The following is a 41,024-nucleotide window of genomic DNA, read 5'->3' as shown; positions in this document are numbered from 1 at the left end:
AGGCGCCGATCTTCGAGCTTGCCGATTTCGGTGTGGTGGGCGACCTGTTCAAGATCGTCCCACAGGCCGCGGAGGAGATCCGCAAGCGCAAGTGACACGGCAGTGTCGGTCATGCCTATGGGCGGAGTCGAGGAACGGCGGGCTGTACCGGCCCAGCAGGGCCGCCGGAGGGCGGGCACAGCAGGTCGCCGTGCCGGAGGCGAAGAGCACAGCGCGGCGGGGCCGATCGGACACCCAGGTCGGGCGGGATTCATTGCAGGAGGAGGAATACCGGGATCGCGACGAGCATGCCCACGGCGGTGCCAACGATCACCTGGGCCACGGTGTGATCGCGCAGACGCACCCGCGACCAGCCGACGAGTGCCACCACGGGCACCGAGGCGAGGAGCGCGGGCCCGAATTCGATCACGAGCACCGCGGCTGAGCCGGCGGCCACCGCTGCGTGGATGCTGAGCTTCCAGACCAGGTTGGCCGCGGTGACCGCCAGACCGAGAGCGAACATCACGACGACCATTGCGGTGACTGGCCGCGGGGCACCGAGGCTGATCATCAGAGCCAGTCCGACGGAGACAGACAGCAGGCCACAGCCCAGCGGCGCTCTCCGCTGCTCGCGTACGCGGATGTGGTGGTCAGTGAGCCGGCCTCGGTGCACACCCCACCAGATCAGGGTGTTGGGGATGACGGAGCAGAACAGAGCGCCGACCAGCGCCCATCCGAGGCCTGTCCCGATGGGTGACACGCTGGTCACTCCGACAACCACGGGCATGGCTGCGGCCAGCAGCGCCGGCGCGAACACCTCGGTCACGGCGCGAGCCACCCGAAGGGCTGGGCGACGGGCCTGGCTGTCTAGAACGTCGTGCACGCCTCGCATTCTGCCGTTACCCGGTAGCGACTCCACGGTGCGGCGGCGGGGAGTTCCTCGTCCAGTCGTGGATGCCGGGCCTGCTCCGGATCGAGGCGCCGCATGTCGATCACGCGCTGCGGACGGTGGTGATGTCGGCCAGGCCGACAACGGTGAGGACCGGGGCGAGGATCGGGCTGGCGACGAGGCGGACGTGATCGGCATGGGCGAACAGCGCGGACAGGCCTGCGCTGTCGAGGTATTCGACGGCGGTGAGATCCACGACGAGAGGGCGTTCGTTCGACTCGACGGCGTCGGCGAGGGCGGTGGCGAACGCGTCGGCGTTGCTCATGTCGATCTCGCCGCTGGCGGTCAGGACCCGGCCACCGTCTGCCTCGCTGTCGGTGGTGGTGAGAGTCAGTGCGGTGGTCATGTGATCCTCGCCTGCATGTCGACGGTGGTGCCGGTGGCGCCGGGGACAACGGTGATGGAGTCCATCAGAGCGTGCATGAGGACGAGCCCGCGTCCCCGATGGGTACTGGTCGCGGCCTCAGGCAGCTTCCACCGGCCGCTGTCGGCGACGGTGAGGCGTAGGCCCTCCCCTGTGGCGGTGGCCCGTAGTCGGATCTGGCCGCCGGGGGCGTCGCGGTGGCCGTGTTCGATGGCGTTGGCGCAAGCCTCACCGGCGGCGACCAGCACGTTGTGGGCACTGGCAGGGTCCATGCCACAGCGGTCGAGCCAGCCGCGCAGGGCGGTACGGACGGAAGCGAGGCGGGTGGCATCGGCGGGAAAGTCGAGTTCCAGCGGGCCGGGGTGACGGTACAGGAGAACGGCCACGTCATCGTCGTAGCCGCGTGCGGGTGCCAGCTCATCCATGATCTCGGTGGCGAGATCCTCCACCGGTGCGGCGCGTCCGTTCTGGATGACGGCGGCGGCCCGGTCGATGCCGTCGCTGAGAGGCTGCCGGCGGCGTTCCACCAGACCGTCGGTGTAGAGCATCAGCGTGGCGCGGGCGGGCAGGGCGTACTCGGCTTCGGGCCGCTCGGTGCCGGAGTGGACGCCGAGCGGCCGTGAGCGGCCCTGGTCCAGCAGGTGTGTCGTGCCGTCGGGGTGAGCGACGATGGCCGGGGGATGGCCGGCGCTGCCGTAGCGCAGGCGCCCGGTGTCGGGGTCGAGGACTCCGCAGAACACGGTGGCGCACATGGCCCCGGCCAGTCGGGAGGCGAACCGGTCCAGAGCCGCCAAGGTACGAGCGGGGCTGGAGTCCTGTAGCAACAGGGCTCGGCAGGCGCTGCGCAGTTGGCCCATGACGGTGGCCGCCTGCAGGCCGTGCCCGACACAGTCCCCGACGACGATGCCGATTCGACCGTCGACGAGTTCGACGGTGTCGTACCAGTCACCGCCGACCTTGAGCGGACGGGTGGCGGGGGCGTACCGCACGGCGAAACCGTTGGGTAGCTGTGCGGGCCCGAGGATGGCACGCTGCAACGCCAGGGCGGTCTCGCGTTGCTGGTCGATCTGGTGGACCCGGTGTAGTCCCTGCCCGACGTGACCGGCCAGCAGCGCGAGAAGCGTCTGGTCCTGGTCGGTGAAGGGCCTCTTCTCGCCCAGGTCGATCCACAGCGCCATGGTGCCGTGGGGGTGTTCCATGGTGATGCCGGCGCCGCTCGTGTGGTGCGCGACCGTGGTGAGCGGCGGCTTGTCGCGTAGCTCGGTCAGAGCCCGCCGGTGACTGTCGGACAGCGTGTCCCATCGGGTACGCGGTTCGGTGGCGACCACCGTGGGCAGGTGCGAACCGTCGAACACCGCTGCGAGGACGCCCGTCGCCTGCCACAGTTTCCGCAACTCGTCGAGGACGCCGTCCAGGGCGTCGGTGAGTGTTTCGGCCTGTGACAGGCGCACGCTCAGGGCGGCCAGCGCGGTTTCCCGCTGAACGGCGTAGTGCTCGGCGGTGACGTCCCGGAAGGTGCCGACGATCACGTGCCGGCCGGTGTCGGGGTCCTCGACCTGGTTGAAGGAGGCTGCCGCCCACAACCGGTGGCCGTCGCGATGGGTCACGGGAATCGTGTAGGTGCCCCGTGTCTGCCCGACGAGCATGGCGAAGGCGGCGCTCACCTGCTGGTAGGCCTCCGGTTCGGTTGCCTGGTCGGGCCACCACGGATGCACGGGTGTGTAGGGAAGGTCCTCGGGGCCGTAGCCGAGGATGTCGGTGAACGTCGGGTTGATCTCGACGACCGCGCCGCTCTCGTCGCAGACGAAGAACGCCTCCTGTAGGGAGTCGACGAGCGCCGTACGCCAACGGGCATGATGGTTGCGCATCCGCGCCAACTCCACGTTGGCCCGCACCCGGGCGAGTAGTTCTGCAGCGGAGAACGGCTTGACCAGGTAGTCGTCCGCGCCGGCCTCCAGGCCCTCGATGGACGCCTCCTGGCCGGCTCGCGCGGACAGCAACAGCACGGGCGTGCCCGCCGTGCGAGGATCGGCGCGAAGAGCGCCCACCAACCGCAGCCCGTCGAGACGCGGCATGATCACGTCGCTGACGATCAGGTCAGGCGTGTTCGCGCGGGCTTCCTCCAGCGCCGCCTGCCCGTCGGTGACTGTCGTCACGCGGTGGCCGGCGGAGCGCAACAGGCGGGCAAGGTACTCCCGCATGTCGGCGTTGTCATCGGCCACCAGCACGCTCGCCGGCGCGCCCGAAACCAGCCGCTCGTTCGCATCGACCTCACGGGTCGCGACGTCACCGGCAGCGCTCGGTGAGTGTTCGCCCGCCGGGGTCGTAGCGGGCGGCAGCCAGCGCAGCGCTTCCTGGACGAACGGGTCGGCCGTGGTCGACACCGGTGCCACGCTGGCGGCGGGTGCCAGGGCGTCGGCCGGAAGATGGGCCACGCCGAAGGGCAGGCGGATCGTGAAGACGGTGCCCTCGTTCACGGCACTGTCGGCGGTGATGCTGCCGCCGTGCAGGGTGACGAGTTCCTTCACCAGGGCCAGACCGATACCGCTGCCCTCGTTGGAGCGCGCCCGGGCGTCCTCGATGCGGTGGAACCGCTCGAACAACCGCGGCATCTCGTCAGCGGGAACGCCGATCCCGGTGTCGGCGACGGTGACGACTGCCTGCCGGTGCTCGGTCCGTACGCTGACCCGGACCGCGCCTGCGAAAGTGAACTTCAGCGCGTTGCTGAGCAGGTTGAGCACGACCTTCTCCCACATGCCCCGGTCCAGGTACACCGGTTCGGGCAGCGGCGGGCAGTCCACGTCCAGGGCCAGCCCGGCCCGTTCGACGGCGGAGCGGAACACACTGGCGAGGTCGACGGTCACGGCGGCGAGGTCCACCGCCTCATAACGGGCCTGCATGCGGCCCGCTTCGATGCGGGAGAAGTCGAGCAGGGCGTTGACGAGCTTGCCCAGCCTCAGCGCGTTGCGGTGGATGACCTTGAGTTCCTCGCGGACACTCTCGTCGGCGTCACTCAACCGGCTGTCGAGTTCCGCGAGAGGCCCCATGATCAGGGTCAGTGGCGTGCGGAACTCGTGGCTGATGTTGGAGAAGAACGCGGTCTTGGCGCGGTCCAGCTCGGCCAACTCCTCCGCCCGCTGCTGCTGCGCCTGGTAGCTGCGCGCGCTCGCGATTCCCGCCCCGATGTGCCCGGCAGCCAGCTCGACGAACCCTCGGTAGCTGTCATCGAGCGGGCGGTAACGGTTCAACGCCGCCACCAGGAATCCGTACGGGGCGCCGCCCTGCTGCAGGAGCGGCACCAGCAACGCCTGCGACGGTGGCTGCGTCCAACCGCCCGTCGGTAGTCCGCCGAACGCGGTCCCGGTCAACGCGACCAGTGCCGACCTACCGCGTGCCACGTCCGCCGTCGGCCACACCGCCTCCGGACCGTCGACGGCGATCTGCGCCGGCGCGGCGGAATGCCCGGCCGATATTCCGGTGGCTCCGGCCAGGTGCGCGCCACCATCGCCATCGAACAGGTAGGTGAGCGTGAATGGGAGATCCGCGGTGTTGTTGTTCAGTTGCCGACTGGCGAAAGCGAGCATTTCCTGCTCCGTGCGCACCACGCTGGGGTCGGAACCCAGGTCCCGCAACGTCGCCATGCGCCGGTCACCGATCACCCGCTCGGTGTCCTCGCTGACCACGCACAACATTCCGACAAGCGTGGAGTCGTCGTCGCGCAGCGGGCTGTAGGAGAACGTGTGGTAGGTCTCCTCGCGGTAGCCGGACCGTTCGAGAAACAGCAGTAGTGCCTCGTCCCAGGTCGCCTGTCCGGTGTTCAGCACCGTCTCGATACGCGGGCCGATGTCCTGCCAGATCTCCGCCCACACCTCACTGGCCGGCCTGCCCAACGCCCACGGGTATTTCCTGCCCAGCGTGTCCCGACGGTAGGCGGCGTTGCAGAAGAAGGTCAGGTCGGGGCCCCACGCCATCCACATCGGGAACCGCGACGACAACAGGATGCTCACCGCCGTACGCAAGCTCTGCGGCCAGCCGTCCGGCGCCCCCAGCGGTGTCGTCGCCCAGTCCACCGTCGCCAGATCCCGCCCGATCTCGACATCGCTGGCGAACACCGCAGCGCCTGGCGACAGAGGTTCGGCACCGCTCATCCCCGTGCAACCTCCTCACCCGGACCGAGTTTCGGTCGCGGAGCCCCGCTGCTGAGGGGCTGGTTACTGCTGAGGCAGTCCTGCGGCCCTGGAAGCTCTCAGGCATGGTAAAGCAGCGCCGACGTGCTCGCTCGCGAGCGATTCCCATCCGCCACGACCGACCCGAGCGGCAGCAGTTGCCCGCCTCATGAGGGGTCCAGAGCAGCGGCGGCAGGAAATGGGTGGTGGCGAAATCGGGTGCCACCACCTCTCGTGTCTCGTCGATGGAAAAGCGCCGGGGGTCACCCGGTGACACCCGAACAGCCGTCAGCCGAAGAAGCGTCCTGACCGATCGCGCGTGGGCGTCGATCATGGCAGTTGTCTCTCGATCGTCTTCTTTCGATCTACTGCCGCAGCTCGTACCGCTGCACCGGTGCCACTCCAGGAGGTAGCAATGCCCGGACTCGATCGACCCCCTCGGCGGCAGCGCCCGCTGATGTGGGCGGCCATCCTCTTCACCAGCCTGGTGGCGGCCACGCTCCAGGCCGGTCCGGCGTCGGCCCACGGCTCGCACAGCGGTTGGGAGCAGCGGCACCTGGCCGACATGCACACCTGGACGGCGTACCACGGCATCGAGGACGAGGAATTCTGCGTCAACATCATCGGTGGCGCGACCCACTCGTACGCCCTCTCCCGGATCAAGTCCGCGCTGTTCAACACGGGCACCCCGAGCTGGCACCTGATGACCAAGTCCGACGGCAGCACCGACGTGCGGATCGACATCCGGCCCATGGACAACGCCTGCTCCTCCTACGGGGAGCGGCGGTCCCAGATCGACTACGAGTACTGGGTCCGGCCGAACAACTCTGTCGTCCCGGCCTGCGGCTCCGACAACGTCAGCTGCGTGACCTTCGACGTGCAGACCCGGGCGGCCAGCGGCAGCCACGTCCACTACGAGTGGGGATACGTGCACATGGACGCCGACCACCTCGGCTCCGACACGCTGATCAACCACGAGACCGGGCACATCTTCGGTCTGATGGACGGCGGCCCCAACGTCAGTTACCACGGCGGCTGCCCGTCCAGCCTCATGCACCTGGCCTACTACGGATGCAGCGGCAACGCGGGCCTGACCAAGCCGACGGACAACGACATCTCCTCGGTACGCACCGTCGCCGCCCGCTGAGGAGGGGCCCGATGTCAACGAGGTTGCCCCGACTGGCCGCGTACGGCGCCCTGGCCGCACTGCTCGCGATCTTCGTCGGGCTGTTCGTCGAGTCCCGGCGCTCCGAGGCCGTGCCCCGCGTCGATCCGGAGAGTGACCTGATCGTGAGCACCCGGGACCGGCTGCGGGTCTGCGCCGACATCCGGGTGGCGGACCAGCGGCAGGTGACGGACCGGCTGACGGCGGGCCTGAGACAGGTGCGCCGGCACCCGCACTGGGAACTGACGGACTTCGACGACCGGACTCCCGCGCTGGAAGGCGGTTGCCGGGCCACGCTGCCGCAGGAAGGGGTGGCCAAGGGCGTCGTGGTGGGGCCCGGCGTCACCGCGCGCCCCGGGCCCTACCGCACCGTCGTCGTCGTTCTCGGCGGAGCGGAGGCCGACCGCCTTCTGGGCGGGCAGCGGGCGGTCCTGGTGCCGTACGAGTTGATGGAGATCGAGCACGGCGCGACCGCGACGGTGACCCAGGCCGTCGTGGTCCGGGACACCTTCGTCGGCTCCCCGGAGTTCGTCAAGGACTACCTGACCCCGGCGATCGGCCTGCACCCCGAGCCGGACCCGAATCACAAGGAGGACCACCACCATGAGACGAGCTCGTGAGCTCCTCGCCGTGGCGGCGCTGGTGGCCGTCGCGGTGTTGGCGCCGGCCCAGCCCGCGTCCGCCGGGCTGAGCAGTCCGGCGCGAGGCACCACGGTCAGGGCGGCCGAGGGGGTGCACCTGCGCACGGGGCCGGGGACGTCGTACGGCTCGATCGTGGTGGTGCCGGTCGGCCACACCGCCACGGTGCTCAGCCCCACCCCCTCCAACAGCTTCTACCAGGTCAACTACCAGGGCTCGGTGGGGTGGACCCACGGCTCGTACTGGGACGCGACACCGGGCCTGGTGGTCAACGGCCACCGGATCAGCGCCGACGAGGAGAAGTGGGTCCGCTGGATCGCCGCGAACACGATGCCCCGCATCACCGGCACCCGGTCGACCCGCCTGGTCAACGCCTCCCGGGTGACCTGGTGGTCGCTCAAGGAGGCCGCGCTGGAGATGGACAACGTCCATCCCTACTCGCACTGCGGCGGGCTCATCGGCCCGCTGGCGCTGTGCCCCAGCGGTGCGGCGTGGCAGGTGGGCATCGCGGCCGTGCAGGTGCCCAACTTCTCGCTCAGCGAGAACGAGGCCGTCGCGCTGCAGCTCTATCCGGGCTGGACCGTACGCCAGGTGCTCGCGCACACCGCGTCCTACTCCGGATACCCGTCGGGCACCGCGACCCACGACGCGATCGTGAACTCCACCGGCAGCCTGCGTAACTCGTGGCTGCTGCGCAACCACGGGGTCGGCTTCACGCAGGTGACGAAGGACGTCGCCCGTGAGTGCGTGACCGGGAGCCTCTACTGGTGCTATGGCACCGGATGGCTGGAGAGCCAGCTCTACGCGCCGAACAAGCCGGCCTCCCTGCGGGTGATCGGCGAACTCAACGCGATCCTCGACGGCCTCGCGCCCTGAGGTGGCACCGGGTTGGTCGAGCGCGGCTCAGTGCTCGACCAACCCGTCCTCCACCAGCCGCTGGTAGAGGTGGACCTTCGTCGGGCAGGCGCGGCCCGCCGACCGGTACTTGCCCCGGGCCCGGTCGATGTACTGCTTGACGGTCTGCGGGCTCAGACCCATGAGGCGGGCCACCGAGGGCAGCGAGAGTCCTCCCTGCGTGTAGAGCCGGGTGGCCGTCGTCTCCTGCGGGCTCAGCCGTACGTCGGCGGCCACGGCCACCAGCTCACGGGCGAGCCGTACGGGAATGAGCAGGTTGCCCGCCGCGGCCGCCCTGATCGCCTGCGTCGTCGTGCCCGCCGGGGCGGTCTTGCTCAGCAGACCCGCGGCACCGTTGGCCAGCGCCACCCGGGCCAGCCGGCCGGACATCCGCACGGCGGTCACCACGACCGAACGCCCGGCCTCGGTCAACGCGAGGATCTCCCGGGGCAGGGCGGGCCGGTCGGGTTGCCCCGCGTCGAGCAGCACCACGGCGGCGTCGCGCCCCGGCCCGGCGAGCAGGGTGTCCACGTCCGGCGCCGAGCCGACGACGGCGATGCTGCGGTCGGCCGCCAGCCAGCCCGCGAGGCCGTGCCGGGTCGGTTCCTGCTCGTCCACCAGCGCGACGGAGATGACGCGCTCGGATCTGCGTACCAAGGCCGGCCTCCTCGGGTGAGGCCTGTCCTGGCCTGCGCTACCAGGAGGCGAAGATAGCCGTGACCGGCTCGGTTGGGCGAACACCCAACTCTCAGCGCCGCTCGCCCGAGCCCGTCGGAGGCGGGGCATCCTCGTCGACGATGATCGTGAGCAGCAGCCCGAGCCGCTCAGGGTCCGGGAAGAAGTCCCAGCCGTCCTCGTCGACGATCTTCCAGCGCACCTGCGCCGTGCCGCTCATGCGTTGGGTACGCATGGGCACCTCGATGTCGACCACCCGCCCCGGCTCGGTGTCGTCGATCCGCACCCGCGACGGCGACCACGGGATGCCGTGCCCGAACGGTGAGCCGACCCGGGCCAGCCAGCGTCCCCGCCAGGGGACGGAACCGACGTTGCCGACCCGCCACACCTTGCGGAACGGGAATTCGGGCGGCAGCACCGTGCCGTCGGGGATCGTGACGTCCCGGACGAACCGCATCGCGTCACCGGGTACCGGGTAGCGGCCGTCCGTGGCCGGATGCGGCAGTGCCCGCCGGTTCGTGCGGGCAGCGATGTACGCGGACCACAGCAGCCCGTCGGCGCCGAACATCTCCTCGTACCGCTCGATGAGGCCCACACCGGGCCGGTCCCGCCCGCATTCGACGTGGCTCAGATGCCCTTTGCTCATCCCCAGCACCTGAGCGGCGTCGGTGAGCGACATCCCCGCGCCGGCACGCAGGGACCGCATGATCTCGCCGACCACGGTCCAGTTCGATTTGCCGCCCACGCACGCAGAATATTTCGACCAAGATCGATCTACAAGTCGCCTCGGCGGCACCTCCGCCGAGCCGGTTCACGCATCCGCGACCCCCCCTCGCGGGGGCGGCGTCCCGGTCCGGACCGTTACCGGATCCCGTCGAAGATCCGCCGTTTCGTCCAACGCGGCGACGCCCCCTGCCCGACTCGAAACGCGGTCTAGGTGTTCTGTCCATGGGCAGAACACCTAGACCGCGGCGAGGATCCGCGCCAGCTCCGTGGGCCGCGTGATCATCGGCCAGTGCCCGGAGTCGATGTCGACAAGGTCGACCTGCTTGGCCCGGGCCAGCTCGGGTACGTCTCCCGCGGCGAGCCACTCCCGCGCCTCGGCGGGCGTGAACTCCGGGCACACCACCACGACGGGGACGTCGAACCGACGTTCGTCCGCCAGCCGTACGACACCCCTGGCCACGCCCTCGGGCACCGGGACCGCCGCCGCCGCGAAGGCCCGCCGGGCCGGCTCGTCCAGGTCGGCCGCGTCCGCCCCGTCGAACGGTCCCCAACCCGGGAACGGCATGACGCCGTCGCTGATCTCGAAGAAGTCGGCGTACGGCCGCCCGTCGCCCTTGGGGAACCCACCGATCAGCACGACCTTGGCAACGCGTCCGGGCCGTGCGTCGGCCGCCATCCAGGCCAGGGTGCAGGCTGCGGAGTGCCCCACCACCACCGACCTGCCGGGACCCGCGTCCACAGCGGCAAGCACCGCGGTCAGTTGGTCGGCCAGCGTCGCCGACGAGTTCCCGTCGCCCTGCCCCGGCAGGGTCACCGGCACCGCATGGCGGCCTCTCTCCTCCAGCTCGCCCGCGACGCCGGTCCACACCGACCCGTCGAGCCACAGGCCACCCACGAGCACGATCTGTTCTGCAGTCATGGACTCAACCTAGGGGCGATTCCGGACGTTCTACTTCCGTTACTCTCTCCGCTGTGCGAACCGGTTCGAGCCCTACCGCCCGGGCGCTGCGCGCGCTCGAGATTCTGCAGGCACGTCCCGGCGTCACCGCCGACCAGCTCGCCTCCCTCCTGGGCGTGACGGAGCGGGCCGCGCGACGCTACGTCGGGATCCTTCGCGAGGCCGGCATCACGGTCGAATCAGTCCGCGGGCCGTACGGCGGCTACCGCCTGGGCCGTGGCACCCGGCTGCCGCCGGTCGTCTTCACCCAGGAGCAGGCGCTCGGCCTGGTCATGGCCGTGCTCGACGGGCAGCCGGCCGCGATCGACGCCGACGACCTGATCGGCTCGGCGCTCAGCAAGGTCATCCGGGCTCTCCCCGACAGCGTCGGGCGGCAGGCGGCGGCGCTGCGGGCGTACGCCTCGGCCACCCCTGACCGACATTCGGCCCGCGCCGACCCCGTCACCACGAGCGCCCTGGTCGCCGCCGTCGCCGACCGGCGCCGCGTCCTGATCACCTATCGGGGCAGGAGCGACGAGGAGTGGGACGCCGAGGTCGACCCGTGGGCAGTCGTGGTGCGCTACGGACGCTGGTACCTGCTGTGCCACTCGCACCGCGCCGACGCGATCCGCACGTACCGCGTCGACCGGGTTCGGGCCGTGCGGCAGCTGCCGCACAACTTCACACCGCCCGACGACCTGGATCCCGTCGCCGCGGTCGAGGAGAACCTCGGCGCAGGCTGGAAGTACCGCACCCGGGTGCTGTTCCACGCGCCGTGGGAGAAGGTGGCCCCGTGGATCCGGCCACCGATGGGCCGCCTCGAACCGGATGGCGACCGGTGCGTACTCGTCGGTAGCACCCGAAACCCCGCGATGTACGCCCAGGAGTGGCTGGCCGCTGTCCCCTTCGACTTCTCCGTGGAAGAAGGCCCCGAACTGCGTGCCGCCGTGGCCACGGTCGCGGCCCGCTTCAGCGCGGCACTCCCGCCTTCGCCGCCCGAGACCCGGCCCGGGGCGGTACGACCGGCCGATCTCCCACCGGCTCCGGCACCCTGACCACGGCGACAGCCGCATCCCCCGACACGCACGTTCCCTCGGTCGCGCCTAGCACCGTGACGACAACGGCGGTGGCACTCGTCCGCACCGTCGCACCCACGATCCGGCGGCACGCCCCGCCGGACACCCGCACCGTCACGGCGGTGCCGCTCGCACTCGCTGATTCCAGCGTCCAGGGCAGGGATTCGTACCGCCGGGCCTCGTCGGCGGACAACTCCGGCAGCGGCGGAAGGGGCGTCGTGGCGTACGGGACCGGGGGAGGGGCGTCCGCCCCCGCGCAACCGGCCCCCGCGACGAGGGACACCGACAACAGCGGACAGAGGACGGACCACCGAACACGCATACGACCTCCCGGAACCATCGTCAATCTGACGCGTCCCGGGCGGCGATGGTTCGCCCACCGGCGTGCTTCCCGGCACCGTTCGGGGTTGTTCCCTCGGCACAGTGGCTGCCCAGCACTTCGACAAGCCCTGCACGGCTGCTGATGCCCAGTTTGGTGTTGATCCTGTACAGGTGGTTCTCGACGGTGCGCACCGATACGACCAGGCGGTGTGCGATCTCTCGGTTGGACATGCCCTGCGCGGCCAGAGCGCCGATCTCCCGTTCACGGCCGGTGAGGGGCAGCGGGCGAACTGTGGCCCTTGTCGCGGGGGTTCCGACCCCCTCGCAGGTCTGGATCAGCCGTCGTACCCGCGCCTCAGCTTGGTACGCGGCCCCGCGCTGCTGCGCCCTCCGGTACGCGATGGTCGCCTGTGCGGCCGCGTCGGCGGCGGCCAACGGGTCTCCCATCCGTTCCAGCATGTCCGATGCCGACTGGAGGGCATCGCCGTTGTCTGAGGCCAGCGCGATCGCGTGCGCTGCGGCTGCCTGTGCGCGTGGGCCGTCCACCTGCTGGCTCAACGCGGTGAGCCGCTCGACGCCCGACCGGTCGCCGAGGCAGGTCGCCGTGTGCAGGGCCAGGACCTCGTGGGCGCACTGTCCGGTCGCCGCCGCCACCGATGCGGCCTCCCGCGCGAGCGCGATCGCCTCGCTTGACACGCCCTGCGCCGCAGCCAGCCAAGCCTGCGACAGCAGCAGGTCCGGCCGGAGGCACTGGATCATCGGGTGTTCTCGGGCGAGCAGCTTCGCCGACGCCTCCGTCGCGGCCGTCAGTTCACCGGTGAGGGCCAGTGCGCGGACGAGTGGGATCAGGCATACGTGTTCGAAGCCACCAGCACCATCGAACGGCTCAAACCCGGCGTACGCCTCACGCAGCCAGCGCAGGGCGCTGACCGGTCGGCCCTGGGCCAGGAGCACGTCACCCATCAGCACGCTGGCTATCGCCGTCGGTAGCTCCAGGCCCCGGGCCGACTCCCAGCAGTCGTGCGCCACGTCTGCGGCCTTCCGGAGGTAGCCTGCCAGGCGCAGGCCGAGCAGCTGTGCGGTGATCAGCGGAAACCGCAGGAAGGCGTACTGCGCCGCGCGGCCTGCCGCGGCCGCACCCTGCGTCACCAGGGTGGCGAGCTCGTCGGCCCGGCCGACGGTGGCCAGGCCGATGACGTATCCGGTCGTGGCGAGGAGGACGGACTCGTCGGGTAGCAGCGGCGAGTCGAGTGCCGTCGCGGCGGCCTCGATCGCTCGGGCCGGGCGGGCCAGTTGGCCATCGAACAACGCACGTAGCGCCATGAGCTGCCGGCTGCCGTCACTCCCGGTGATCTGATCATCGGCAGCATCGAGGATCGCCTCCGCCTCGGCCGGCCGGGATGCCATCCACGCCAGGTCGATGGCCCGAGCCATCGTGGCCCGGACCAGCTCGGCATCTGTCCCGGCAGCCGCCGTCAGCACCGCGAAGTCGGCGCCGGTGGGACGACTCAGCCCGTTGAAGGCTCCCAGCACGATCATGGATGCCTCGAACCCGCCGCCGGCCGCCTGCGCCGCGCGCCCGAGCCGTACCGCCATGGGCAGGTCGCACAGCTGGCCGGCCCGGCGGCCGGCCTCGATCAGCAGCCGCCGGTCCGGCTCGAGATCCGAGTCCACGGCCAGCACGGCGCGACGGAGGATGTCATCGGGCTGTCGATACCCGGCGTCCGCGAGCGCCTGACTGACCCGTCCGCGTAGTCGCCGTGCCCGCAGTGTCCCCATGCGGGCCCGCCTGACCTCTCCGAAGAGGGGATGTGCCAGCCTGGCCTCGAGCCGTCGCCCAACATCCTCGACGCGGATCAGGCCGCTCTCTTCGGTCCGTTCGATCGCCGACGGGTCGGTGAGCCCGGCGAGCAGGCGGACATCCAGCGGCTCCGCGAGGGCAAGCACGTCGACCACCAGTCGCTCCGGCTCGGTCAACTCGCCCATCCGTATCGTCACCAGATCCGTCAGTCCGGGTGAGATCAGTGCCTCACCGGACCACCGCCAGATCCCCCGGACCGACTGCAGCCGGCGGGCCTCGACTTCCCCGGCGACGAAGTGCCGCAGGTACAACAGGTTGCCGCGGGTGAACTCCCACACGCGGCCCACGGTCGTCCGCTCCACGGGGCCGCCCAGTACCGCCTCCAGCAACGATCCGGTCTCCTGCTGCCCGAGCGGTCCCACCTCGAACCGCTCGATGTGGCCTTCCTGCCACAGGCGCGTGACGAGGTCCGGTACTGCCTCGCCGGTACGCATGGTGGCCACCGCCACCACCGCTCCCTGCACGACGAGTTGGTGTACCAGGAGCGCCGACATGTCGTCCAGCAGGTGGGCGTCGTCGACCCCGAGGATCACCTGACCGTTGCTCGCCGCTGACAGGAAGGCTTGGACGGCTTCGGTCACGAGCCCGGTCGGGTCGCCGCGCAGCACACCGAGCAATCCTGCGAACGCCCCCAGGGCAAGCCCGCGCGACGACGCGGTACCGGCAATCCAGCGGGTGGTGGCGCCCTGCTGTTGCGCCAGCGCGACTGCCTCGCGAGCCAGTCTGGTCTTTCCCACCCCAGCCGGTCCGGCCAGCAGAATGCCGTGCCCTGCGTTGGTGCGGATGGCGATCTCGATCGATCGCAGCTCATCCTGGCGCCCCGTGAAGGGCCACGCCCGCCCCATGCGCGAAGGTTAATGTCATCAAAGGCGATGCAACAGCGCCGATGGGGAACTGTCGGATGTCAGCCCTCGGCGGCGACGCCGGTGTACGCCGGCAGCCGGTGTCGCCCCGTCAACGACGACACGAATCTCCAGCCGGGCCTTCGTTACGTCAGCCAGTAACCCGATCGGCAGCCCGGGCCGCGCGTCTCTCTCGACGTTCTGTCGGCCCCTGAAGCTTGAGTACGGCACTACTCACGACCCCGACCCGCGCCATAGTTAGCCTTCGATGTGCGCCTGGCTGGCCGGATCCCAGGAGAGTACGAGCAAGGCTGGCGGCTCGGATCTGTGCATGGCGCCGTCCCGGATCAACCAGTAGTCGGAGAGCAAGGAGTGTTGCGATCACCATGACCAGGATCGGAAAGTCTCTTGGGATCGTCGCGCTTGCGACGGTGATGATTATGGCTCTCGGTGCAGCCACCGCCCATTCGGCCCAGGCGAGCAGCCCCACGGTGTCACCTTCGATCTTTCCCGTGCCCGGTCAGTACTACGAGATCAAGTCACAGGCCGTCCCCTTCCGATGCCTGGACGTCGCGAACGCTGGCAACGGTGACGGCGTGGCGGTCGTGGTGGCGAACTGTTGGCTTGGCGCCAATCAGAAGTGGCGGTTCGCCGAGGCCGGAAACGGCTACTTCGAGATTCATCCGCTCAACAGCCAGAGGTGTCTCGACGTGGCGGGATCAGGCCTGGACCAGGGCGCTCTCGCCATGCAGTGGGGATGCTGGGGCGGCGCCAAGCAGCATTGGCGACTCCAGGAAGCCGGAGGCGGCTACTACGAGATCAGGAACCAGCTCAATCAGAGGTGCCTGGACATCACTGGCAGTGGCCTCGACCACGGTGCCCGGGCAATGATCTGGGATTGCTGGGGCGGCGCCAAGCAGCACTGGCTCCTGGTGCCGACCAACGCGTGACCTCCTGATGTCGTACGCCTGACGGGCCTGTCGCCGACAGGCCCGTCGTGTCCGGGTGGCGGTGCCACCCCACGAGCGGCGAGTGTCCGGGCAGCATGCTGCCCGGACACTCGCTTACCGGACCGTCAGCGGCTCATCAGTGCGAAGACCCCCCAGCCGAGGTACTCACGCTGATACCGCGTGTAGCGGGCGGGCTCGGTGGTGAGCTCGGCCCGGACCTCGGCGGCCAGCTCGTCATCGGGGTTCTCGTCGAGCCAGCGGCGGAGGTTGAGCCACTGTGCCGCCTGGTACCGGTCCCAGCTGTCCTGATCGGCCAGCACCATCTCCACGACGTCGTACCCGAGGTCGCCGAACTGCTCGATCAACTCCGGCAGCGCCAGGAAGTCGTCCTTGCTGCCGGCGAGGCAGGCTTCGGCGGTCTCCTGGTCCGGCACTTCCTGGCGCCAGTACGGCTCGCCGATCAGCATCAGGCCGCCGGGGCGGAGGCTCTTGCCCAGGAGTTCGACGGTGCCGGCCACGCCGCCACCGATCCAGGTGGCGCCGACGCACGCGGCGAGATCGACCGGCTCGTCCGCGACGTGCCCGGAGGCGTCGCCGTGCACGAAGGTGACCCGGTCGGCGACGCCGAGTTCGGCGGCGCGGGCGCGGGCCTGCTCGGTGAACACCGTGCTGATGTCCACCCCGGTCCCGGTGATGTGGTGGTCACGGGCCCAGGTGCACAGCATCTCGCCCGAGCCGCTGGCCAGGTCGAGTACGCGCGCCCCGGGTGCCAGGTGCAGTGCCTGGCCCAGGGTGGCGAGCTTGCCAGGGGTGAACGGGTTGTGGAGGCGGTGGCTACTTTCGCGGATGGTGAAGATGCGTGGAAGATCCACGGGAGGTGCTCCTTCTAGCGTTTGACGAGGTCGTGGCGCTGGGGAAGGACGGTCGACCGGAGTCGGCCGCCGCTGCTCGGACCGTCATCAATACACCTCGCTCAGAACGTGTGGATCTTGAATCCGGCTAATGTAAGCCGTTCGGGTTGACGATTCCACCGATTTTCGCCTCTCCCTGCCCTGGGGCGACCCGGCCCGGGTGAGGTTCACGCGATCAGCGTGCGCAGCCGATGTGCGAGCGGCAGCCCCGCCCCCTCGGTCGAAGCCCGGCCGGACCGCGGTCGCCGGGGTGCTTCAGCTTCTGGTACTGCCGGTGCGCGGGCGCCAAGCCGGAGCGGTGCGGTAGCGATGCGTTACTTGCCCACCGTTACGCGTATCCGGCTCGGTCTTGCCCTTAGACGTATACGCCTATAGGTTGCCCGGGTGCCTCTGAACGCGACACGGAACAGCCTGGTGTTGCCGATCCTCGGACTCCTGGTCGAGCAGCCGGCGCATGGCTACGACATCACGACACGCCTACGTGAGCGGTACGGACAGCTGTCGGTCACCCGCAGCACCGTCACGTCCCTGCTGAAGGCGCTCGAGAAGGCAGGCCTGGTCTCCTCCCGGCGTCCCGAGCGAGTGGGCAACCGGCCCTCACGTACGGCCTACGAGTTGACCGCCGCGGGTCTCGCCGACTTCCGCCACCGGGTCGCGGCCGGGGTGCGCGACACCCCGGCCGCCTCCGTGGACTTCGTCATGGCGGTCGCCTACATCGGGGTCCTTCCGATCGACCAGGCGGCGACCATCCTGCGTGGTCGAGCCGACCGGCTCGACCGACAACTGGCCGCCCTCCCGGAGCTACCCGACGGCGACGTACCCGAGGTGCACATGCTCGAAGTCGCCTACTGGCGCACCGTCGTCGCCGCCGAAATCACCTGGATCAGGACCCTGGTGCGCCGCATCCGCGCGCGCGAGATCGGCTGGCCGACCCAGCAGACCGACCAAGATGGGAGTACAGAAGCGTGAAGTTCGGCATCTATCCGGGCGGACGGGCCGGCACCGTCTGCTCCCATCCACCCGATGTCACCGCGATCCGCCACCTCGTCGACGACCTCTCGGGCGGTCGCCCCTTCGTCATCCGCGAGTACGTGCACTTCTTCGGCGACGCGACGCCGCCGGACGTGGTCACCGCACTCGGCGCCGAACACGAACTCGCACACCTCACGATGCCCGACGAGTGGTACGTCGAGGGAAACCGTGAACTGGACCTCGTGGCCAGCTACATCCCCCGGGCCGCCGACATTTCCGGATGGCTGGCCTTCCTCGACACCGTCATCGACCGCTACGGCGACCTGACGCGGTACCTCCAGGTGACGCTGGAGCCGAACTTCCCCATCCCGCTCATCGACGGCAGCGCCCCCGGCGTGCGCGAAGCCCTGACCCTCGGCATCCCACACGCACGCACCGCACTGGACCGGCGGGGTCTCCAGCACGTGCGAATCGGCTTCTCCGTTGCCGAACCACCCGAATGGTTGGGCGGCGACGACGGATTCTGGTCGTACCTTGCCTCAATCCCGTACCAGGACTTCGCGGCCCACGTCGACTACGTCGGTCTGGGCCTCTATCCCGACGCCTTCTCTCCCGTCGCCCCGCGGGGCAACCCGGGAGACACCGCATCCCTCACCACCCACGCCCTGCACCACCTGCGGGGCAGGTCGCTGCCCCGCGCGCACATCCCGCCCACCACACCCATCCACATCGTGGAGAACGGCAGTCCCAGCGGATCACCGCGCACCGAGCAGGCACAGAGCGACTCACTGGCGGACATGCTCGGCGTCATCCTTGCCGAACAGGACGCTGTGAACATCACCCATTACGAACTGTTCAGCCTCAGGGACGCCGACAGCAGTGCCACGGAACCCACCGGGACACTGGGCATCGTCACCGACACCTACCGGCCCAAGCCCGCTCTCGCCGTCTACCGCAACATCGTCCACGGCACTGGCCAGCCTCCCGTGACCAGACAACCCTGATCGCGGCAGACGGACCGCGGCAAAGGCGGGCGGAAGCCGGCAGGGCTTCGCGATCAGGTGTATTGGCGAGCGATCTTGGGGATGCCCGCAGAAGAAGCTGCCGCTACCGCCGGGCTCGACCTGGAAGACGGACGGTGAGGACGAGCCAAGCCATGACTGGCACGGCAACGTCCTACGAGCACAGCGAGCGTCCCTGCCGGGAACAGTTGGCTCCTTGACCGGCAGTCACCGGGTGAGGCCGACGTGTGTGGCACGTTCCGAGGCCAGGATGGTGGCGCTGATCTCGTTCACGAATGCCTGGACGTCGTCGGCGCTGCCGGGGTCGGTGTCCTGGCCGGAGTTGTACCACCAGTCGCGTGCCCAGATGATCAGGTGCGCCCTTCGAGGGCTGGCGGTGCTGGTCCTGTCGGCGCCCTGCCGCTTGGACAGTTGCTGGCCGTTCTGAAGGCGCTGAAAGGCCCGGCACAGGGTGAGCACCGCGTAGGACTGGGCCCCGGGGGTGTTCATCTGGGCCACCCAGGTCGGCCAGTCGCGGACGTGGTCCAGCAGAGCCGAGCGGACGCGGTCGGGGTCGACGGCGGGCAGCAGGATGTCGGCCGGGGGTCCCAGCAGGCTGCGGCCGTGGTCGTGGACGGCGGACCAGGTCACGAGGCGGTGGCTGGTGGCAGGTAACAGGTGCAGCAATTCGCCGGGGCTGACCCGGGCAATGACATGGTCCCGACCGGTGCCGCCGTGCGCCACGTCGCGGACGGCAGCCAGTGACACGTATTCCACCTCGATCCTGCCGGCCCACCGCGGATGCCGCCGGTCAAGGTCCGCGTGCAGCCCGGCGAGCACGGCGAGGAGGTTCTCGTCCGGGTCGGTGTCGAGTACCGCGAGCAGATCAAGATCACTGCGATCTTCGGCGAAGTCGCCGGCTACCAGCGAGCCGTGTACGTACAGGCCCAGAAGCTGACCAGCCAGCGCAGGACTCCACGCGTCACGAAGATCGGACAGAACCATCTTGGGTGATGCCACGGGGTCATCCTGCGCTGCGGCCCGCCAGGTCGCCACCGAGTAGACGCGGGTAGCCGTTGACCCGACCCCGCACCGACCACCAACGCCGCCATCCCGTGCAGCAGGGCCGGCCGGCCACGCGGGAAGGCGGAGGCACCCACATACCGAGAGAGTTCGTAGTGGGCGCCCTCATCCGGCCGAATCAGTCGTCAGCGCTCCGCCTGCAATGCAAGTGCCGCCGGCGATCGGACAGGGCTGTCGTTCACTGCCCGAGAGTGCGGTAGCGGAGGTGTACGACGCCGTTTCGGAATCGGCGCTCATCGAGGAGCTCAAGGTCGGTGCGTACGCCGGTCGGCAGCCCTGGCTTGCCCCCGCCGACGACCACGGGCCAGACGAACAGCTGGCACTCGTCGACCAGCCCGGCCTTGAAAGCCTGCGCCGCGAGGTTGGCACCTCCAACGGTGAGATCGCTGCTGGCCGTAGCCTTCAGCTCCTTTATCGCAGCGGGGTCGAAACGGCGTTCGAGTCGGGTGTCGGCAGTCGACACCGCGGCAAGGGTCGTGGAGTACACGACTTTGCTCGCCGCCTGCCAGGCGCTCGCGAAGTCGGCCATGAGGTCGGACTGCGCGGCCAGAGCGGCCTCGGTCTCCCAGAGGGCCATCGCCTCGTACAGGCGCCGCCCGTAGAGAAACGTGCCCACAGACCGCAGAAGGTCGGTGTAGAGCACGAAAACCTCGTCGTCCATCGGGAGCCAGTCGAACGCGCCGCGTTCGTCCTCGATGTAGCCGTCAAGCGACACGTTGTTCACGTAGATCAGCTTTGCCATGCCTATACCTCTCGATGATCAGCTGCAACAGCCTGGACGTTCATCAGCGTGGCGTCCAGCTTGGTGAACGCCTGGCGCCAACCCTCCTCGCTGGGGCGCGCCAGATGTTCGGGGAGCCACTGGCGGATCTCCAGTCGCGTCCGTCCGTCAGCCTCGTCGTGGAACTCGACCCGCAGTCTCGTCTCGAACGGCTCGATGTCCTCCTGCAGCCGGCCACCGACATGCATCACGCCTTCGAGTAGTTCACCGTCGGCGACGTCTGTGAGGTCGACGTGGATGCGTACGCGAAGCTCGGGTTTGGCTGCATTGACCTCCGTCCACCGTTGGAAGCCACCGGGGCGCACGTCGAACTCAATCTCATCGCGCGGCAGTGAGTTGCCGATCGGGCCCCACCACGCCGCCAAGTGGTCGGGGTCGGTGAAGGCTCGGTAGACGAGCTCCCGCGGCGCGTCGAACACACGCGAGATGACGAGCTGCGGAGTTTCCGTTGTCATTCGAGATCCCTGGGGTCGTCGGCCGTCCGGTCCGTTGCCCGTCCGGCGGCCTGCACCGCGGCGAGGTGGGCATCGAGGCGGGTGAGGGACGAGTCCCAGAACCGCCGGTAGCGCTCGATCCAGTCGGCTGCCTCGCGCAGCGGGGCAGCCTCGAGGTGGCTCGCGCGCCACTTGCCCGACCGCGACCGCGAGATGAGCGCGGCGCGCTCGAGCACTTTCAGATGCCGTGACACCGCCGGCATCGAGATCGAGAGAGGTGCGGTGAGCTCGGTGACCGTGGCGTCGCGTGCGGCCAGCTCGGCGATGATCGCCCGTCGAGTCGGGTCGGCGAGCGCCGAGAACACCGCGCTGAGCTGATCGGTGTCAGCCATCGGAGGCTCCCTTCACTTAACCAACCTGTTAAGCGTATTGGGCACGAGTGATGTTGTCAACGAGCTCGTTCAGGGGTTGTCGACACGCTCTGCTCCGACTGCAGTCCCTGATCGCTTCAGTCGCGACCAGGCCAGGCGGAGTAGGGTGCTCGGGTTGGCCCGCGCTTGCCCCTGTCCGGGCAGGTTCCTGCCTGAAGGAGCTGCTTTGTCTCGCCATCGGCATCGTGAAGATTTCGATCGGGCGCTCGACCGGCTGGGTGCCGAGGGCTGGCAGGTCGTCGACGCCGAGCGTTTCGAATCCGACACCGAATCCTCAGGGCTGTTGAGCCCGCCGAGCGGCCTCGCTGAGCACTTTGGCCCGAACGGCGTCCTGGCTGAGGACGTCATCCTCCGCTGGCGAGGTTGCGTCCCATCCATGATCCAGTCGGCCTTTGCCCGTGAGGGCCTCGTGGTCTCCGTCCCCGGGCAGGGGGCCGAGAACTACGACGCCCTGCTGGACATGGACAAGGACGAGCTGTCCAGAGAGTACGAAGCCTCGTTGAAGGCACTCCTGGCCGCGGTGCACGGCACCAACAAACCGGAGGAGGGAGCGGTGACCTGCCTGGCCACCGGCCGCTCTTCCGATCTCTGCCGGATCACGGAGGCGTTCGATCGCCTCGTCGAACACGGCTACATCGCCGAGCCCGCGCTCTGGCCGACCACCTCTGGCTGTTGGGAGCATGTCCACAACCAGACCAAGGACGGGCAATCCCGCAAAGCCGTCTTCTGGAACACCCAGAGCCACGAAGACTGCTTCGACCACCGCGGCGACCTGGTCGGCGAACTTCACGTGCACTGGGCAGGCAACCGGGACCTGATCGCCGAGATCCTGGCCGACACCGGACTCGCGGTGAAGGTACCCAAGAACGAGGGGACCACGTTCCTTCTCCACCCCATCGCCTCAATCGCCTCAACCGACATGGTCGACGTCGTCCTGGAGTCGGCCGGTGACAACCACATCCAGGTCATCAAGGTCGCACGCCAGGTCGTCTCCGATCTCGGCATCGTGGAGGCAAGGAAGCTGGTGCAGAACGCGCCGAAGCCGATTATGGAGAAGGTCGCCAAGTGGGTCGCCAAGGCCGCAAAGGAGAAGCTTGAAGCCGCTGGGGCCAAGATCACCCTCAAGCGATCGAGCGTGGAGTAGGCAACTCGTGAATTCGCGCGCCGCCACCATCGTCCTCGCTGTGGAGCAGGCCCTGACGCGGCAGCCGCATCTGCCGCGAGGCGCGTGGGTGCAGGGTGCCGTGGCCGCCCCAGGATGTGCTTACCTTCTGACATGCCGCATCCCATCATGTTCGACGAGGCAGATCCGCTCCTGGGCCGGCTGCGGATGCTCGCCCTGGCCTTCCCCGACGCGGCCGAGAAAGTCTCCCACGGGCGTCCCGCCTTCTACACCACCAAAGTCTTCGCCTACTACGGGGGATCGGTGAAGGTCGACGGCGTCTATCGACAGCACGAACAGTCGGTGATCGTGCTGGTTGACCCCGCAGAGCGCGCGGCGCTGCTGGCGGAGGACCGTTGCTTCGTGCCGGCCTACCTGGGTGCCTACGGGTGGGTCGGGGTGGACCTGACTGATGACATCGGCTGGGATGAGATCGGCGAGCTGCTCGACGCCAGCTACCGACGTACGGCCGGGGCCCGCAGGATCGCGCGGCTCGACTCCCGGCGGCCCTGAGCAGCCCGCAACTGCTCAGCGAGTGGCTGGGCGTCGCGCAAGCACGTAGCAACAGGCCGGCCCCGGGACCGGTCTGTCCGGTGATCTTCGCGCGATCCACGTGCGACGTGGCCCACGACGACGCGTGCCCTGGCCTGGCTACTTCACGGAGAGGGCTCGCACACCTGCCCAAAGCGATCGTAGGGAACCTCTTGCCCTTCAAGGGAAGTAGCCTTAAGTTGCATCGATGATCCTCAGCGAGGAGCCTCGCCCTGACCCTCCTCAGAATGTCAGCCACGGCGATCTGCCGCCCGAGGATCTCGGTGGCATCGCCTATCTGCGGGGGCTTTCGAGACGAGGGTTCATCACAGGCGCCGCGTTGGCGGCATCCGGGGTGTCGGCCGCCTTCGTTCTGCTGCCCGGCTCCGCTCAGGCTGCCGGCAGCTATCAGCGGCCGTGCGGAAGCGTCCGGATTTCGAGCTCCTGGCAGGACCACCGGAACCGGACGCCGCCCTCGGGCGAGCCGGGCACCGACTATGCGGTCGGCACCGGTACTCCCGTCCTGGCCGCGGCGAACGGCACGATCCGTTACGTGAAGACCAGCACCTCCACCGCGACCGGGCGCGTCGTGGGGATGGCCCATGATGATGGCAATTACACCCGGCACCTGCACTTGTCGACGATCACCGTCTCCACCGGTCAACGTGTGTCGCGAGGCCAGACAATCGCGTACTCCGGTGCCTCGGCGAACGGCAGTGACTACGGTGTCGGACCGCATGTGCACACGAGTCTCTGGCTGAACACCGGCAGTCCGACGGATTTCCGCGCGACGGTGGATTTCGAGAACTACGTCGGAGACGTCGCCAACCCGAACCCGCCCGACCAGGAGGTAGATGAAGTGTTCATCGCGAACGTGAAGGGCAGCTGGTACCTCGTAGTCCCCCAGGGCACCGGTAAGCCGCGGGCAGTGGTCCTTGGTGGCGACAGCAATGCCGGCGCTTCCGGACTCCCCGTTCTGAACTTCAACTGGGATCCGTCGGTCAATGCACTCAGGGCCGCGGTCGACGGCATCGGTTGACGTGGCCTGGCGCGTCACGGCGGCCCGGGATCCCACGCGGTGCAGGAACGCGGCAGCGTTGAAGTGCGTCGCCACCCAGGCCGAGCCGTGGCGCGAGCACCTCGTGCGCTCCGGCCGTCCAGGTCGTGGCACAGACCAGGCCGCAAGGCAACGCTGTCAGGGCGGCGGCCGTGCTCGGAATCGAGCCCGGCCAGCCACCCGGCCGAACTCCGCGAACGCCGTAACTGATTGCCCGGCGTACGGACGGGTGCGGTTGCGCGCTCATGCCGCCGACCGGGCGCGCCACCCGCCGGGAGCCATCAGCCCCGTGGCCGGCACCCCGTCGTGGCCCAAGCGCGCGCAGCCAAGCGAGGCCCGTGGCCAAGGGTGCGCATGTCGCGCTGCCCGCAGGCTTCGCGGTCATGATCGGAACTTGTGCCACATCGCCCGAGATCGCGCCATCACCTGATGGGAGAGCCGCCGTCGACCGGGATGGTGTGACCGTGAATGAAGGACGCGTCGTCGCTCGCAAGAAAACAGACCGTCCGGGCAATCTCGTGGGGTTCACCGTATCGACCTGCGGGGGCTTGCATGGTCAGGTCGTAGAACGGGAAGTCGCTGGTGATCTCCGCGCCCTCGAAGGCTGCGGTCTTGATGACGCCGGGCCCGATGCCCACCGCGCGGATGCCCCGGTGACCGTAGTCGTAGGCGATCTGCTTCGTCAGCCCGATGACGCCGTGCTTGGCCGTGGTGTATTCCGCCCCGACCTCGCTGGCGACCAGACCGGAGGCCGACGAAACGTTGATCACGACGCCGCTCCCGCGCTCCAGCATGTGGGGAAGCGTGGCCTTCGTCGCAAGGAAGACGCCCTTCAGATCGACCTCCATGACGCGCTCCCACTGGCTGTTCTCGATTTCGAGCAACGGGACATAGGCTCCGAACACGCCGGCGTTGTTCACCAGCACGTCGACGCGGCTGTACGAGTCGAGAGCGGCGCTCACCATCGCGTTGACCGAAGCCTCGCTGGTGACGTCTGCTTCGACCGCGATCGCGTCTCCTCCGGCGTCCCGAATTCCCGTGACCGTCGCGTTGGCTCGTTCCAGCGAGAGGTCGGACACGACAACCTTCGCCCCTTCTTTGGCGAGCTCCACGCACATGGATTGGCCTAGCCCGGAACCGACCTGCTCGGGGCTGTATCCGCCCCCGGTTACGAGCACGACCCTGTCTGTGAGTCCACGCACGCTCCACTCCCGTCTGGTGGGGAAACTGTTCCGGATGATTCTGGTCGACAACTGTCGGACCGGTCGGGTGGCGACGCCAAAGCCGCTGGTCCAGGTTAACCGCTCAGCTCCTGCAACGGGCCGAATCGTCCTTCTCGCGCGGACTTCGCGGTGCGAAGGGCAGTGCTCCAGAAAGCTCCCGACAGGTCGGTGAACGCTGCGGCCATTCGCAGCACAGGCAGGAGGGCACCGAACCCTGATTCACATTTCTCACCTTCCTGTTCCAAGCCGGCAGAGCCAGTCGCTGCGTCGCGTGCGGCGCTCCGGTGGCGGGCGGCAGACGGATGAGGAAACACGACGCGAGGTGTCAGGTTTTGGGGGGAGCATGGTGTCGCTGGTCGGCGCCGTTAACGGGCGTGGACCGGGCGCCACGGATAGGCACGCACAGATGAGGACCCTTCATGCGCGAAACTCCAGAGGATCTCGACAGGCTTCAGGCCCTGCTTGACACCTCCCTCTCCCGATCCAGCTCGCACCTCCGCTCGATCATCGACACTGAGCGCGCCCTGACCGCGGAGCAGCTCACCCGGGTCCTCACCGGCATGTGCACCCTCGCCCTGTCCACCGTGACGGCGAAGGGTGAGCCGCGGATCAGCGGTGTGGACGGGCATTTCCTGCGCGGCAGGTGGTACTTCGGCACGGCGCGCGGCGCGGCCAAGGCGCGTCATCTCGCGGCGCGGCCCGCCGCCAGCGCCGCGCACATGCGCGGTGAGGACCTGGGCGTCTTTACGCACGGCAAGGTGGAGATCCTCAACCCCCAGGCCGGCGAGCCGGCCGCAGACTGGCCGGACGTGCTCGCGTACCTGAAGGACTTCTACGGCGACGACCTCTTCGACTGGGACAACGAGGTCGTCTACTACCGGCTGCATCCACACTGGATGACCGCCTACGCCCCCGACATCGGGAAGCTCACCGCGCCAGCCAAGTCCTGACGGTCGCGCTGCACAGAGGCGACGCCCTCCGCAGATCTCCAGCTCCGCACGCCTGTCGATGGACTACGCGACGACCTGGCTCATCGTCGGATCCGAAAATACCCGGATGCTTCCAACCTCGACGGCGAAGGTGGCGTTTGGGGGTATGTGTTGGACGACGATGACGGGCTCCGCGAGTTCGTGCGGTTGCGGCTGGGTCCGCTGTCGAGAGTGGCCTATCTGCTGACCGGCGATCACCACGCGGCCGAAGATCTCGTGCAGGGCGCGTTGGTCAAGCTGGCCGGACGGTGGGGAAAACTGGCGCGGGGCGGCAGTCCGGAGGCCTACGTGCGCAAGGTCCTCTACCACGACCACGTCTCGGCATGGCGGCGGCGGACAAGGCGGGCGTCCGAGGTGGCTATGGGTGAGGTACCTGATCGCGCCACCGAGGGTGACGAGGCGGCAGGGGTCGTGCTTCGTCTGGCCCTGCTGCAGGCCCTGGCCAAGCTGACGCCCAAACAGCGGGCGGTACTCGTGCTGCGCTTCTTCGAGGACCTGTCGGAACTGGATGCTGCCGAGGCGCTCGGTTGCTCGGTGGGCAACGTGAAGAGCCAGACCAGTTACGCCCTGCGTCGTCTGCGCGTTCTTGCGCCCGAGCTGGCTGTGCTGATGGAGGAGAAGACGTTAATATGACGCGCCTAAATCTGATCATGAACAGCCTGGCCGAAGAGGCGAAACAGTACGGCGACACAGAACGGGCGCTGGCCAGTGCCCGCCGTCGTCGGTCCCTGCGGCGGGTCGCCGTGTCGGCATCGGCAACCGTTGCCGTCGCCTCGGTCGTACTGGGTCTCTCTGCTGGCCTGCCCGACACCGAGGTCACCGCGACCGCAAGCAAGCCGCCGCCGTCTTCGCCGGTCGCGGAGCAGTTTCCTGGCGCCTGTGTGGCGGCCCGCCTCCCGCTGCCCGCCGGCTACAGATATGGCGCCGTCAGCGCGGGCGATCCCACCGGCCGGTTCATGGCCGGCCAGCTTGATCCAGGTGACGACAGTCGGCGCCGTCCCGTTTTCTGGGCCGACGGACGAATCCAGCTGCCGAGCCCGCCAGGTCTGGACCCGGGCTTCACCGACATCAACAGTCGCGGCGCCGCCGTCGGAACCAGCACTGTGAGAGACACCAAAGGGCAGCTCGTCACCACGGCGTGGTATTTCCACAACGGTAAGTTCACCACGCTCAAGGGCGAGAGAGCGGCTGCTAGTGCGATCAACGAGCAGGGAGTCATCGTCGGCACCGTCAACATGGCCCCCGCTCGGTGGCGGGACGTCGGCGCAGAACCCGAAATCCTGAGCCTGCCCCCGGGTGTTGCCGACTTGCTGGAAGTGCACGGAATCGACGAGGACGGCAGCATGCTCGGAATCCCGCGCGTCCTGTGGCATCCCGACGGGACACCCGGCCGGCTGCCTGCCGGGTTCGCCGGCCTCGACATCCGCCACCGCTGGGTCTCAGGATCGGCATCCAGATCAGGCGCACGGCTGGATCTGCGAACCGGACGGGTCGAGATCCTCGATGGCCAACTGCAGGGCGTCTCCTCGCTCATCAGTGCCAACGGCTGGGTCGCCGGGCAGGCCAAAGACGGCACGTTTCGGCTGGCGACTCCCAGCCGGCACCTCGACCTGGCGCCGCCAGACCGCGACATGCCCGCCCACGGTCGCCTCGCCTTCATCAGCGATGACGGTCGCACCATCGGGGGCGTCTTCGGAGAAGAGGAGAAAGCCGGCGATGGATACCGTGCGATCTCTGTCGTCTGGCGTTGTTCCTGACGCCCGCGGGGCAGGAGGCCGGGTTCGACCTTCATCGGGCGGCTAAGACCAGAGCACGCCTGACCTGCGGAAGCGCGGTCAGGCGTGCTCTGTTGACCATCCTGTTGGGATAGTGAAACTTCCAGTCCCGGAATCGTGGGGGCTGCGTCATACGGCCCGGGTTCCGGTGCCGGATGGCGCCGGGCGTGGCCGGCGCCATCCGGGTGGAGCGGCGATCTACCAGTTGCAGTTGGCGGCCGGGATCCAGCCGTCCTGCCACGGCGCCTCGGCCCCGTGGCCGTAGTACCAGGTCTGAATGTCACTGCCGCCGTAGATCGAGTGAACGCGGAAGCCTCGGCCGGGGCTCAGGGTGCGAAGGGTGCTGCCCCAGGGCTGGTCGCGCAGCCAGGTGGCCTGATTGGTGACACAGATGTCACCAGGGCTATCACTGGCGGCGGCCGGCGCGGACGCCACCGCCGATCCGGCGGCGACGACGGCCATGACCGCTAACACGCGTACGACGTTACGCTTCATGCGTTTCCTCTCGATCGGATGCCTTGCGAGCCAGCCGATTATGCCCAACCCGCCCGACATGGCAAGTCGGGCATCCTGAACAGCAGGCCTGAGCATGCCTGATGTGTTGGCGGCGCATCGTGGACCGGTGCGAGAGTAACGGGCACACCCGTGCTCACCGCCTGGACGAATCAATGTGGGCCACCAACTCGCGGTAGGTCGACGCGCTGTCTGAGGTTCCGCGTCGCCAAGCACCGAAGTGGTGTTTTCCCAGGACTTCGACGATGTGGCGGATTTGTTGGCGTCGAAGCTGCCGCGCATGCGGCATTGGCGGATGTCGCAGCCCAGGAGGCCGGACAGGACGTAGCGGGGCTTGGGTCTGCTCCTAGCCCGCCAGCCTGCCGTCCGCCGGTGACGGGACGTAGAGACAAACGCGCAGACAGGCCGACGTGACCGCTCTGCCGCTCCTTCCCTTTCGGCCCGCCAGCCCGGTGAGCAGCCTTGTCCTCAGGCCTGCGGCCGGCGGAACGCGGTGTGCGCCGGCCGCCCGATGGAGGTGACCCGGTGGACAACGGTGGCAACCAGGCGGACGGGGCCGCTACCCGCGCGATCTCCTTCGCGCAGCAGCGGTCCTGGTTCCTCGACCAGCTCCGGCCCGGCTCGACGGACTACCTGCTGCCGATGGCGCTGCGGATCCGCGGCGACCTCGATCGGGAGGCGTTGGTGGGCGCCTTCGCCGCGATCGTCGATCGGCACGAGGTGTTGCGTACCCGGTACGCGACCGAGGACGGCGTGCCCGTGCAACGCGTCGAGCGGCGGGCCGAGGTCACGCTCCACGACGTCGACCTGCGCGACGTCGACGCGGCGGACCGCGATCGGGCGGTGACCGGGCTGGTCGCGGGAGAGCTGCGGCGGCCGGTACCGCTCGATGCCGCACCGCCGTGGCGGCTGACCCTCGCCCGGCTCGGCGCCGACGAGCACCTGCTCGTGCTGGTGGTGCACCACATCGCCTTCGACGGCTGGTCCTGGGGCGTGCTCACCCGGGAGCTGACCGCCGGCTACGCCGAGCGGGTCGGTGGCCCGCCGGCCGACCTGCCGTCGCTGCCGATGCAGTACGCGGACTTCGCCGACTGGCAGCGTGACCAGATCACCGGCACCCGCCTGACCCGGCAGCTCGACCACTGGCGCTCCCGCCTCGCCGGCTTGCCGCCGCTGGAACTGCCCACCGACCGGCCCCGCCCGGCGCTTCGGGACGGCACCGGCGGCGGGCTGCGCTTCGAGCTGCCGCCGGAACTCGTCGCCGACGTCGACCGGTTCGCCCGCGGCCACCGGGTGACCCGCTTCATGGTGCTGGTCGCCGTCCTCGAAGCGCTGCTCGGCCGGTACGGCGGGCAGACCGACTTCGGCGTCGGCAGCCCGGTCGCCGGCCGGACCCGTCCCGAGGCGGAGGCGTTGATCGGCTTCTTCGTCAACACCGTCGTGCTGCGCGCCGACCTGACCGGCCAGCCGAGCTTCACCGAGCTGCTGCGCCGGGTCCGCCAGGACGCCCTGGCCGCGTTCTCCCACGCCGAGGCGCCCTTCGAGCAGGTGGTCGACGAGCTGGTGCCGGAGCGGGACAGCTCCCGCAACCCGCTGTTCCAGGTCTCGTTCTCGCTGCGCAACGCCCGACCGGAGCCGACGCTGCCCGGCCTCGACGTCGAGCTGCTGCCCACCCCGCTGGTCAGCTCGCCGTTCGACCTGACCTTCGACCTCAACGCGCGGCCGGACGGCGCGCTGACCGCCCGGATCCAGTACGCCACCACGCTGTTCGACGAGGTGACGGTGCGCCGTCTGGCGGACGGCTACCAGCGGCTGCTGCGGCTGGCGCTGGATCGCCCGGACGTGCCGGTTGCCGCGTTGCCGTTGGTGTCCGAGCCGGAGTTGCGGCAGCTGAGGGCGTGGAACGACACGCGGGTGGAGTACCCGGTCGGTGAGACGCTGCCGGATCTCCTGGCGCGCCAGGCGGCGGCGACTCCGGGGGCGACGGCGGTGGTCTGGGAGGCGGGCCGGCTGACGTACGCGCAGTTGCACGAGCGTGCCGACCGGCTCGCCCACCGGCTCCACGCGCGCGGGGTCGGCCCGGAGTCGGTGGTCGCGGTGTGCCTGCCCCGCGGTCCGGAGCTGGTCGTCGCGCTTCTCGGCACGCTGCGGGCGGGCGCCGCGTACCTGCCGTTGGATCCCGAGGATCCGCCGGAGCGACTCAGCGGCATCGTGGCGGATGCCGCCGCGGTCGTCGTGCTGGCGGACGGGCGGGATACCGGCGGGGTGTTCGGCGTCGACGTGCTGGACGTCCGGGACCCGGCCGGGCCGGCGCAGCCGCCGCGGGTGGCGCTGGACCCGGACCATCCGGCGTACCTGATCTACACCTCCGGTTCCACGGGGCGGCCGAAGGGGGTGGTGGTCAGCCACCGGGCGATCGTCAACCGGCTGCGCTGGATGCAGGACGCCTACCAGCTCCGCGGCGACGACCGGGTGCTGCAGAAGACGCCCGCGACCTTCGACGTCTCCGTCTGGGAGTTCTTCTGGCCGCTGCTGAACGGCGCCACGCTGGTGCTGGCCCGTCCGGGTGGGCACCGGGACCCGGAGTACCTCGCCGGGCTGATCGCCGCCGCGCGGGTCACCACCGTCCACTTCGTACCGACGATGCTGCGTGGTTTCCTCGCGGCCCTGCCCGCCCGACCGCACGGGCTGGACAGCCTGCGTCGGGTGCTGTGCAGCGGCGAGGCGCTTCCCGACGACCTGGCGGAGGAGTTCCACGCCAGGATCGGCGTCGACCTGCACAACCTGTACGGGCCGACGGAGGCGGCCGTCGACGTGACCGCCGCGCCGTGCCACCCCGGGCGCCGGGTCACCATCGGCCGCCCCGTGTCGAACACCCGGGTGTACGTGCTGGACGCGGAGTTGCGCCCGGTGCCGATCGGCGCGGTGGGACAACTCTGCCTGGCCGGTGTCCAGTTGGCCCGGGGCTACCATGCCCGTCCCGCGTTGACCGCCGAACGGTTCGTGCCGGACCCCGACGGGGCGCCGGGACAGCGGCTGTATCTCACCGGCGACCTCGCGCGGTACCTGCCCGACGGCAGCGTGGAGTATCTCGGCCGGGTCGACGACCAGGTGAAGGTCCGCGGCTTCCGCATCGAGCCGGGTGAGATCGCCGCCGCCCTGACCACCCACCCGGCGGTACGGGAGGCCGTGGTCGTCGTGCACGGCGGGGCCGACGCGCAGCTCGCGGCCTACCTGGTGCCCGCGCCCGGCGCGACCGTCGACGCCGACGACGTGCGGGCCCACGCCGCCCGGGTCCTGCCGGCGCACATGGTGCCCGCGCACCTGGTGACCGTGCCGGCGATCCCCACCACCGGCAGCGGGAAGCTGGACCGGCGGGCACTGCCGGACCCGGTGGCGCACCGGCTCGGCTCGGCGGTCGCGCGCGTGGCCCCCCGTACCCCGACGGAGCGGGCCATCGCCTCGGTGTGGGCGGACCTGCTCGGCGTCACCGACGTCGGCGCGCACGACGACTTCTTCGCCCTCGGCGGCAACTCGCTGTCGCTCACCCGGATGACGTTCCGGCTGCGGGAACTGTTCGGCGTGGCGCTGCCGGTGGCCGACGCGTTCGCCGCGCGCACCGTGGCGCGGCTGGCCGAGGCGCTGGCCGCCGCGCCCGACGCCGATGCCGGCCCGCCGATCGTCCCGGTCGCCCACGACCGGCCGCTGCCCCTGTCGTTCGCCCAGCAGCGGCTGTGGTTCCTCGACCGGCTGGCGCCCGGTGCCACCGACTACCTGGTGCCGCTGGCGTTGCGGCTGCGCGGGCCACTCGACGTGCCGGCCCTGCTCGCCGCCGTGGACCGCCTCGCCCGCCGGCACGCGGTGCTGCGCACCCGGTACGTCGCGCCCGACGGCGATCCGGCGCAGGTGATCGACGCCGACGCCCAGGTCCCGGTGGCCCGGATCGACCTCGCGGCGACCGCCGTCGACGAGCGGGAGGACGAGGCACTCCGGCTGCTCCAGGCCGACCTGCGACGACCGTTCGACCTGGCCGCCGAGATCCCGGTCCGGGCCACGCTGATCCGGCTCGCGGACGACGACCACCTGTTCCTGCTCACCCTCCACCACATCGCCTCCGACGCCTGGTCGCTGGACCTGCTGGTCACCGAGCTGAGCCGGCAGTACGCGGCGCTGACCGGCGCGGAGCACGCCGGCCCGCCGGTGCCCGCGCTACCGGTGCAGTACGCCGACTACGCCGTCTGGCAGCAGGCCGGCGCGCGCACCGACGCCGCCGCCGAGCAGGTGCGGTACTGGTGCGACCGGCTCGCCGGGCTGACGCCGCTGGAGCTGCCCACCGACCGGCGGCGGCCCGCCGTGCGGGACCAGCGCGGTGACCGGCTCGCCGTCGACCTGCCCGCCGGGCTGGGCCGGGCGGTCGACGAGCTGGCCCGGCGTGCCGGAGCGACCCCCTTCATGGTGCTGCTGGCCGCGTTCGTCGCGCTGCTCGGCCGGTACACCGGCGCCCGGGACCTCGCGGTCGGCACGCCCAGCAGCGGGCGGGACCGGCCGGAGGTGGAACGGCTGATCGGCTTCTTCGTCAACACCCTGGTGCTGCGGGTCGACCTGAGCGGGGTGTCCTCGTTCGCCGACCTGCTGGCGCGGGTGCGCGACGTCACGCTGGACGCCCAGGCCCGCGCCGCCGTGCCGTTCGAGAAGATCGTGGCCGAGCTGGCGCCCGAACGGGACCCGTCGCGCAATCCGCTGTTCGACGTGATGTTCGAACTCCAGCCGGAGCCGGGCGCCGGGCCCGACCTGCCCGGTGTCGCCGTGGAGCAGGTGCCGGTGGCCTGGCCGATCGCCAAGTTCGACCTGATGCTCTCCGTCCGTCCCGCCGGCGGCGGCGGCCTGCGGTGCGGTTTCGAGTACGCCACCGCGCTCTTCGACCGGGACACCGTGCGCCGGCTCGCCGGGCAGTACGCTCGGCTGCTCACCGCCGCGGTCGCCGACCCGGACCGCCCGCTGGACGGGACGGAGATGTTCACGCCGGACGAGCGGGCCCGGCTCACCGCGGGCGGACCGGTCGTCCCGCCACCGGCGGAGTGCCTGCCGGAACTGATCGCCGCCCAGGCCGCCCGGACACCGGGGGCCACCGCCGTGGTCTTCGGCGAGGAGCAGGTCAGCTACGCCGGGCTGCTCGACCGGGTCCGCCGGCTCGCCGCCCACCTGCGCGCCGCCGGGGTGCGTCCGGAGACCCCGGTCGCGGTCGCCCTGCGCCGGGACGTCGACCTGGTGGTCGCGTTGCTCGCCGTGCACACCGCCGGCGGCGTGTACGTCCCGATCGACCCCGACCACCCCCGCCAGCGCCGCGACCACGTGCTGACCGACAGCCGGTCGGCGGTGCTGGTCAGCCGGGAGGGCGTCCAGTCCGTGCCGGCCGGCGTGGACATCCGCACGGTCCTGCTCGACCGGGACGCCGCCGCCATCGCAGCCCGGCCCGCCGAACCGGCCACCAAAGTGGACCCGGCCTCGGCCGCCTACGTCGTGCACACGTCCGGCTCCACCGGGCAGCCGAAGGGCGTCGTCATCAGCCACGAGGCGATCCGCAACCGGGTGCTGTGGACCGTACGGGAGCACGGCCTCGGCCCGGGCGACCGGGTGCTGCAGAAGACCACGGTGGGCTTCGACGCGGCGATGTGGGAGTTCCTCGCGCCGCTGGTCTGCGGTGCGGCGGTCGTGGTCGCCGCCGACGGCGTGCCCCGCGACCCCGCCGCGATGCTGCGGGCGGTCGTCCGGCACGACGTCACCGTGCTCCAGCTCGTCCCGTCGGTGCTGCGGCTGCTCGTGGAGCAGCCCGCGCTGGCCGACTGCGTGACGCTGCGACTGGTGTTCTGCGCCGGCGAGCCCCTGCCGGTGGAACTGTGCGAGCGGCTCCTGGCCAGGCTGCCCGTCACGCTCGTCAACACCTACGGTCCGACCGAGTGCGCGATCGACGTGACCGCCTGGCGGTACGGCGGCGACGAGCCGAGCGAGATCGTGGCCATCGGCCGCCCGCTGGACAACATCCGCATCCTGGTGCTCGACGCCGACGGCCGGCTCGCCCCGGTGGGCGTACCGGGGGAGCTCTGCGTCGCCGGCGTCGGTCTCGGGCGCGGCTACGTCGGGCGCGGCGACCTCACCGCCGACCGGTTCCGGCCCAACCCGTACCCGGCGCATCCGGGGGAGCGGGTCTACCACACGGGCGACCGGGTGCGCCGCCGCGCCGACGGCTGCCTGGAGTATCTCGGCCGGCTCGACCGGCAGGTCAAGCTCAACGGCGTCCGGGTCGAACCCGACGAGATCGAGGTCGTGCTCACCGAACACCCGCACGTCGCGGCCGCGGCCGTCGGCGTGTACCCGGCCGGCGACCAGCAGCGGCTGGTCGGTCACGTCGTCCCCGTCGCGGGTGTCGAGCTGGACGTGGCCGCCGTCCGCGCCCATCTGGCCGCGCGGCTGCCGGAGCCCATGGTCCCGTCGGTGCTGCGCCCCGTCGCCGCGCTGCCGCTGACGGCCAGCGGCAAGCTCGACCGGGCGGCCCTGCCCGGCCTGGCCGGGCTGGAGACCACCACGGCCGACGTGACCGCGCCGCGTACCCCGGCCGAGGCGACGGTGGCGGCGCTCTTCACCGAGCTGCTCGGCCGGGACCGGGTGGATGTCGACGACGACTTCTTCGCCGTCGGCGGGCACTCGCTGCTGGCCACCCGACTGGCGTTCCGGCTGGCCGCCGTCCTCGACGCCGAGGTGCCGGTGGCCGAGGTGTTCACCCGGCGCACCGTGGCACGCCTCGCCGAGCTGGTCGCCGACCCGGCCGTACGCGGCGCGGGGCCGGGCCCGATCGTGCCGGTGCCCCGCGACGGTGAGCTGCCGACCTCGCCCGCGCAGCGGCGGATGTGGTTCCTCGACCAGCTCGAACCGGGCAGCACGGAGTACCTGGTGCCGGTGGTGCTGCGGCTGCGCGGGCCACTGGAGGCGGACGCCCTGCTCGGTGCCGTGGACGACGTGGTCGCCCGGCACGAGGTGCTGCGGACCCGGTACGTCGCGCGCGACGGCGCGCCGCTGCAGGTCGTCGACCCGCCCGTACCGCTCGGGGTGGCCCCGCTGGACCTGGCCGACCTGCCCGACGCGCAGGCCCACGCCGAAGCGGTGATCGGCGAGGCGACCAGCCGCCCCTTCCGGCTCGACCGGGAGTGGCCGCTGCGGGTACTGCTGCTCCGGGTCGCCGCCGACCACCACGTGCTCGCCCTCGTCGCGCACCACATCGCCGTGGACGGCTGGGCCGTCGACGTCCTCACGCGGGAGGTGGGGGAGGGCTACCGGGCCCGCACCACCGGGGCCACCCCGCCGGCCGCGCCGCAGGTGCAGTACGCCGACTTCGCCGCCTGGCAGGACCGCTGGGCCGGCAGCGAACGGGCCGACGCCGAGCTGGCCCACTGGCGGCAGCGACTGGCCGGGCTCGCCTCGTTGGAGCTGCCGACCGACCGGCCCCGGCCGGCCGTGCGGGACGCCGCCGGGGACCTGCTCCCGGTGCACGTCCCCGACGAGGTGGCGGCGGCGGTCACCACGCTGGCCCGGCGACTACGGACCACCCCCTTCGCCGTCCTGTACGCGGCGTTCGCCGCGCTGTTGGCGCGCTACACCGGGCAGAGCGACATCGCCGTCGGCGCCCCGGTGGCCGGGCGGAGCCGCCCGGAGACCGAGCGGCTGGTCGGGCTCTTCACCAACACGGTGGTGCTGCGGGCCGACGTGGCCGACGACCCGAGCTTCGCCGAGCTGGTCGACCGGGCCGGCCGGGAGGTGGCCGCCGCGTACAGCCACCAGGACCTGCCCTTCGAGCGCCTGGTCGACGAGCTGCAACCCGAACGGGACCCGTCGCGCAATCCGCTGTTCCAGGTGATGGTGGAGCTGACCCACGCGTCGCCGACCCCGCTGCGGCTGGCCGGGGTGGCCGTGGAGCGGGTCCCCGCGCCCTGGCGGACCGCGAAGTTCGACCTCACCCTCTCCTTCGCCCGGCGCGCCGACGGCGGCCTGAACGGCCTCGTCGAGTACGCGACCGCGCTGTTCGACCGCGACACCGTCGCCCGGCTGGCGGGGCACTACGTGCGGCTGCTGCGCGACGCCACCGCCGCCCCGGACACCAGGCTGAGCCGGCTGGAGCTGCTGACCGGGGACGAGCGGCGGCAGGTGCTGCGCGAGTGGAACGCCACGGCGGGCCCCGAGCCGGCCGGCAGCGTGCCGGAGCTGTTCGCCCGCCGGGCCGCCCGCCACCCGGACGCCGAGGCGGTCTCCTTCGGCCCGCACCGGCTCAGCTACCGGGAGCTGGACGAGCGGGCCAACCGGCTCGCCCACCACCTGCGGGCGGCCGGGGTCGGCCCGGAGCGCGTCGTCGCGGTCTGCATGGAACGCGGCGCCGACGTGGTGGTCGCCCTCCTCGCGGTGCTCAAGGCCGGCGGGGTGTACGTCCCGATCGACCCCGAGCACCCGGCCGAGCGGCTGGCGTTCATGCTCGACGACGCCCGGGCGCACCTGATCGTCACGACCGGCCGGTACGCCGACCGGCTCTGCGCCACCGGCCGCTCCCTGGTCCGGCTGGACGCCGACCGGGCCGCGATCGCCGCCAGGCCCGGCACCGATCCCGGTCAGGCAGCCGACCCGGAACAGCTCGCCTACATGATCTACACCTCCGGCTCGACGGGACAGCCCAAGGGCGCGCTCATCGCGCACGGCTCCTACGCCCACCACTGCGCCGTCATCGCCGAGGCGTACGACATCCGGCCCGACGACCGGGTGGTGCTGCTGTCCGCGCTCACCTTCGACGTGGCCATGGACCAGATCGCCGCGACCCTGCTGGCCGGCGCGACGGTGGTGGTGGCCGACCCGCTGTTCTGGAGCCCCGCCGAGCTGCCCGACCGGGTCGCCGAGCACCGGATCACCATCATGGAGATCACCCCGGCCTACTACCGGGAGGTGCTGCACCACGTGGCCCCGGCCGACCCGCGGCTGCGCGGGCTGCGGCTGATGAACGTCGGCAGCGACGTGGTCACCGTCGACGACGCACGCCGGTGGGCCGCGACGGGCCTGCCGGGGCGGTTCCTGGTCAACTACGGGCCGACCGAGGCCACGGTCACCTGTCTGCTGCACCCGGTGGCGCGGGTGCCCGCCGAGGCGCGTGGCGCGGCGGCGCTGCCGATCGGCCGGCCCGTGCCCGGCACCCGCGCGTACGTGCTGGACCGGCACGGGAACCCGGTGCCCGCCGGGGTGCCCGGCGAGCTGCACCTGGGCGGCGTCCGGCTGGCCCGCGGCTACCACCGCCGGCCCGCGCTGACCGCCGACCGGTTCGTCCCCGACCCGTTCGGCGACGTCCCGGGGGGACGGTTGTACCGCACCGGCGACCTGGTGCGGCAACTGCCGGACGGGACTGTCGAGTTCCTCGGCCGGATCGACCAGCAGGTGAAGCTGCGGGGCTTCCGGATCGAGCTGGGCGAGATCGAGGCGGTCCTGGCCCGCCACCCATCGGTCCGGGCGGTCGCCGTGGTCGCCCGGGAGGTGCGCCCGGGAGACCGGTGCCTGGTGGCCTACCTGGTGCCGCACGGCGACGGGCTGCCCGAGCTGGCTGAGTTGCGCGGGTACGTCACCGAGCGGTTGCCGGACTACATGTGCCCGGCGGTGTGGATGACGCTGGCGGAGCTGCCGCTCACGCCGAGCAAGAAGGTCGACCGCAAGGCGCTGCCCGCACCCACGGTGGACCGGGCCGAACTGGAACGACCACACGTGGCGCCCCGCGACGCCACCGAGGAGATCGTCGCCGAGGTCTGGGCCGAGGTGCTGGGCGTGGACCGGATCGGCATCCACGACGACGTCTTCCTGCTCGGCGCGCACTCCCTGCTCGTCACCCGGGTGCTCGCCCGCCTCTGCGCGGTGTTCGGCGTGGACGTCCCGCTGCGCAGCCTGTTCGAGGCGACGACCGTGGCCGCCCTCGCGCAGGTGATGCGGGACGCCGTCGAGGCCGAGATCGACGGGCTCTCCGACGACGAGGTGACGGAGCTGCTGGCACTGCCGAGCGACCGGTGAACCGGGCGATCGGGACCGGCAGGCCACCGGCCCTGCCGCAGGCATCGACGAAAGGACCCAGATGACCGTCACCAGCGAACACCCCGGCGCCACCGTCGCCGCCCCGGACTTCTCCGTCTTCGAGGAACTGGAGTCGGAGGTACGGCTCTACTGCCGCAAGTTCCCCGTGGTGTTCGACCGGGCCAGGGGCGCGGAGCTGTACGCCGAGGACGGCCGCCGCTACATCGACTTCTTCTGCGGTGCCGGCACCCTGAACTACGGCCACAACAACGGCTTCATCAAGCGACGGATCCAGGACTACCTGGCCGCCGACCGGATCATGCACGGCCTGGACCTGTACACCATCGCCAAGCGGGAGTTTCTCGCCAGCTTCGCCGAGACGGTCCTGCGGCCCGGCGGACTCGACCACAAGGTGCAGTTCTGCGGGCCGGCCGGCACCGACGCCGTGGAGGCCGCGCTCAAACTCGCCCGTAAGGTCACCGGCCGCCGGGGGATCGTCGCGTTCACCGGCGCGTACCACGGGATGTCCCGCGGGTCGCTGGGGGTCACCGGCAGCCGCCGGGCCCGCCGTGCCGGCGGGGTGACGGGACAGGACGTCACCTTCGTCCCGTACGAGGACGGGCCCGGCGGACCGTTCGACTCCGTCGCGTTCATCGAGCGGCTGCTGGACGACCCGTCCTCGGGCACCGACCTGCCCGCGGCGGTGATCGTCGAGCCGATGCAGATGGAGGGCGGCATCTATCCCGCCTCGCCCCAGTGGCTGCGGCGGCTGCGCGAGCTGACCGAGCGACGCGGCATCCTGCTGATCCTCGACGAGATCCAGTCCGGCTGCGGGCGTACCGGCAGGTTCTTCTCCTTCGAGCACGCCGGAATCGTCCCCGACGTGGTGACCGTCTCCAAGGCGATCGGCGGCTACGGGCTGCCGCTGGCGCTGACCCTGATCCGCCGTGACCTGGACGTCTGGGAGGCCGGCGAGCACACGGGAACGTTCCGCGGCAACCAGCTCGCGTTCGTGGGCGCCACGGCGGCCTGCGAGCTGTGGCGGCAGGGGCAGTTCCAGACCAACCTCGCCGTCTCGGCGAACCGGCTGCGGCGGTTCGGCGCCGAGCTGGCCGCCAGGGATCCGGGAGTGGTCACGCGGGGCCAGGGGATGGCCCTGGGGATCGACCTCGGCCGGGCCGGCGGGGCGGAACGCGCCGACCGGGTGCAGCGGTACGCCTTCGACCACGGCCTGATCGTCGAGCTGTGCGGCCGACACGACGAGGTGGTCAAGGTCCTGCCGCCGCTGAACATCGACGTCGTCCGGCTCGACCTCGGCCTCGAGGTGCTCCGGGACGCCCTGTCGGCGTCGTGATCGACCCACGAGACGGAGGAAGACCCTGATGTCCGACACCGCGCGCCGGCACCTGATCAGCATCGACGACCTCGACGACGAGGACCTGCACTGGATCGTCCGTCGGGGCGCCGAGTACGCCTCCGGTGCCGCCGCCGACGACCGCCCCCTGCGCGACCTGGTGGTGGGGGTGCTGTTCCGCAGGACGTCCACCCGGACCCGCACCGCGTTCTCCGCCGCAGCGCTGCGGCTGGGCGGCCGGCTCATCACCTACGGTCCGGGCGACCTGCAGGAGAACACCGGCGAGTCCGCCGAGGACACCGGGGCCGTCCTGTCCCGGATGCTCGACGTCCTGGTGGCCCGCACCGCGGCCAGCGAGGCCGAGTTGCGTACCTGGGCCGGGCAGCGCCGGATGGCGGTGGTCAACGCGATGACCGCCGAGGAGCACCCGACCCAGGCCCTGGCCGACCTGACCACGCTGACCCGCCACTTCGGGCGGGTCGACGGCCTGCGGGTGCTCTACGTCGGGGAGGGCAACAACACCGCGTCGGCGCTGACCCTCGCGCTGTCCCGGTTCCCGGGCGTCGCGCTGCACCTGCGCACCCCACCCGGGTACGGCGTGGGGGAGCGGTTCCTGGACCGCGCCGGGGTCCACGCCAAGCGCAGCGGCGCGACGGTGACGCAGCGGCACGACATGGCCGACCTGCCCCCGGTCGACGTCGTCTACACCACCCGCTGGCAGACCACCGGAACGGTCAAGCCCACCCCGGACTGGCGCGCGACGTTCGCCCCGTTCCAGGTCGACGCGGCGGTGCTGGCCACCAGCCCGGACGCGGTGTTCATGCACGACCTGCCCGCCCACCGCGGCGAGGAGGTGACCGCCGAGGTCCTCGACGGGCCGGCCAGCATCGCCTTCGAGCAGGCGGAACACAAGTACCACAGCGCGCGTGCGGTGCTGCAGTGGTGCGCCGGCCGCGCGGGATGAGCTTTTCGAAACTGCGCACCGACTGATCGACGCCAATTGCTTGTCAGCCCGGCGCCGTCCCGCGCCGCACTCAGGAAGGTGTACGTGTGATGTCCGAAGGCGTGACCCTGGCCACGGGCGAGTGGCGGTTGTGGGATGAGTTTGCGTTGCGGGGGCCGGGTTTTCCGGCGTCGGGGGTGTTGCGGTTGGCGCCGGAGGGTTTGGCGGTGGCGGCGG

At 70.6% G+C, this 41,024-nt stretch carries 30 protein-coding genes and 1 pseudogene; 17 read left to right on the top strand and 14 right to left on the bottom strand.

The features are described 5' to 3' along the window. Positions 1–250: 250 nt before the first annotated feature. The 3 genes from ABZ809_RS31930 to ABZ809_RS31920 all read right to left on the bottom strand — a co-directional run bounded on the left by ABZ809_RS31930 (position 251) and on the right by ABZ809_RS31920 (position 5,404). Entirely contained in the window at positions 251–862 is a 612-nt protein-coding gene (locus ABZ809_RS31930) for a phosphoesterase PA-phosphatase (protein ID WP_357566361.1), read from the bottom strand. Positions 863–971: 109 nt separating this feature from the next. Further along, entirely contained in the window at positions 972–1,274 is a 303-nt protein-coding gene (locus ABZ809_RS31925; protein WP_357566360.1) for an STAS domain-containing protein, read from the bottom strand. Then, a complete protein-coding gene (locus ABZ809_RS31920; protein WP_357566359.1) occupies positions 1,271–5,404 on the bottom strand; it encodes a SpoIIE family protein phosphatase in 4,134 nt (1,377 codons plus the stop codon). The genes ABZ809_RS31925 and ABZ809_RS31920 overlap by 4 nt, the downstream gene beginning before the upstream one ends. Positions 5,405–5,873: 469 nt before the next feature. On the opposite strand from ABZ809_RS31920, the gene ABZ809_RS31915 reads away from it, so the two are divergent. From ABZ809_RS31915 to ABZ809_RS31905, 3 genes are read left to right on the top strand one after another with little or no spacing between them, the layout of a single operon-like run. Then, a complete protein-coding gene (locus ABZ809_RS31915) occupies positions 5,874–6,605 on the top strand; it encodes a hypothetical protein (RefSeq protein WP_357566358.1) in 732 nt (243 codons plus the stop codon). 11 nt (positions 6,606–6,616) lie between these two features. Then, on the top strand, positions 6,617–7,243 hold the full coding sequence (locus tag ABZ809_RS31910; protein ID WP_357566357.1) for a hypothetical protein: 627 nt from the start codon (positions 6,617–6,619) through the stop codon (positions 7,241–7,243). Continuing rightward, on the top strand, positions 7,227–8,138 hold the full coding sequence (locus ABZ809_RS31905) for an SH3 domain-containing protein (RefSeq protein ID WP_357566356.1): 912 nt from the start codon (positions 7,227–7,229) through the stop codon (positions 8,136–8,138). The genes ABZ809_RS31910 and ABZ809_RS31905 overlap by 17 nt, the downstream gene beginning before the upstream one ends. A 27-nt stretch (positions 8,139–8,165) precedes the next feature. Here ABZ809_RS31905 and ABZ809_RS31900 read toward each other — a convergent pair whose 3' ends face one another. The 3 genes from ABZ809_RS31900 to ABZ809_RS31890 all read right to left on the bottom strand — a co-directional run bounded on the left by ABZ809_RS31900 (position 8,166) and on the right by ABZ809_RS31890 (position 10,476). After that, positions 8,166–8,813, bottom strand: a complete 648-nt coding sequence (locus ABZ809_RS31900) for a hypothetical protein (RefSeq protein WP_357566355.1) — start codon at positions 8,811–8,813, stop codon at positions 8,166–8,168. 91 nt (positions 8,814–8,904) lie between these two features. Beyond that, positions 8,905–9,576: an NBR1-Ig-like domain-containing protein gene (locus ABZ809_RS31895; protein ID WP_357566354.1), complete on the bottom strand. Its 672-nt coding sequence runs from the start codon at positions 9,574–9,576 to the stop codon at positions 8,905–8,907. 216 nt (positions 9,577–9,792) lie between these two features. After that, the gene (locus ABZ809_RS31890; protein WP_357566353.1) at positions 9,793–10,476 is read right to left on the bottom strand and encodes an alpha/beta hydrolase; all 684 of its coding nucleotides are present in this window, start codon (positions 10,474–10,476) and stop codon (positions 9,793–9,795) included. A 53-nt stretch (positions 10,477–10,529) separates the two neighbouring features. Between ABZ809_RS31890 and ABZ809_RS31885 the strand changes: the two genes are divergently transcribed. Next, positions 10,530–11,549, top strand: coding sequence for a WYL domain-containing protein (locus ABZ809_RS31885; protein WP_357566352.1), 1,020 nt, complete (start codon positions 10,530–10,532; stop codon positions 11,547–11,549). Between the two features lie 363 nt (positions 11,550–11,912). Here the strand turns inward: ABZ809_RS31885 and ABZ809_RS31880 are convergent, their stop codons facing one another. Next, a complete protein-coding gene (locus tag ABZ809_RS31880; protein WP_357566351.1) occupies positions 11,913–14,597 on the bottom strand; it encodes a LuxR C-terminal-related transcriptional regulator in 2,685 nt (894 codons plus the stop codon). A gap of 383 nt (positions 14,598–14,980) precedes the next feature. Between ABZ809_RS31880 and ABZ809_RS31875 the strand changes: the two genes are divergently transcribed. Beyond that, entirely contained in the window at positions 14,981–15,544 is a 564-nt protein-coding gene (locus tag ABZ809_RS31875) for an RICIN domain-containing protein (RefSeq protein WP_357566350.1), read from the top strand. Between the two features lie 125 nt (positions 15,545–15,669). Here the strand turns inward: ABZ809_RS31875 and ABZ809_RS31870 are convergent, their stop codons facing one another. Then, positions 15,670–16,416 carry a class I SAM-dependent methyltransferase gene (locus ABZ809_RS31870; RefSeq protein ID WP_357566349.1) on the bottom strand — a complete coding sequence of 249 codons (747 nt, stop codon included), beginning with the start codon at positions 16,414–16,416 and terminating at the stop codon, positions 15,670–15,672. A 423-nt stretch (positions 16,417–16,839) separates the two neighbouring features. Here ABZ809_RS31870 and ABZ809_RS31865 point away from each other — a divergent pair, with 423 nt between their 5' ends. Continuing rightward, entirely contained in the window at positions 16,840–17,424 is a 585-nt protein-coding gene (locus ABZ809_RS31865) for a PadR family transcriptional regulator (RefSeq protein WP_357566348.1), read from the top strand. Next, positions 17,421–18,431 carry a hypothetical protein gene (locus ABZ809_RS31860; RefSeq protein ID WP_357566347.1) on the top strand — a complete coding sequence of 337 codons (1,011 nt, stop codon included), beginning with the start codon at positions 17,421–17,423 and terminating at the stop codon, positions 18,429–18,431. The genes ABZ809_RS31865 and ABZ809_RS31860 overlap by 4 nt, the downstream gene beginning before the upstream one ends. A gap of 225 nt (positions 18,432–18,656) precedes the next feature. On the opposite strand, the gene ABZ809_RS31855 is transcribed toward ABZ809_RS31860, so the two are convergent. From ABZ809_RS31855 to ABZ809_RS31840, 4 genes are all read right to left on the bottom strand, one after another. Next, positions 18,657–19,484 (bottom strand): aminoglycoside adenylyltransferase domain-containing protein, encoded by an 828-nt coding sequence (locus ABZ809_RS31855; protein WP_357566346.1) that lies wholly within the window; start codon positions 19,482–19,484, stop codon positions 18,657–18,659. A gap of 205 nt (positions 19,485–19,689) precedes the next feature. Continuing rightward, positions 19,690–20,253, bottom strand: a complete 564-nt coding sequence (locus tag ABZ809_RS31850; RefSeq protein WP_357566345.1) for a dihydrofolate reductase family protein — start codon at positions 20,251–20,253, stop codon at positions 19,690–19,692. A 2-nt stretch (positions 20,254–20,255) separates the two neighbouring features. Beyond that, positions 20,256–20,747, bottom strand: coding sequence for an SRPBCC domain-containing protein (locus ABZ809_RS31845; RefSeq protein ID WP_357566344.1), 492 nt, complete (start codon positions 20,745–20,747; stop codon positions 20,256–20,258). Then, entirely contained in the window at positions 20,744–21,118 is a 375-nt protein-coding gene (locus ABZ809_RS31840) for a metalloregulator ArsR/SmtB family transcription factor (RefSeq protein WP_357566343.1), read from the bottom strand. The genes ABZ809_RS31845 and ABZ809_RS31840 overlap by 4 nt, the downstream gene beginning before the upstream one ends. A gap of 205 nt (positions 21,119–21,323) precedes the next feature. Between ABZ809_RS31840 and ABZ809_RS31835 the strand changes: the two genes are divergently transcribed. The 3 genes from ABZ809_RS31835 (at position 21,324) to ABZ809_RS31825 (ending at position 23,889) form a co-directional block, all read left to right on the top strand. Further along, positions 21,324–22,301 (top strand): ribosomal protein L7/L12, encoded by a 978-nt coding sequence (locus tag ABZ809_RS31835; protein WP_357566342.1) that lies wholly within the window; start codon positions 21,324–21,326, stop codon positions 22,299–22,301. Between the two features lie 132 nt (positions 22,302–22,433). Continuing rightward, a complete protein-coding gene (locus ABZ809_RS31830; protein ID WP_357566341.1) occupies positions 22,434–22,832 on the top strand; it encodes an MmcQ/YjbR family DNA-binding protein in 399 nt (132 codons plus the stop codon). 226 nt (positions 22,833–23,058) lie between these two features. Further along, positions 23,059–23,889, top strand: a complete 831-nt coding sequence (locus ABZ809_RS31825; protein ID WP_357566340.1) for a M23 family metallopeptidase — start codon at positions 23,059–23,061, stop codon at positions 23,887–23,889. A 440-nt stretch (positions 23,890–24,329) separates the two neighbouring features. Here ABZ809_RS31825 and ABZ809_RS31820 read toward each other — a convergent pair whose 3' ends face one another. Continuing rightward, on the bottom strand, positions 24,330–25,109 hold the full coding sequence (locus tag ABZ809_RS31820; protein WP_357566339.1) for a glucose 1-dehydrogenase: 780 nt from the start codon (positions 25,107–25,109) through the stop codon (positions 24,330–24,332). A gap of 440 nt (positions 25,110–25,549) precedes the next feature. Between ABZ809_RS31820 and ABZ809_RS31815 the strand changes: the two genes are divergently transcribed. The 3 genes from ABZ809_RS31815 to ABZ809_RS31805 all read left to right on the top strand — a co-directional run bounded on the left by ABZ809_RS31815 (position 25,550) and on the right by ABZ809_RS31805 (position 27,876). After that, on the top strand, positions 25,550–26,080 hold the full coding sequence (locus ABZ809_RS31815; RefSeq protein WP_357566338.1) for a pyridoxamine 5'-phosphate oxidase family protein: 531 nt from the start codon (positions 25,550–25,552) through the stop codon (positions 26,078–26,080). Positions 26,081–26,230: 150 nt separating this feature from the next. Continuing rightward, entirely contained in the window at positions 26,231–26,752 is a 522-nt protein-coding gene (locus ABZ809_RS31810) for a SigE family RNA polymerase sigma factor (RefSeq protein ID WP_357566337.1), read from the top strand. 17 nt (positions 26,753–26,769) lie between these two features. Then, positions 26,770–27,876: a hypothetical protein gene (locus ABZ809_RS31805; protein ID WP_357566336.1), complete on the top strand. Its 1,107-nt coding sequence runs from the start codon at positions 26,770–26,772 to the stop codon at positions 27,874–27,876. 216 nt (positions 27,877–28,092) lie between these two features. Here ABZ809_RS31805 and ABZ809_RS31800 read toward each other — a convergent pair whose 3' ends face one another. Next, positions 28,093–28,389, bottom strand: a complete 297-nt coding sequence (locus ABZ809_RS31800; RefSeq protein WP_357566335.1) for a hypothetical protein — start codon at positions 28,387–28,389, stop codon at positions 28,093–28,095. A 513-nt stretch (positions 28,390–28,902) separates the two neighbouring features. Here ABZ809_RS31800 and ABZ809_RS31795 point away from each other — a divergent pair. The 4 genes and pseudogenes from ABZ809_RS31795 to ABZ809_RS31780 all read left to right on the top strand — a co-directional run. Continuing rightward, positions 28,903–32,040, top strand: a pseudogene (locus ABZ809_RS31795) (amino acid adenylation domain-containing protein); the annotation flags it as partial. A gap of 72 nt (positions 32,041–32,112) precedes the next feature. Next, positions 32,113–38,490 carry an amino acid adenylation domain-containing protein gene (locus ABZ809_RS31790; RefSeq protein WP_357566362.1) on the top strand — a complete coding sequence of 2,126 codons (6,378 nt, stop codon included), beginning with the start codon at positions 32,113–32,115 and terminating at the stop codon, positions 38,488–38,490. A 61-nt stretch (positions 38,491–38,551) separates the two neighbouring features. Further along, complete coding sequence (locus ABZ809_RS31785; RefSeq protein ID WP_357566334.1) at positions 38,552–39,844, top strand: diaminobutyrate--2-oxoglutarate transaminase; 1,293 nt, start codon at positions 38,552–38,554, stop codon at positions 39,842–39,844. A 28-nt stretch (positions 39,845–39,872) separates the two neighbouring features. After that, positions 39,873–40,808, top strand: a complete 936-nt coding sequence (locus ABZ809_RS31780; protein ID WP_357566333.1) for an ornithine carbamoyltransferase — start codon at positions 39,873–39,875, stop codon at positions 40,806–40,808. Positions 40,809–41,024: the final 216 nt, after the last annotated feature.

Origin of the sequence: Micromonospora sp. NPDC047074, from assembly GCF_040643815.1 — a bacterium.
Classification (GTDB): Bacteria; Actinomycetota; Actinomycetes; order Mycobacteriales; family Micromonosporaceae; genus Micromonospora.
Note: the sequence above shows the minus strand (reverse complement) of the source record. Positions and strands in the feature narration are given on the sequence as shown.

Excerpts from the sequence above, each read along its gene's own strand:
- ABZ809_RS31925 (WP_357566360.1), bottom strand. The coding sequence starts at position 1,274 with ATGACCACCGCACTGACTCTCACCACCACCGACAGCGAGGCAGACGGT.
- ABZ809_RS31915 (WP_357566358.1), top strand. The coding sequence starts at position 5,874 with ATGCCCGGACTCGATCGACCCCCTCGGCGGCAGCGCCCGCTGATGTGG.
- ABZ809_RS31910 (WP_357566357.1), top strand. The coding sequence starts at position 6,617 with ATGTCAACGAGGTTGCCCCGACTGGCCGCGTACGGCGCCCTGGCCGCA.
- ABZ809_RS31905 (WP_357566356.1), top strand. The coding sequence starts at position 7,227 with ATGAGACGAGCTCGTGAGCTCCTCGCCGTGGCGGCGCTGGTGGCCGTC.
- ABZ809_RS31890 (WP_357566353.1), bottom strand. The coding sequence starts at position 10,476 with ATGACTGCAGAACAGATCGTGCTCGTGGGTGGCCTGTGGCTCGACGGG.
- ABZ809_RS31880 (WP_357566351.1), bottom strand. The coding sequence starts at position 14,597 with ATGGGGCGGGCGTGGCCCTTCACGGGGCGCCAGGATGAGCTGCGATCG.
- ABZ809_RS31875 (WP_357566350.1), top strand. The coding sequence starts at position 14,981 with ATGACCAGGATCGGAAAGTCTCTTGGGATCGTCGCGCTTGCGACGGTG.
- ABZ809_RS31850 (WP_357566345.1), bottom strand. The coding sequence starts at position 20,253 with ATGGCAAAGCTGATCTACGTGAACAACGTGTCGCTTGACGGCTACATC.
- ABZ809_RS31845 (WP_357566344.1), bottom strand. The coding sequence starts at position 20,747 with ATGACAACGGAAACTCCGCAGCTCGTCATCTCGCGTGTGTTCGACGCG.
- ABZ809_RS31840 (WP_357566343.1), bottom strand. The coding sequence starts at position 21,118 with ATGGCTGACACCGATCAGCTCAGCGCGGTGTTCTCGGCGCTCGCCGAC.
- ABZ809_RS31830 (WP_357566341.1), top strand. The coding sequence starts at position 22,434 with ATGCCGCATCCCATCATGTTCGACGAGGCAGATCCGCTCCTGGGCCGG.
- ABZ809_RS31825 (WP_357566340.1), top strand. The coding sequence starts at position 23,059 with ATGATCCTCAGCGAGGAGCCTCGCCCTGACCCTCCTCAGAATGTCAGC.
- ABZ809_RS31815 (WP_357566338.1), top strand. The coding sequence starts at position 25,550 with ATGCGCGAAACTCCAGAGGATCTCGACAGGCTTCAGGCCCTGCTTGAC.
- ABZ809_RS31805 (WP_357566336.1), top strand. The coding sequence starts at position 26,770 with ATGAACAGCCTGGCCGAAGAGGCGAAACAGTACGGCGACACAGAACGG.
- ABZ809_RS31800 (WP_357566335.1), bottom strand. The coding sequence starts at position 28,389 with ATGAAGCGTAACGTCGTACGCGTGTTAGCGGTCATGGCCGTCGTCGCC.
- ABZ809_RS31785 (WP_357566334.1), top strand. The coding sequence starts at position 38,552 with ATGACCGTCACCAGCGAACACCCCGGCGCCACCGTCGCCGCCCCGGAC.
- ABZ809_RS31780 (WP_357566333.1), top strand. The coding sequence starts at position 39,873 with ATGTCCGACACCGCGCGCCGGCACCTGATCAGCATCGACGACCTCGAC.